The following is a 55,000-nucleotide window of genomic DNA, read 5'->3' on the forward strand; positions in this document are numbered from 1 at the left end:
CGACTTGTAGGCGATGAGGGGCGTCGGGGGAGCGGCGGTCTCGGTGGTGGTCTTGGTGATGGTCATGGGGGGGCCTCGAAGCGCGCGGTCGCCGGTCGGATCGGGATCGAGGCCGTCGGGACGGCGGCGCCGATGCGGGAACGATACCGGCGCGCGATCCGCCGGAGACGCCGAATGTCGGCGGGCAGCAGGCGGAATCGTCGCGGGGCGTGAGCCCTCGACGGCAGAGGATGCCGCGGCACGCTCCGTCCGGTCGCCGACCGACCCGGCGGACCGGTGCCCCCGGCAGGACCTGCCGTATGGCGGGGATGAAAGCGCAGGATCGCCGGCCCCGGAGCCGGCACAACGGAGTCCGGCGCTCCTGCGCGCCCCGTAATCTTTGCCACGGTTGAACGCCGCACGGTCGAGCACCGCAGGGAGACCCCGATGGCCCATCTCAAGCCCAAGTACATCACCTTCGACTGCTACGGCACGCTGATCTACTTCGAGATGGCGCCCGTCGCCCGCCGCCTCTACGCCGACCGGGTGCCGAAGGAGCGCATGGACGCCTTCGTCGCCGACTTCTCGGCCTACCGCCTCGACGAGGTGCTGGGCCCGTGGAAGCCCTACAAGGACGTGGTCGCCAACTCCCTCATCCGCACCTGCAAGCTCAACGGGGTGGAATACCGCGACAGCGACGCCGACGCGGTCTACGCCGAGGTCCCGACCTGGGGCCCGCACCCGGACACGGTCGAGGGGCTGGCGAAGGTCGCCAAGGAATTCCCCCTGGTGATCCTGTCGAACTCCATGAAGGACCTGATCCCGCACTCGGTCGCCAAGCTCGGCGCGCCGTTCCACGCCGCCTACACCGCCGAGGAGGCCCAGGCGTACAAGCCGCGGATGCAGGCCTTCGAGTACATGTTCGACCAGCTCGGCTGCGGCCCCGAGGACGTGCTGCACTGCTCGTCGAGCTTCCGCTACGACCTGATGACCGCGCACGACCTGCGCATCACCAACAAGGTCTGGGTGAACCGCGGTCACGAGCCGGCCAACCCCTATTACGGCTACCACGAGATCAAGGACATCCGCGGATTGCCGGGGCTGCTCGGCCTGTAGGTACGCACCGCCGACCGTCGACCGAGCGGTCGCGGCCGGCACCGCCCGCTCGCGCGGACCGGACGCGCGTCGCCGATCCCGTCCGCCTTCCGAAGCGCCGGCCTCGACGCCGCGCCCTATCGCCCGAGGAAATCCCATGTTCTCCCAGGACCGCCTGCGCGATCCCGCGCTCCTGCGCTTCCAGGCCTCCATCGCCGGCGAGTGGCGCGACGCCGAATCCGGCGCGAGCCTGGCCGTGACCGACCCGGCGACCGGCGAGACCCTCGGGACGGTGCCGGATTGCGGCGCGTCGGAGACCCGCGCGGCCATCATGGCGGCCGAGGCCGCCTTTCCGGCCTGGCGCCGCACCGCGCCGGCCGAGCGCGCCGCGATCCTCGAGCGCTGGAACGCGCTGATCCTCGAGAATGCCGAGGACCTGGCCGCGATCATGACCGCCGAGCAGGGCAAGCCGCTGGCGGAAGCCCGCGGCGAGGTCGCCTACGGGGCAAGCTTCGTGAAGTGGTTCGCGGAAGAAGCGCGCCGGATCACCGGCGACGTGTTCACCGCGCCGGTCGGCGACCGCCGGGTGCTGGTGCTCAAGGAGCCGGTCGGCGTCTGCGCGGCGATCACGCCGTGGAACTTCCCGATCGCGATGATCACCCGCAAGGTGGCGCCGGCCTTCGCCGCCGGCTGCCCGATCGTGGTCAAGCCCGCCGACCTGACGCCGTTCTCGGCGCTGGCGCTGGCGGTCCTCGCCGAGCGGGCCGGGGTGCCGAAGGGCGTGTTCAGCGTCGTCACCGGGCAGGCGGCGCCGATCGGCGCCGAGATGACCGGCAGCGAGACGGTGCGCAAGCTGTCCTTCACCGGCTCGACCGCGGTCGGGCGGCTGCTCATGGCCCAGTCGGCCCCGACCATCAAGCGGCTCAGCCTCGAGCTCGGCGGCAACGCCCCGTTCATCGTCTTCGACGACGCCGATCTCGACCAGGCGATCGCCGGCGTGATGGCCTCGAAGTTCCGCAATGCCGGCCAGACCTGCGTCTGCGCCAACCGGATCCTGGTGCAGGACGGCATCCACGACCGCTTCGCCGCCCGCCTCGCCGAGGCCGCGGCCAGGCTCCGGGTCGGCAACGGCTTCGAGGCGGGCGTCACCATCGGCCCGCTGATCAACGACGCGGCCGCCGCCAAGGTGACGGCGCATCTCGACGACGCGCTCAAGCACGGCGCCCGGCTGGTGGCGGGTGACCCGGACGCCGTGCGCGGCCGCTTCGTGCCGCCGCTGGTGCTGACCGGGGCCGAGACCGGCATGCGCCTCGCCACGGAGGAGACCTTCGGGCCGCTCGCGCCGCTGATGCGCTTCTCCCGCGAGGAGGACGCGATCGCGGTCGCCAACGCGACGCCGTTCGGCCTCGCCTCGTACTTCTACACCTCCGACATCCGCCGGGCCTGGCGGGTCGGCGAGGCGCTGGAATTCGGCATGGTCGGGCTCAATACCGGCACGGTCTCGATGGAGGCCGCGCCCTTCGGCGGCGTCAAGCAGTCGGGCCTCGGCCGCGAGGGCTCGGCCTACGGCATCGACGAGTACCTGGAACTGAAGTCCCTCCACATGGGCGGCCTCTGACCGTCGATCCTTCGCGCGCCCCGGCCCTCGTCGCAGGGCCGGGGCGCGCGCCATTGTCCAGCACGAGATCCGACGCGATGACGAACGAGACGAACGGCCCGACGATCCGCCCGATGATTGCGGCCGACATCGCGGCGGCGCACGGCCTCTCGGTGGAGGTGCGCTGGCCGCACGGGGCCGACGATTGGCGCCTGATGCTGGAACTCGGGCACGGCCTCGTCGCCTGCGACGAGGAGGGCCGCGTGATGGGCTCGGCGATGTGGTGGCCCTTCGGCGAGGGGCTCGCCACCATCGGCATGGTGATCGTCTCGCCCCGGAGGCAGGCGAACGGCACCGGCCGGCGGCTGATGCGGGAGCTCTTCTCGGCCGCGGGCGATCGCACCATCCGGCTCACCTCGACGGAGGCCGGACGGCGCCTCTACGAATCGGAAGGCTTTCGCGTGACCGGCGGCCTGACCCAGTACCACGGCACCGCGGATGCGGCGGCGGCGGTCGAGGATGCCCGGGTGCGCCCGGCGACCGAGGCCGACTGGCCGGGACTCGTCGCCCTCGACCGCGAGGCCTCCGGCGGCGACCGCGTCCGGCTGCTCGAGGCGCTGCGCCGGGTCGGCGCGATCACCGTCCTGGAGGAGGGGGGCCGGATCGCCGGTTACGCCTGCTGCCGCCCCTTCGGGCGCGGCCACCTCGTCGGCCCGATCGTCGCCGCCGACGGCGGGAGCGCCGTGGCGCTGGCGAGCCCGCACGTGCGGACGCACGCGGGCACGTTCCTGCGCCTCGACACGACCGAGCGCGACGGGCCGCTCGCCGCCTTCGCGCAGGCCTGCGGCCTTGCCAACGTCGACGAGCCGGTGACGATGACCCGCGGCACGATCCCGGAGGCTGGGCCGGCCCGGATCTTCGCCGTCGCCAGCCAGGCCCTGGGCTAGGATCGTCGCGGACGACCCGGACGCCGGCTCGCCGGAAGGCGGGGCGCCAGGCCCCGCCGCTCAGCGCTCCTCGCCGAACAACGCGGCGAGCGGCAGCTCGGTCTTCACGATCGGCGTGCGCAGCACGATGTAGCTGAAGTACTTGGCAATTCCGACGTTGCGCTCCAGCAGCGCCTCGATCACCTCCTGGTAATGCGACAGGCCGCGGGTAACGAACTTCACCAGGTAGTCGTAGCCGCCGCTGACCACGTGGCCCTCGATCGCCTCGTCGATCTTGCGCAGCGCCTGCTCGAAGCGCTGGAAGTATTCCGGCGTGTGGCCGTTGAGCGTGAACTCCGTGAACACCGTCACGGTCTCGCCGAGCTTCGGCAGGGCGATGTGGGCGCCGTAGCCGGTGATGTAGCCGGCCTGCTCCATGCGCTTGACCCGGAGCAGGCACGGGCTCGCCGACAGGCCGACGGCATCCGCCAGCGTCACGTTGGTCATGCGGCCGTTCTTCTGCAGCTCGATCAGGATCTTCATGTCGATCCGGTCGAGCCTGGTCGTCTGCTGGTTCACGAGAGGCGTTTCCCGATTCCGGCCCCGCGGAGGGCCGCGTCGCCGGGTGGACGGCGAGGCCTCGACGCGGACGGCGGCCGGCTCGCGCCCGGTGACGAGCCCCGGAGCCGGACGCGCCCGATGCCGGCGTCCGGCAGGGCCGTCCGGGTGACGAGACCTCTTGGATGAGGGCGTTCCACCATGTCAGAGTCACGCCGCGTTGTCATGCCGGGTCGTTGTGCCGGGTGATCGTGCCGGCCGAGCCGGATTGCGCAGCGGAACGGTGCCGGTATCGGGTGCGCTGCGGCCGTCGGGGGAGGTGCACGCGCCGGATCGGGTGGGACATTCTCACTTTGCGCCTACACCCGCGATTCGCATAAGGTAGGTTATGGAACCGGCGCGAAGGGCCCGCGCCACCGGGGTCGATGCGGAGATCGCGGGCGGCGAAGTCGCGACGGGCGACCAAGTCCGGGCCCTCTGGACGAAGCACGGCCTCTGAGGCTCTGCCGGACGCTCGCGCCCTCACACATCGCCGATGCCGCCTCGGCCCCGCCGCCACAGCCGCGTCAGCGGCCCGCCGCTCCCGTGGAACGGATCGCTCGCCGGGACCGCGAGCCCGGCGATGCGGATCCGCGCCCCGTCGTCCGGCGCCGCGCGGCAGAGATCGAAGCTGCAGCCCGGCGGATAAGCGCCGACGACCAGGAAGTCCGGGCTCGCCGACAGCCGGCAATGGCCGGTGCCGGCCGGCAGCACCAGCACGTCGCCGGCCGCGACCGCGACCTTGCGTCCGCCCTCGCCGCCGAGGATCAGGCGGGCGCGGCCGGCGGCAATGCCCAGGGTCTCGTGCGTCGTCGAGTGGTAGTGGTGATAGGCGAACACGCCGTTGCGCCACTGCGCCGGCCAGCCGTTGCGGGCGAACAACGCCTCGAGCGCCTCGGCACCGGCCGCGACGCCCCGGTAATGCAGGACCGGCAGGTCCGGGTCGTTCGGCATCCCGCCGTTCGGCGCGAGGACGTGGCTGTCGGGCTGCATCGCAGGGCTCCTCTCGCGCGTCACCCCGCCCGCCGCAGCCGCGCCGCCCGCCGCAGGATCAGGCCGAGCTGGTCGGCCGAGTACGGCTTGTGCAGGAGTTCGAAGCCGTGCGCGTCGTCCTGCGCCAGCACGTGGCTGTAGCCGGAGGCGAGCACCACCGGCAGGTGCGGCAGGCGGCGGCGCAGCTCGCGGGCGAGCGCGATTCCGCCCATGCCCGGCATCACCACGTCGGAGAACACCACGTCGAACCCCGCCCCGTCGGGTCCGAGCCGCTCCAGGGCGTCCTCGGCGTTGGTCGCCCAGGTGGTGCGGTAGCCGAGATCGTGCAGGATCTGGGTGCAGAAGCGCCCGACCTCGATGTTGTCCTCGACGACGAGGACGCTCTCGCCGGAGCCGATCGGCGACACGGAGGGGTCGGCGCCGGTCTCGGGGCCGTGGCCGGCGCCCTCCGGCGCCTCCGGCAGGTAGAGGGTGAAGGTGGCGCCCGCCCCCGGCCGGCTCGTCACGTCGACGTCGCCGCCCGACTGCTTGGCGAAGCCGAAGACCTGGGACAGGCCGAGGCCCGTGCCCCGGCCGACCTCCTTGGTGGTGAAGAACGGCTCGAAGATGCGGCCGATCAGGTCCGCCGGCACGCCCGGCCCGGTATCGGCGAGCGAGATCGCCGCGAAGGCGTTCTGCGAGCCGGCATGTCCCCGGATCGGCGGCATCGCGGCGCCGCAGGCGAGCGTCAGGGTCAGCGTGCCCTCGCCCTCCATCGCGTCGCGGGCGTTGACCGCCATGTTGATCAGCGCGGTCTCGAACTGGCTCACGTCGGCCCGCACGAAGCACGGATGGTCGGGCACGGTCACGGCCACCCGCACCCGGGCGCCGGTGACCGTGTCGATCATGTCGGCCACGCCCCGCACCTTCTCGCCGACGTCGAACACCGCCGGCGACAGTGCCTGGCGGCGGGCGAAGGCGAGGAGCTGGCCGGTGAGCTTGGCGGCGCGGTCCACCGTGTCGGACACGGCGTCGAGGTAGCGGCGCTTCCGCGCCTCCGGCAGCTCCGGCCGGCGCAGGAAGTCGACGGAGGAGCGGATGATGGTGAGCAGGTTGTTGAAGTCGTGGGCGACGCCGCCGGTGAGCTGGCCCACCGCCTCCATCTTCTGCGATTGCCGCAGGGCCTCCTCGGCCTGGGCGAGCGCCGCAGCCTGGGCCCGGACCGCCGTCACGTCGCGCACGGTGGCGTAGATGCGCCCGTCCCGCGGCACGGCGTTCCAGGACAGCCAGCGATGCGTGCCGTCCCGGTGCCGGTAGCGGTTCTCGAAGTTGGGTTGCGGCTCGCCGCGGGCGAGGGCCTCGGCCGCCGCCATCGTCGCCGGCACGTCGTCCGGGTGGACGAAATCGAGGAACGGGCGGCCCAGGAGCTCGCCCTCGCCCCAGCCGAGGAGCGCGGTCCAGGCCGGATTGAGGCTGACGAGGTAGCCCTCGGGGGTGGCGACGCAGAACAGGTCGGTCGAGGCCCGCCAGATCTGGTCGCGCTCGGCGGTGCGCTCGGCGACCTGCGCCTCGAGCGAGGCGTTGAGGACGCGCAGCGCCTCCTCCATGCGCTTGCGCTCCGAGATGTCGCTGAAGAACACCGCGACCCTGGCCAGCGCCGGATCGCCGATCCGCAGCGCCCGCACGTCGAACCAGCGCCCGAACACGTCGGCCTGGTTCTCGAAATGGACCGGCTCGCCGGTCAACGCCACGCCGCCGTAGCTGTCGAACCAGTGCCGCTCGAGGTCGGGGGCGAACTCGCTCACCCAGAGCCCGGCCACGTCGGCGCCGGTCTGGCGGGCGAAGGCCGGGTTGGCCTCGGCGATCCGGTAATCGACCGCCCGGCCCTCGCCGTCGAACTTCATCTCGAGGATGCAGAACCCGACGTCGATGCTCTCGAGCAGGGTGCGGTAACGCTCCTCGCTGTCGCGCAGGGCGGCCCGCGAGCGGACCTGCTCGGTGACGTCGTACCCGCCGACGAAGATGCCGGTGACCGCCCCGGCCCCGTCCCGCAGCGGCTGGTACAGGAGGTCGATGGCGCGCTCGTCCTCCTCGCCGGCCAGCAGGATCGGCATGGCGCGGGCCGCGAACGGCCGGCCGGTGCCGTAGACCGTGTCGAGGAGCTCGTAGAAGCCCTGGTCGGCGAGCTCGGGGAAGGCCTCGCGCACCGTGCGCCCGAGGAAGTCGCGCGCGCCGGCGATCGTCACGTAGGCGTCGTTGACGTACTCGAAGACGTGGGTCGGGCCGCGCAGGACCGCGACGAAGCCCGGCATCTGCTGGAAGATCTGCTCCCGCCGCTGGTGGGCCTCCTGCTCGAGGGCGTGGGCCTCCTGCTCGAGGGCCCCGGCGACCGGATGGTGGAGAACCGCCGCGACCGCCCCGGAGGCGTCGCGCACCGGGATGTGGGTGACGCTCCAGCTCTCCCGCGCGGCGCCGTCCCGCCCCTCGGGGCCGAGCGCGATCGTGTCGGGCCGGCCCGTCGCGACCGCCCTGGCGATCGAGGCCTGCATCGGCGCGCCTTCCCCCGCCGCGTCCGGCAGGAGCCGGCCGACGAGATCGTCCGGGCTGCGGCCCGCCCCGCGGCCGATACCGTCGCGATAGGCCCGGTTGGCCGCCAGCACCCGGCCCCGCGGATCGAGGACCAGGCAGGGCGCGGGCGAGGCGTCGAACAGGCTCCGGTAGTCGAGGTCGGGCGCGTCGCTCATCGGGCGGGCCATCGCGAGGCGGTCCGCGCGGGGACGGGGGACTGCGCGACGACGGACGGACGCACGCGCCAGGTCCCGGATGCGGGATGCGGGCACTGGGTAAGCGGAAGGGCGACCATGGCCAGCCCTCCTATCACCTGCGAGGCGGCGTGTCGCCGACCCTCCGGGTGCCGGGGTACGGGACCGCGACGGGCGCCTCGCGGGGAGGCGCCGACGAGAGCCTTGATCTCACGCCTTGATCTCGGCGGCTTTTGCGTGTTCGGCATCCTCCTCCAGCCGCGACATTCCCTCGATCGGTCCGCATGTTCCTGAAAGGCTCGTCTCCCGCGAAGGTCCTGGTGGTGAGCACAAGCCCGGACGCGGTGAACCACAACGCGACGATCCGCACCTCTCTCCGCCACGGCTTCGAGGACGTGCTCGGCGCGGCGGCGGTGCGCGAGAGCCCGCTGGAGCTCGCCGAGGAGGCCGTCGCGGAGTTCCGTCCGAGCCTCGTCGTCGCGCTCGGCAGCGTCGCGATCGACGCGGCCCCCCTGCGGGGGCTGCCGCGGAGCGTCCGCCGGGCCGGCGCGCGCCTCGCCTTCTGGCTGCACGACGACCCCTACGAGTTCGATTACGGGGTCAAGGCCGAGATCCTGGCCGACCACGTCTTCACCAACGACCGCTGGGCCCTGCCCCATTACCGGCACCCGTCGGTCTCGCACCTGCCGCTCGCCGCCTGCCGTCGAACCCACGACCGGCCGGTGCGGCCGATGGCCGAGCGCAGCCTCGACCTGTTCTTCTGCGGCGCGGCCTTCCCGAACCGGGTCGCGCTCCTCGAGCGCGCGCAAGGCAGCCTCGCGGGGTGCAGGGTCGAGGTGCGCGGCGCGGGCTGGCCGGCCTCCCTGCCCTTCGCCGAGAACGCCCGCATGCCCCCCGCCGCGATGGCAGACCGGGCGAGCGAGGCGCGCCTCACCCTCGCGGTCGGTCGCGACCTCGACATCGCCAACCGGCGCTTCCGCCTGCCGGCCTCGACTCCCGGGCCTCGGGTGTTCGAGGCCGCGCTGGCGGGGGCGCCGCAGCTCTGCTTCGCCGCCGGGCTCGAGATCCTGGACTATTTCGAGGAGGGCCGCGAGATCCTGCTCTTCGACGACGTGCCCGAGATCGCGGAGGCGATCGCCCGCTCCCACCGCGAGCCCGCCGCCTTCGCGGCGATGGCGGAGCGCGCCCGCGCCCGGGCGCTCGACGCCCACACCTACGCGCACCGGGCGCGGACCATCCTGGCGGTGATGGCCGCATGACCGGAAGCCCCATGTCCCCTGCCATGCCTCCTGCCGGGCCTCTTGCCGGGCCTCCTTCCGGGCCTCTTGCCGGGCCTCCTTCCGGGCCCCTTGCCGGGCCTCCTGCCGGACCCCTTGCCGGGCCTCCTGCCGGGCCCCTCTCCGCGCCGCTCTCGGTCCTCCTGCTCGACACCGAGCCGAGGACCAGCAACGCCTACATCACCCTCGCGGTCGCCGACGCCCTGCAGCGCCACCCGTCGGTCGCGCGGGTGGTCCGGGCGAGCCACGCCGACGCCGTGGCGCTGGCGCAAGACGCGCTGGCGCGAGCCGAACGCTTCGACCTCTTCCTCGCCTTCGGGGGGGCGAGCCGCCACCACGCCCTCCTGCGCCGCCTCTGCGCGCTGTCGGGCACCAGCGCGCTCTGGACCACCGAGGACCCGTACCTGAGCGGCGCGAACGCACGGCTGTCGGGCTGCTTCGATCTCGTCTTCACCAACGACCGCGGCTCGCTCTCCCGCTACGGCGGCCGCGCCCGGCACCTGCCGCTCGCGGCCACGCCCCTGTTCCAGGACCTCCCCGTCCGACGGGACGATGCGGAGTACCGCTACGACCTCATGTTCGTCGGGACGGCCTGGCCGAACCGGGTCGCGACGCTCAACCGGATCCTGTCGTCGTTCCCCCGCGAGTTGAAGGTGAAGGTCGCGCTGCCGGCGAACGCCTACCTGCCGCAAGCCGTGCTGGTGCGCGACGACCTCGTCGTCGATTGGCGCTGCGGCAACGCGGATTTCGCGCGCCTGGCCAATGCGAGCCGGGTGGTGCTGACCCTGCCCCGGATCTTCACCGCCGGCGCCGACGAGACGCCCGCCGGCACGACGCCGCCGCCGCGGCTATTCGAGGCGGCGCTCGCCGGCGGCGCCCAGCTCGTCGTCGGCGCCGATCCCGAGACCTTCGACTACTACGAGGCGGACCGCGAGGTCCGCGCCTGCCCCGAGGACGGCGTCGTCGCGGCGATCACCGCGCTGCTGTCCGATCCCGAGGGCCGCATCGCCATGGCGGAGCGGGCGCGCGCGCGCACCCGGGCCCGGCACCTCTACGACCACCGGGTCGACGTGATCCTACGGGCGGTGCGGGAGCACCGGGCCGGCCGGGAGGCCGCACCGTCCGATCGTCCTTCGATGAGCCTCGCGCCGACCGCAGCCAAGCCCCGCATCCTGTACGTCGCCCACAACCGCGTTGGACGGCGGCAGGGCGGCGGCGTGGAGTTCTACCAGGAGCAGCTCGCAGAAGCGCTCGACGGGTTCGAGGCCCTGTTCCTCTACCCCTCGTTCGAGGAGGAGGCCTGGGTGCTGCGCCTCGACGAGGGCGAAGCCTCGGAGGCGCTGCCGATCCCGCCGGCGGAGCGGTTGCTCGCCAGTGCCGAGATCGAGGCGCTGTTCGAGCGCGTCCTGGTCGAGCGGCGCATCGACCTCGTCCACGTCCACCACCTGCTCGGCCTGCCCCTGAGCCTGCCGGCGATCGCCCGCGCCCACGGCGTGCCGGTGGTGGTGCAGCTGCACGACTTCTTCCTGGTCTGCCACCGCTACACGCTGAGGAACCAGCACGGCGCGTTCTGCGACGTCGTGCATCGCGGCGAGCGGGAGTGCGACGGCTGCCTTGCCACCGCCGAGGGGCTGCCGGCCGGCGCCAAGGCGCGGCGAGACGGGTTCGTGGCGCGGATGATCGGCTCCGTCGACGCCTTCGTGAGCAGCACGCCGGCCACCGCCGACTACGTCCGGGCCTTCTATCCCGAGGCCGCCGCCCGGGTGGCGGTGATCGAGATGGTGGATGCGGAGCCCGCGTCCTCCGGGCTGCCGGCCCCCGTCGCCGAGGGCCGCGCTCCTCCGCAACCGAGGGGCCCCTTGCGGGTCGCGGTGCTCGGCAACGTCGTCGACCACAAGGGCGCCCAGACCCTGCTCGAGCTCGTGCGCATCACCGCGGGCGAGCCCATCGTGTTCGAGGTGCTCGGCTACGTCGAGACCTATCTCGTCGCCGCCTTCGAGGCGCTGGCGGGGGAGCGGCTGTCCCTGCGCGGCGGCTACGCCCGCGAGGAGGTGCCGGCCCTGCTCGCCGGCTGCGACGTGTCGCTCCACCTGTCGATCTGGCCCGAGACCTACATGATCTCGCTCACCGAGGCGTGGCGGGCCGGCCTGATCCCGATCGTCACCGATCTCGGCGCGCCGGGGCAGCGGGTCACGGACGGGGTCGACGGCCTCAAGGTCCCGCCCGGCGATTCGGGCGCCGTGCGCCATGCCCTGCGGCGCCTGGGCCACGATCACGGCCTCGTCGCCTCGTTGCGCGCCGCGATTCGACGGAAGACCTTCCCGACGGTGGGCCGGCACGTCGCCCGGATGGCGGCGCTCTACCGCGAGCTGATCGCGACCCGTCCCGTCCCCCACGCCGGTCCGGACGAGCCGTTGGCGCCCCTCACCCTCTCGGCGCTCGATCTGGGGTTTCGCCTCAACCACCCCGACTGGACCGACCCGGCGGTCGTGTGGGACGGCGAGAGCGAGGCGAGCGTCGTCGTCGAGGCCCTGCCCCCGGCGGTCGCCGGCCTGCCCGAGCGGGTGCTGGCGCCGAGCGATCCCGACCTGTCGTGGGAGATTGCCGACCTCGTCATCGACGGGCAGCGCCTGCCCGGCCGCATCGGCGCCTGCGCGGTCGCCGACAGCCTGTCCCTGCGCGGCTGGATCTGGCGGCCGAACGCCGGGCGCCCGGCCCAGACCTGGCTGCGCCTGCGCGGGGCCGACGCGACGGCCTACCTCGCCGCCCTCCCCGAGCGCCGCCCCGAGCTCGCCGGTCGGTTCGGTACCGGCCGGGCCGAGCAGGCCGGCTTCGCGGCGCAGGTGCGCACCACGGGTCTGCCGGGCGGGGCCTACACGGTCGACCTGCTCCAGGTCTTCGGCGACCACGTCTTCGGCGACCACGTCGCCGTCGCTCCCGAGGTCGCTCGCTTCACCGCGCCGGGCTTCGCCGCGCCCGGCCCCGTGACGCCGTGGCGGAGCGGCCTGCCGGTGCCGGAGGCCGACCTTCGCCGGAGCGCAGAACCCGCGACCCTCGCGGGCCACGGGCTGCAGGTCGTCGAGGGCGTGCCGGTGGCGCGCCAGGGCGGCATCACCCGCATCGAGGCCGCGCTCCCCGCCGGGGCGCGGCCGGGGCAGCCCTTCCTCGTCCTCCGGAGCGACCACGGCACGGCCTTCGCCCGGGCGGCGCGGCGCGAGGAGGGCGGAGCGCCGCGGGTCGGCGCCGAGGCGCAGGTCCGCGAGATCGCGCCCGGCCTCTATCGCCTCTCGGTGGTGGTCCAGGGCGACGACGGGGCGGACCTGCACGAGACCGGGGCCACGCTGTTCGTCGCGCCCTCCGCCCGCGCCTGCCTGGTGACGACCGAGCCGCCGCCGGCCCTGCGCCGGGCCTGGATCAAGCGGGTGCGCAGCCGCCCGAGCCTCGACGCCGTCACGGTCGGGGAGGCCTCGTCCCTTCTCGGCTCCACCGTCACGGCCTCGGGCTGGTGCTTCCTGCCCGGGCGCGGCCGGCCGCTCGCCTGGATCGCCCGCTGGGGCACGGGGCGGGCGCGCCGCTTCATGATCGCGGAGAGCTTCGCCCGCCAGGACGTGGCGGCGCACCTGAAGGACCCGGATGCCCTGACCGCCGGCTTCGAGATCCAGTTCCCCCTCGCCGCCCTGCGCGATGGGAGCTTGCGGGTGTTCCAGGTCTACGAGCGCGGCCCGCTCGCCCTGTCGGGCTTCGCGGGCCATGTCTCGAGCCAGATCCCGCGGGCGATCCCGGACTGAGGGGCGGGGGCTCGGGCCCCCGCCCCTCACCTCACCACTTGTAGCTCAGGCTCGCGGTGATGCGGCGCTGCTCGCCGTAGAAGCAGGCGGTGACCGACTGGCACGAGGAGACGAAGCGCTTGTCGGTGAGGTTCGCCGCGTTGATGGCGAAGCGCCAGTTGTCGCGGCTGTAGTGGATCACCGCGTCGATCAGCGCCCGCTCGGGCACCGTCAGGGTGTTGTTCACGTCGGCGAACGAGCGGCCGACGTAGCGCACGCCCGCACCGAAGCCGAAGCCGGCCCAGTCCCCGGTCGGAATCGTGTAGTCGGCGAAGAGCGAGGCCAGGGTCTCGGGCACGTTGGTCGGGGTCCGCCCGATCACGCCGACGTCGCCCTTGGTGACCTCGAGATTGTAGCTCGTGAACGACGCGACGACGTTGAAGTCCTTGGTGATGTTGGCCACCAGCTGCGCCTCGAAGCCGCGCGAGCGGGTCTCGCCGAGCTGGAGCTGGTTGAGGGCGTTGGTCGGGTCGGCGGTCAGGGTGTTGGCGAGCGCAAGGTCGAAGGCGGCGAGCGTCAGGAAGGCGTTGGCGCCCGGAATCTCGTACTTGACGCCGACCTCGTACTGGTCGCCGGTGGTCGGCTTGAACGGCTGGCTGAAGAAGTTGGTGCCGACCTGCGGGTTGAAGAAGCTGGCGTAGCTGATGTACGGCGCCAGGCCGAAGTCGAAGTTGTAGATCAGACCGTAGCGCTGCGTGAAGGCGTTGGCCGATTGCCGCGTCTGCGTGCTGGCGAGCCGGTTGTTGACCTCGTTCGAGGTGAAGTCGCCGCGACCCGACACGACCAGGGTCAGTTCGGGCGTGAGCTTGATCTGGTCCTGGTAGTACAGGCCGAGCTGCTGGAACACGTCGTAATTGACGAGGTAGGGCGCGACCGGAACGCTCGGGCTACCGTAATTCGGCGTGATGATGTTGAAGTTCGCGACCGGCGTGCCGGAAAAGCCCCCGGTGGCGTTGTTGTCGTTGAGCTGGAAGTTCTTGTAGTCGAGGCCCATCAGGACGGTGTGCTTGAACAGGCCGTCGTCGAACCGGGCCACCGCCTGGTTGTCGACGTTGAACAGGCGCGCCCGCGACGAGGCGCGGAAGCGGTAGCGGGCGATCTGGGTCTGGTTCGCGTCGGCGTAGCCGGTCCCGTTCAGGCCGAACAGGCCGCCGAGGAACGCGTCGTCGAGAGAATCGCTGAAGGCGTAGCGCAGGTTCTGCCGGAAGGTCCAGGTGTCGTCGAAGACGTGCTCGAACTCGTAGCCGACGCTGGCCTGGCTGCGCCGGTAGGTGTTGTTGAACGGATCCGAGACGTTGTAGTTCTGCGGGATGCGCAAGCCCAGCACCGTCGGCCGCACCGTGCCGTAATACGGCAGGAACGCGTTGAGGCGGCCGGTATCGTCGTACTGGAAGCTCGACAGCAGGGTGAAGGTGGTGGCGCCGTCCGGCTTGTAGGTGAAGGTCGGGGCGATGTAGCCGCGATTCTCGTCGAGCCCGTCGACCTGGGTGCCGCCCTGCCGGCCGATGCCGGTCAGGCGGTAGAACCAGTGGCCCTCCTTGTCGGCCGGACCGCCGAAATCGAAGGCGAGGTACTTCTGGCCGAACGACCCGCCGCCGACCTCGACGTAGTTCAGGGGCTCGACGGGCGGCTTCTTGCTGATCATGTTGATCAGGCCGCCGGGACCGCCCTGGCCGAACAGCACCGAGGCCGGCCCGCGCAGCACGTCGATGCGCTCGAGGCCGAACGGGTCGACCTTGTAGGTGGCGAAGCCGTAGTTGAAGAGCTGCAGCCCGTCCCGGTACAGGCCGGTGTCGTTGGCGGTGAAGCCGCGGATGAGGAAGAAGTCGACCCGCGGATCCGGCCCGAAGACGTTGCCGTAGACGCCGGCCGAGTAGGCGACCGCGTCGGCGACCTGCTGCGGCTTGAGCGCGTCGAGCTGCTCGCGCCCGATCACCGTGACGGATTGCGGCGTCTCGATCAGCGGGGTGTCGGTCTTGGTCGAGACCAGGGTGCGCTTGGCGACGTAGCCCTCGATCGGTCCGCGCGGATCCTCCTTCGGCCGGGCCGCGACCACCGTGCCGCCGGGCCGGGCACCGTTGCCCGCGACGTCGACCGTCTCGAGCTGGATCGTGCCGCCGGCGGCCGCACCCTGGCGGGGCGGCGTCGCCTCCTGGGCTATCGCGGCCTGGGCGGCGGCGAGCCCGATCAGGGAGACGCCGGCGAGCGCGGCGGCGCGGCAGCGGCGGGAAAAGGCGGAGGCGCTGGGATGGGAACGCATGTCGTGACCTTGAGGCAACGGCCCGCCCGCCCCGGGTGGAGATCCGCCCGGGATGACGCTGCTCTTTAGAATGATACTAAGTTGTTGGTGCTGTTCGAGTTTTTCTAGCACGCCCGATCAGCGTGCGAAGGCGGAATCCCAAATTGTGCGGGGGATGTTAGCGCACGTGGCAAATCCGCAACGACGGTGCGGCCGGCGGCGCTCGCCGCGCCGTCGAGGACATCGTTCCTGTCGTGAACGGCCGAGGCGCTCTCCTGCCTCCCGCCGCCCACTCCGGCGCGCCCACGGCTCTACCGCCCCGCGAAGGTGTCCCGGATCGCCTTCGCGTTGCGCCGGACCATCGGGCCGAGCCAGGCGCCCGAGGCGAGGTAGGCGCCGGGCCGGACCGGCGCGAGGGCGGCGGCGAGGGTCTGCGCGAGGCCGGGCTCCGGGCGGCACGGCGCGTCCGAGGCCGCGGCGTGGCGGTACACCGCCGTCGTGTCCTCGCGCCGGTAGTCCGGATGCGGCGCCAGCCCGGCCCGGCCGGCGGCGGCGTCGAGGGTCTGGCGCACGAAGCCGTGGACATGGGCGAAGTGGAAGCGCTCGTGCGGCGGCTTGCCCGTCGCCGCCATGTTGGGCACCGCGGCGTAGAGCACGCCGCCGGGCGCGAGCCGGCCGGCGAGCCGCGCCAGGGTGTCGACCGGATCGCGCAGGTGCTCGAGCACGTGATGCGCGGTGACGACGTCGAAGGCCGCGTCGGGCGGGAGGGCGTCGAGCCGGTCGAGCACCCGCGCACCGTGCTCGGCCCGGGCGTAGGCCGCGTAGGTGCGGCCGGGCTCGATCCCGGTGGCGTCGCATCCCCGCGCCCGCGCGGCGGCCAGGAACTCGCCGGAGCCGGAGCCGACATCGAGCACCCGCGCGCCCGGCCGCAGGGCGGGGCCGAGCAGGGCCGCCCGGAACCCCGCCTCGCGCCGGGAGCGGTTGAGGTGGTGGCGCGGCGGGCGACGGCCGAGGGCGAACTGGTAGGCGGCGCGGTAGGCCGAGGCGTAGTAGGCGTCGAGCTCGGCCGCGCTCGGCATCGGGTCGGTGCGGATCAGCCCGCACCCCGTGCAGGCGACGGAGCGCAGCCGCTTCAGGCGCCGGTCGGTCTCGGCCACGGTCAGGGTCTCGGATTCGCCGCAGAGATTGCACGCCATCCCCTCGCCCCGGTACGGGTAGCGGGTGAACGGGACGGCGTGCCGGACGAGGTGGAGCGGCGAGGACATCGGCGGCCTTTGTCTGCGGGGCCGGCCGGCGGATTGCCGGGACCCCGGAGGTGGAACGCGCGAGCGCCCGGCCTTCATCCCCCAGGGTCAGCCAATCCCCCGAGGTCGGCCGTCCGGGGGCAGCGGTGCGGAGAGGTCCCGATGTTCGAACTGAGCCAGCTGCGCTGCTTCGTGGCGGTGGCCGAGGAGCTGCATTTCGGTCGCGCCGCCGAGCGCCTGCACCTGACCCAGCCGCCGGTGAGCCGGCAGATCCAGGTGCTGGAGCGCGTCCTCGACGTGGCGCTCCTCAACCGCACCAGCCGCGCCGTGCGCCTGACCCCGGCCGGGCGCCGGTTCCTCGTCGAGGCGCGGCGGATCCTGCGCCTGTCGGACGAGGCGGCGGCGACCGCGCGCCGGGTGGCGGCGGGCCAGGCCGGCAGCGCGACCCTCGGCTTCACGGCGGCCGCCGCCTACCGCACCCTGCCCGACCTGGTACGGGCGGCGCGCCGGCGCCTGCCGGAGGCCGACATCCTGCTGAAGGAGATGGTGAGCGCCGCCCAGGCCGAGGCGCTCGGCGCGCAAGGGATCGATCTCGGCCTGATGCGCCCGCCCCTGCCGCCCGCCGCCGACGGCACGTTGCGCATCGCCCGCGAGACCCTGGTGGCGGCGCTCCCCGACGACCATCCGCTGGCGTCCGGCGAGGCCGTGACCGCGCGCGACATCGCCGCCGAACCGCTGATCGCCTACGCTCCCGACGAGGCGCGCTACTTCCACGACCTCGTCGGCGACTACTTCGCGGACGAAGACCTCATGCCCCGGGCGGTGCAGCACCTGGCGCAGATCCACACCATCCTGTCGCTGGTGCGCTCCGGCCTCGGCCTCGCCCTGGTGCCGGAATCCGCCGCCTCCTTGCGGGTCGCCGGCGTGAGCCTGCGGCCGCTCGTCCCGGCGCCGCGACGGCCGGTGGAGCTGTTCCTGGTCTGGCGCCGGAGCAACGACAACCCGCTGATCCCGATCCTGGCCGAGCTCGCCGGCACGCTCGACGCATCGATGCCCGAATTGGATTGAACCATGCCGACATGGTGCTGGAACGGCATCGTGAGCGGGCGTAGACCTGCGGGCAGCGGGGCGAAGCCCCGAAACTCACGAGGAAACCCGCCCCGATGGCCACCGCGCTCTCGCCCGTCGACGTCGCCCAGCGCCTCGGCGCCGGCCTGCTCTCCTTCCCGGTGACCCCCTTCACCGCCGATTTCGCCTTCGACGAGGCGCAGTACCGCAGCAACATGGACTGGCTGTGCGGCTACGACGTCGCCGGCCTGTTCGCGGCGGGCGGCACCGGCGAGTTCTTCTCCCTCACCCCGGCCGAGGTCGCCCGCGTCGTCGGCGTCGCGGTGGCCGAGACCAAGGGCCGGGTGCCGGTGCTCGCCGGCGCCGGCTACGGCACCGCCATCGCCTGCGAGATGGCGAGGAGCGCCGAGAAGGCCGGGGCCGACGGCCTCCTGCTGCTGCCGCCCTACCTCGTCGGTTCCGAGCAGGACGGCCTCTCGGCCCATATCGAGGCGGTGTGCCGCTCGACCGGCCTCGGCGTCATCGTCTACAACCGCGACAACGCGGTGATCGGCCCCGACGCCCTGGCGCGGCTCTGCGAGCGCCTGCCGAACCTCGTCGGCTACAAGGACGGCATCGGCGACATCGAGCTGATGACCCGGGTCTACTCGCGGCTCGGCGACCGGCTGACCTATATCGGCGGCCTGCCCACCGCCGAGACCTTCGCCCTGCCCTATCTCGAGATGGGCGTGACCACCTACTCCTCGGCGGTGTTCAACTTCGTGCCGGGCTTCGCCCTCGACTTCTACGCCGCCGTGCGCCGGCGCGACCGCGAGGCGGTGGCGCAGGGCCTGCGCGACTTCATCCTGCCCCTGATCGAGATCCGCAACCGCCGCAAGGGCTACGCGGTCTCGATCATCAAGGCCGGCATGCGGGCGGTCGGGCGCGATTCCGGCCCGGTGCGCTCTCCCCTCACCGACCTCACCGCCGCCGAGCAGGCGGAGCTCGCCGCCCTCGTCGCCCGGATCGCCCCGGCGCAGGCGCTGGCCGCCGAGTAGGCTTGAAGGAGAGTTCAGGCGGTGCCGTCCCTCGCGGACGGTACCGTCGTTTCCGTCGAAGAACCGGCGCCCAGGACGCCGGCGACACCGGGAGGGAGCCGATGCTGGACGAGCCGCGGACGCCTGAGGGGCACGCCACCCCCGAGACCGCCCCTGCGAGCCGGGGCGACGCGCCCCGCACCATCCGCCTGCACGAGACGGACAACGTCGCGATCGTGGTCAACGCCTTCGGGCTGCCGGCCGGGACGTCGTTTCCGGACGGGCTGGTACTGCGGGAATTCGTGCCGCAGGGCCACAAGGTGGCGCTCGCGGACATTCCCGAGGGCGCCGAGATCCGCCGCTACGGCGAGGTGATCGGCACGGCGCTCCAGGCCCTGCCCCGCGGCGCCTGGGTCGAGGAATCGCGGGTGCGCACGCCGCTCGCGCCCGCCCTCGACCAGCTGCCCCTCGCCACCCGCGTGCCGGCACCGCTGCCGCCCCTCGAGGGCTGCACCTTCGAAGGTTTCCGCAATCCGGACGGCTCGGTCGGCACCCGCAACATCCTGGCGATCTCGACCAGCGTGCAATGCGTCGCCGGGACCCTCGAGGTGGCGATCCGGCGCATCAAGCGGGAATTGCTGCCGCGCTTCCCCAACGTCGACGACGTGATCGGGCTGACCCACGCCTATGGCTGCGGCGTCGCCATCAACGCGCCGCAGGCGGTGATCCCGATCCGCACCCTCCAGAGCCTGGCCCGGAACCCGAATTTCGGCGGCGAGGTGATGGTGGTCGGCCTCGGCTGCGAGAAGCTCGTCTCCGAGCGGCTGCTGCCGGACGGGCAACAGGACGGCGTGGTGCGGCTCCAGGACGAGCGCCACGAGGGCTTCGGGATGATGCTCGACAGCATCATGGCGATGGCGGAAGCCCGCCTCGAGGTGCTGAACACGCGCACCCGCGAGACCTGCCCGGCCGCCGACCTCGTGGTCGGGCTGCAATGCGGCGGCAGCGACGCCTTCTCGGGCGTCACCGCCAACCCGGCCCTCGGCTTCGCCGCCGACCTCCTGGTGCGGGCCGGCGCGACCGTGATGTTCTCGGAGGTCACGGAGGTGCGCGACGCGATCCACCTCCTCACCCCCCGGGCCGAGACCGAGGAGGTCGCGCGGGCGCTGGTGCGCGAGATGGCGTGGTACGACGATTATCTCGCCCAAGGCGGGGCCGACCGCAGCGCCAATCCGTCCCCCGGCAACAAGAAGGGCGGGCTCAACAACATCGTCGAGAAGGCGCTGGGCTCGGTGGCGAAATCCGGCACCAGCGCGATCCGGGGCGTGCTCGCACCGGGCGAGCGGGTGCGCCAGAAGGGCCTGATCTTCGCAGCCACGCCTGCGAGCGACTTCGTCTGCGGCACGCTCCAGCTCGCCTCCGGCATCACCCTCCAGGTCTTCTCGACCGGCCGCGGCACGCCCTACGGGCTGGCCGAGGCGCCGGTGATCAAGGTCGCGACCCGCACCGAGCTCAGCCAGCGCTGGTCCGACCTGATCGACCTCGACGCGGGCAAGATCGCCACCGGCGAGGCGACGATCGAGGAGACCGGCTGGGAGCTGTTTCGCCTGATCCTCGACGTGGCGAGCGGCCGGAAGAAGCCGTGGTCGGACCATTGGGGTTTGTACAACGACCTGACGCTGTTCAACCCGGCGCCGATCACCTGACGGGCCGGGAGGTGCCCGGGCCATCGGCCGGGGCACCTCGCCTCATCGAAGATACCCAAGAAACAATAAGTTACCGCGAGTGCTTGAAGCGCCGCGACAAGGGAGGACGGCATGGGTTTCGACCGCAGGGCATTCCTCGCGGCGGGCGCCGCGACGGTCGCGGCGAGCGCGGCGCGGGCCTGGGAGCCGGCGCAAAGGCTGCCCGATCCGGCCGTGGAGATCCTTGAGCCGAGCTTCGCGAAGTACCGCATCGGCCTGGCCAGCGTCGAGCGCCTCGCCACCGGCTTCCGCTGGGCGGAGGGGCCGGTCTGGTTCGGCGACATGCGGATGCTGCTATTCAGCGACGTCTCGAACGACCGCATCCTCAAGTGGGACGAGGAGACCGGCGCGGTCACGACCTTCCGGCGGCCCGCCGACTACGCCAACGGCAACGCCCGCGATCGCCAGGGCCGGCTCCTCACCTGCGAGCACCGCACCCGGCGGGTGACGCGAACCGAGCATGACGGCCGCATCACGGTGCTGGCCGACCGGTTCGAGGGCAAGCCGCTCAACTCGCCGAACGACGTCGTCTGCCGCTCCGACGGCTCGGTCTGGTTCACCGATCCGGCCTTCGGCCCGAACCCGCTCGAGGCCATGGCGGCGCCCGAGCTGCCGGGCAACGTCTACCGGGTCGATCCCGCCACCGGGGCGGTCCAGGCGGTCGCCCGCGGGCTCAAGGGCCCGAACGGCCTGTGCTTCTCCCCCGACGAGCGCATCCTCTACGTCATCGAGGCGCGCGCCGAGCCGAACCGCCTGATCCGCGCCTTCGACGTGACGCCGGACGGCGCGGGCCTGTTCGGCGAGGGCCGGGTGTTCTTCGATTGCGGCAAGGGCACCGCCGACGGCTTCCGGGCCGATCGCGACGGCAACCTGTGGTGCGGCTGGGGCATGGGCGAGGCCGAGGACGGCGTCGTGGTGCTCTCGCCTCAGGCCAGGATGATCGGCCGCATCCGCCTGCCGGAGCGCTGCGCCAATCTCTGCTTCGGCGGCCGCGACCGGAACCGCCTGCTGATGGCCTCGACCCGCTCGCTCTACGCGCTCTACGTCAACACCCAGGGCGCCGACCTCGGCTGAGCGGATCCCGGCCCCGAGGCCGGGATCCCGCCCGTCACCGCTCGTGCCCGGCCGTCGAGGTCGTCTCGCGCACCGGCGAGAGCAGGTAGTCGATCACCCGCCGGCGCCCGGTCCGGATCTCCACCGTCGCGGTCATGCCCGGCGTCAGCGCCACGTCCTTGCCGTCCGCCCGGATGAAGGTGTGCGACAGGGCCACCGTCACCGGGAAGATCAGGTTCTGGGTCTTCTGCGTGCCCGTCACCGGGTTCAGCCCCTGGCCCCGCGCCACCGACAGGGCGTCGCTGCCGCCCCCCGCCTCGCGATCGTCGACCGCGTCGCGCGAGACCCGCACGACTTTGCCCTCGATCGAGCCGTAGCGGGTGAACGGGAAGGCGTCGATCTTCACCACCGCCTCCTGGCCGGGCATCACGAACCCGATGTCCTTGTTCTGGACCTGCGCCTCGACCTCGATCGGGCCGTCCGTCGGCACCACCACCATCAAGGGCTGGCCCGCGGTCACCACCTGGCCGAGCGTCGTCACGGCGAGCTGCTGCACCGTGCCGGAGATCGGCGCCTTGAGCTGCGTGCGCTCGCGCTTGAGCGTCGCCTTCACCACGTCCTGCACCAGCGCGTCGCGCTTCTGCGCCGCTTCCGTCAGCGCCTGGTACTGGCGCGCCACCGTCTCGCTCGTCAGCTGGGTCATGCGCCGCTGCAGCGAGGTCGCGGCCGCCTTCGCCTCGGTCAGCTGCCCGCGGTCGTAGGCGAGGTCGGCCGCGACCTGCTCGACCTGCTGCACCGCGTCGATCACCGCCGCCCGGGTGCCGGCGGCCTTGGCCACCAGGGTCTCGCGCATGTCGGCGCGCTCCCTCAAGACCGCCTGAAGGCGCATCCGGGCAGCGATGCTGGCGGTGAAGCGCTCCTGCGTCGCGACCTTCTCGGCGAGCTGCGCCTCGAACGCCTCGCGGGTGGTGACGTACTGGCCGATCTCGGCCAGCATCGCCCCCTCCTCGCGGGCCCGCACCGCCGGCGGCACCTCGGCCGGGAAGCTCACCGTCGCGGTGGGCCGGTTCGTCTCCACCGCCGCGATCGTCGCGCGCCGCCGCGCGATCTGGGCTTCCAATGCCGCGAGGTCGCCCTGGCGCGAGGACAGGTCGGCCTCGGCCTCGGTCGGCTCCAGCGTCAGCAGAACGTCGCCGGCCTGGACCCGGCTGCCGTTCTCGACCGACACGGTCTGGACCTTGCCGGTGTCGAAGGGCTGCACGACCTTCGAGCGGCCGCTCGGCTGGATCCGCGCGGTGGCGACGGCGTGGATGTCGATCTGGGCGAAGATGCTCCAGACCAGCGCCGCCCCGAACATCAGGCACATCACCCAGGTGAACACCACCGCGTAAGGAGAGGGCGGGGTGTCGAGGATCTCGAGATGCGCCGGCAGGAATTCCTGGTCCGAGCGGTCATCGGCGAGCCGCCGCACCCGCTCGGAGAGGCCGCGCGGGCTGAAGCGGGCCGGCGGCGGGGGCTGGCGCCGCGGGGCCGGCAGGTTGGGAGAAGCGGGTTGCGGGGTCGCGCTCACGCGGCTTCTCCCTTGCTCGAGCCGTGGTCCGATTGCAGGCGCCAGAGGCGGCCGTAGAGCGAGGCCGGCCGCTCGACGAGCTCGCGGTGGGTGCCGTCCTCGACGATACGCCCCTCCTGCACGGCGATGATGCGGTCGCAGATCCGCACCGCCGCCAGCCGATGGGCGATGATGATGACGGTGCGCCCGCGCACGATGTGCTTCATGTTCTCCTGGATGATCCGCTCGCTCTCGTAGTCGAGCGCCGAGGTCGCCTCGTCCAGGATCAGGATGCGCGGGTTGGTGGCGAGCGCCCGCGCGATGGCGAGCCGCTGGCGCTGCCCGCCCGAGAGGTTGGCGCCGCGCTCCTCGATCGGCGTGTCGTAGCCGAGCGGCAGGCGGTTGATGAACTCGTCGGCCCCGGCGAGGCGCGCCACCTGCATCACCTGCGCCCGCGACAGGCCAGGATTGGCGAGCGCGATGTTCTCGAACACCGTCTTGTTGAACAGCAGGTTCTCCTGGAGCACGACGCCGATCTGGCGCCGCAGCCAGGCGGGATCGACCTGCGCGATGTCGACGCCGTCGACCAGCACCTGGCCCTTCTCCGGGACGTAGAGGCGCTGAAGGAGCTTGGTGAAGGTCGATTTCCCCGAGCCCGACGGGCCGACGATGCCGATGACCTGGCCGGCCGGGATGTCGAGGCTGACGTCCTTCAGCACCTCCGGCGTGCCGGGCTGGTAGCGGAACGACACGCCCCGCACCGTGATCTGGCCCTTGGCCGGCGGCAGGTGGGCCTGGGCCAGCGCGCGGGTCTCAGGGGGGCAGTTGAGCACGTCGCCGAGGCGCTCGAGCGACACCTTGACCTGCTGGAAGTCCTGCCAGAGCTGGGACAGGCGCAGGATCGGGGCGGTGACCTGCCCCATGATCATGTTGAAGGCGATCAGGCTGCCGACGGTGAGCTCGCCGTTCATCACCGCGTAGGCGCCGAAGAACAGGACCAGCGCGGTGGTGACCTTCGAGATGTACTGGATCGCGTTCTGGCCGATGCTGGCCACCAAGCCGGCGACGAACGAGGTCTTGACGTAGGCGGCGAGCCGCTCCTCCCACTGGCTCTTGAGGGTGGGTTCGACCGCGAGCGCCTTGACGGTGTGGATGCCGACCACCGACTCGATCAGGAACTGGCTCGACAGGGCCGAGCGGTTGAAGCGCTCGAGGGTCTTGTCGCGCAGGATCGGGCGCAGCAGCACCGCCACCAGGATGTAGCAGGGGATCGACAGGGTGACGATCAGCGCGAGCAGCGGCGAGTAGACGTACAGGATGGCGAGGAAGATCAACGTGAAGGGCACGTCGATCGCCGAGGTCAGCGCCTGGCCGGTGAGGAAGTTGCGCACCGTCTCGAGCTCGCGCACGCGGGCGACCGTCTGTCCGGCGGGCCGGGTCTCGAAGTAGCCGAGCGGCAGGCGCATCAGGTGGTCGAACAGGCGCGCGCCGAGCTCGACGTCGATGCGGCTGGCCGTGTGGGTGAGGATGTAGCCGCGCAGGTATTGCAGGACGACGTGGAACAGGCCGAGCACCACGAGGCCGACGGCGACGAGCGTCAGGGTGGAGTAGCCGCGGTGGACCAGGACCTTGTCGATGGTGATCTGGAAGAAGATCGGGGTGATGAGGGCGCAGAGCTGGATGAACAGCGAGGCGACCAGCACGGTGGCGAGCGGCCTGCGGTAGCGCCAGACGGATGGGGCGAACCAGGTCAGTCCGAAGTTGTGGAGCGCGGTCTGGAGGTTGGCGCGGCGCGCGACGAGCACGATGGTGCCGGTCCAGCGAGCCAGGAAGACCTCGGCCTCGACGTGGTCGGCGGTGCGGGCGACGGGATCGATGATGCGGAGCTTGCCGTCGTCGAACCGCCGGCCGAGCACGACGAAGCGTCCGTCCTCGACCTCGAGGATGGCCGGCAGCGGGATGCCGTCGAGGCGTCGGGGCTTCTGGTTCTGGAGCAGGCGTCCTTTCAGGCCGAGGCGGCGGGCGCCGCGGACGATGTCGGTGGCGCTCATGACGGTCTGGCCGAGGCCGAGATCGTGGCGGACCTGCGCCGGCTCGCAGGGGATCTGGTGGAACGAGGCGACGAGGGCGAGCGCCCCGAGGCCCGAATCGGGTCGCGCCGCCGGCAGTTCCGCGGGGCCGGGACCGGATCGGCCGGGGCCGGCCTGCGCAGCCGCGTCTTGCACCATGTCCCGTTCCCCCAACTCCGCGGCGCGACCTTGCCGACGCCGGCTCGCGCCGTGTTTCGTCTCCCGGCGCACTCCGTACACGAGATTTCGGCCGTTCGTGACCAGCCTGAAGCAGCCAGGGCGACGAAAGCGCCGCACGCAGCCGCGCCGCAATCGTACCACGCCGGTCGTGCGGTGAAACCTCTTGGGCGAGGCTCGTGATCATTTCATGACAGCGGGACAGTGTGGTGGCTGACCCAGTGCTGCCGACGCCTGCAGTCGGTCAAGACCGATCGAGAACCCTATCGGCAAGGTCGTGACCCGCCACACCCATGATTCGCCGTGAGACGAGAGTCGATCCACACCGCATGATCGCAGCGGAATCGGGGATGGTCGACGTTGGCCGGCCTCGACGTCCGATCCGACGCGCGCAGGGTGTCGTGCGCGGGGTCGGGCGGAGTATCCTCCACCGGCGGCCGGCCCGCTTCGTGCATGGCCGCGCCGGGTGGCTCACGAGGACCGCGCGTGCCGACACGTCCCCTCCGCAACGAACCGTCCCTGCGCGTGCCGGAGCCAGCCGCATGAGCGTCGTCATCCTGGGCGGGGCCGGCTTCGTCGGCCTGAACCTCGCCCGCACCCTCCTCGCCCGCGGCCGGAACGTCCGGCTCCTCGACCGGGCCCCGCCCCCGCCGACGCTCCTGCGGGCGCTCGACGCCCCGCCCGGCGCCTTCGACCTCGTGACCGGCGACGTGACCGACCCGGCCTGCCTCGCCGCCGCGATCCGGACGGGCACCGACGCGGTGGTGATCGCCGCCGCGGTGACGGCGGATGCCGCCCGCGAGGCCGCCGATCCGGGCGCGATCCTCGCGGTCAACCTGATGGCGATGGTGCCGATCCTCGACGCCTGCCGCCGGGCCGGGGTGCGCCGGGTGGTGAACCTGTCCTCGGCGGCGGCCTACGGCACCGCGCGGGGAGCATTCCTCGCCGAGGAGCTGCCGGCGCAGCCCGTCAGCCTCTACGCCGTCACCAAGTTCGCCTCGGAGGCCGTGCTGGCGCGGCTCTGCGGCCCTTGGGGGCTCGACGGGGTGAGCGTGCGCCTGAGCGCGGTGTTCGGCCCGTTCGAGCGCGACACGGGTCTTCGCGACACCCTGAGCCCGCAGGCGCAGATCTGGGCGGCGCTCCGGGCCGGCACCCCGGCGCTGCTGCCGCGGCCCGGCCGGCGCGACTGGCTCTACGCCCCGGACGCCGCCGAGGCCCTGGCCCGGCTCGTCGAGGCGACGCGCCTGGACTCCCGGCTCTACAACGTGTCGAGCCCCGCAACGTGGCCGGTCCTGGCCTGGGGCGAGAGGCTGATGCAGGCGAATCCAGGCTTCGTCTGCCGCCTGGCTGAGCCGGGCGAGGCCCCGACGATCTCGCTGCACGGCGACGCCGACCGGCCGCCGCTCTCCACCGTGCGGCTGCGCGAGGAGTTCGCGTGGGAGGCGGCCCATGGCTGCGAGGCCTCCGCCGACGCGTTCCTCGCCTGGCAGGCTCGATTCCGGGAGGATGCGCGATGAGGCTCGACGGCAAGGTCGCGGTGGTGACGGGCGGCGGCTCAGGCATCGGCGCCGCGACGGCGCGGCTCCTCGCCGAGGCCGGCGCCCGGGTCGCGGTGATCGACCGCGATCGGGCCGCCGCCGAGGCGGTGGCGGCCGAGATCGGCGGCCTCGCCCGCGCCTCGGAGGTCGGCGAGCCCGGCGCGGTCGCGGCCGATGCGGCGGCGATCGTCGAGGCCTTCGGCGGCATCGACGTGCTGGTGACGGCGGCGGGCTTCTCCGTCGGCGGCACCGTCGAGACCACCTCGCCCGCGGATTGGGACGCGGTGTTCCGCGCCCATGTCGGCGGGACCTGGCTGTGGGCGGGGGCGGCGGTGCCGTCGATGCGGGCGCGCGGCGGCGGCGCGATCGTCACGGTCGCCTCGCAGCTGGCGCTCGCCGGGGGGCGCAACAACAGCGCCTACATCGCCGCCAAGGGCGCGGTGCTGAGCCTCACCCGCACCATGGCGCTCGACTTCGCCGGCGATCGCATCCGGGTCAACGCCGTGGTGCCGGGCGCGATCGAGACGCCGCTCCTCGCCCGCAGCTTCAAGCGCGCCGCCGATCCGGCCGCCGCCCGCGCGGCATCCGAATCCCGGCACGCGATGAAGCGTCTGGGTCAGCCGGAGGAGGTCGCCCGCGCCATCCTCTACCTCGCGAGCGATGCGTCCTCCTTCACCACCGGCGCCGCCCTGCCGGTCGAGGGCGGCTGGCTCTCGGCCTGAAGGTCTTCCATGTCCCTCGACGCCCTCCTCGTCCGCATCAAGGACGAGATCGCCCGCACCGCCCATCCCCGCGCGCCCTGGCTCACGCCGCGCAAAGGCCCCGATGGAGAACAGGCCCACGACGTGATCGTGGTCGGGGCCGGGCAGTCCGGCCTCGCCATCGCCTTCGGGCTGATGCGGGCGCAGGTCACCAACATCCTGGTGCTCGACCGGGCGCCCGCCGGGCTGGAGGGGCCCTGGCTCACCTATGCCCGCATGCGCACCCTGCGCAGCCCGAAGGACTTCACCGGGCCCGATCTCGGCCTGCCGGCGCTCACCTACCAATCCTGGCACGAGGCCAGGTACGGCGCGGCGGCCTGGGAGGCGCTCGACCTCATCGCCCGCGAGGACTGGGCCGCCTACCTCGCCTTCGTGCGCCTCGCGACGGGCGTGCCGGTCGAGAACGACGTGACCGTCACCGGCATCGCGCCGGCACAGGGACGGTCGGACGCCGGGCTTCTCGCCGTCGCCGATGCACGGGGCCGGGTGCGCCACGCCCGCAAGGTGGTGCTCGCCACCGGCCAGGAGGGCGCCGGGCGCTGGGCGGTTCCCGAGGTGCTGTCCGACCTGCCCGCGGATCGCGTCGCCCGCACCGACGACGCGATCGATTTCGCGGGGCTCGAAGGGAAGCGCGTCGCGGTGATCGGGGCCGGCGCCTCGGCCTTCGACAACGCCGCGACGGCCCTGGAAGCCGGCGCCGCCGAGGTCGCGCTGCTGTGCCGGCGGGCCGAGGCGCAGGTGGTGCAGCCCTACCGCTGGCTCACCTTCACGGGCTTCCTGCGCCATCTCGGCGACCTCGACGACGCCTGGCGCTGGCGCTTCATGAGCGCGGTGATGGGCCTGCGCGAGGGCTTCCCGCAGGCGACCTGGGACCGCTGCGCCCGCCACCCGAATTTCCGCTTCCGGCCCGGCTCCCCCGTCACCGCGGCGCGGATGCGGGGCGGGGCGGTCGTCCTCGACACGCCGGGGGCCGAGATCGCGACCGATCTCGTCGTCGCCGCCACCGGCATCGCGGTCGACTACGCCGCGCGGCCCGAATTGTTAGCGTTTGCCCACAACATCGCCACCTGGGGCGACCGCTACGCCCCGCCGCCCGAGGAGCGCGACCCGCGCCTCGCCGCCTACCCGTATCTCGGCGACGACTACGCCTTCACCGAGCGCGAGCCCGGCCTGACGCCGTGGATCCGCGACATCCACCTGTTCGGCATCGCCGCGACGGTGAGCCACGGCCCCTCCGGCTCGTCGATCAACGCCATGACCACCGCGGTGCCGCGCCTCGTCTCGGGCCTCACCCGCGGGCTGTTCGTCGCCGATCTCGACCGGCACTGGGCCGACTTCCGGGCCTACGACGTGAAGCAGGCGGTGCTGCGCTGAAAGGCCTCTCGTTAGCCCTTGCACGTTGGCTCTTGCCCCCGGCCCGTCCCTGGTCTCGAATGGCACCCGCTGGAACGGCCCTTGCAAGAAGGCCGACCGGATCAGGGATGCAGGGAAGGAAACGGCGTGACGAAGACCAGCATGCGGACGGGCGGCCTGGCGGCGGCTTTCCTCGCCGCCCTCGTCGTGGCGGGGCCGGCCCGGGCCCAGAGCCGGGCCGAGACCCTGCGCTACGTCACGGGGGCCGCGGTCAACACCCTCGACCCGACCATGCCGGGCACCACCCGCGAGGCCTTCGCGATCAGCCTCTCGACCTATGACCGCCTCGTGACCTTCGGCCGCAAGAAGCTCGGCGACAATTGGGTGTTCGATCTCGACACCGTGCGCGGCGAGCTCGCCGAGCGCTACGAGGTCAGCCCCGACGGCCTGACCCTCACCTTCTTCCTGCGCAAGGACGCGAAGTTCCAGGACGGCACCCCGGTCACGGCCGACGACGTGAAGTGGTCGCTCGACCGCGCCGTCTCGGCGAAGTCGCTCGCCGGGCCGCAGCTCCTCACCGGCTCGCTGACCAGCCCCGACCAGTTCACGGTGGTCGATCCCCACACCTTCAAGGTGACGCTGCCGAAGCCCGACCGGCTGGCCCTGCCGAACCTCGCCACCGTCTACGCCATCGTCATCAACTCCAAGGTCGCCAAGTCCCACGCGACGCCGGAGGATCCGTGGGCGCAAGCCTGGCTGAAGGACCACGCCGTCGGCAGCGGCGCCTACGGCGTCGACGTGTTCAAGCCCGGCGAGCAGGTGGTCTTGCGCCGCAACGCCGACTGGACCGGCGCCGCGCCCGACAAGCCGGCCGGCTTCAAGCGCATCATCGCCCAGACCATCCCCGATCCGGCGACCCGCGCCAACCTCGTCGAGAAGGGCGACGCCGACATCGTCATCGACCTCCAGGCCAACGACGCCCAGGCGCTCCAGGCCAAGGCCAAGCTGAAGGTGATCGCCACGCCGCAATTCAACGCGGTGACGCTGATCTCCTTCAACACGAAGCTGCCGCCCTTCGACAAGGTCGAGGTGCGCCAGGCTCTGGCCTACGCCCTGCCCTACGACGCGATGTTCAAGGCCGCCCTGTTCGGCCGCGGCAAGCCGCTCTTCGGAGCGACCTGGGGCGAGGGCGATCCGCAGCCGGTCTTTCCCGTGGCGCAGCCGGTGACCCTCGACCTGGCCAAGGCCAAGGCGCTGCTCGCCAAGGCCGGGCTGCCGGACGGGTTCTCGACGACCTTCAGCTTCAATGTCGGCCAGGCCGCCACCGCCGAGCCGATGGCCGCGCTGATCCGCGAATCGCTGGAGAAGATCGGCGTCAAGGTCGAGATCCAGAAGCTGCCCGACGCGCAGATGTCGACGCAGGTGAGCGAGAAGAAGCTGCCGTTCTTCACCGAGGGCATCGTCGCCTGGCTGCCCTCGCCGGATTACTTCTACCGCAACTTCTACACCGGGAACCAGCGCTGGAACTACAGCTCGGTCGATGACCCGGAGATCAACGAACTGGCCGCGAAGGCGCGGTTCGAGCGCGATCCGGCGGCGTACGACGACGAGGCCCGGGCCCTGAACCGGCGCCACCTCGCCCTGATGCCGCAGATCCCGATCTGGCAGCCGAACCAGGACGCCGTGATGGCGCAATCGGTCGAGGGCTACACCTACCAGTTCCACCGCCAGGTCGATTACCGCGACCTGTCGCGCAAGTAGCGGAGATTCCAGCCCGATGGCCTCCGCCTCCGGCATCGCCCTGCGCACCGGGCGGCGCTTCCTGTCCTCGCTGCCGGCGCTGCTCGGCGTCCTGGTCTTCACCTTCCTGCTGATGCGGGTGCTGCCCGGCGACCCGGCGGTGTTCTTCGCCTCCGGGCCGAATGCCGGCAAGGCGGAGATCGAGGAGATCCGCCGCCAGATGGGCCTCGACAAGCCGGTGCCCGAGCAGCTCGTGCGCTATCTCGGCGACGTCGCCCGCGGCCAGCTCGGCCGCTCGATGACGACCGGCCAGCCGGTGCTGACGGACCTGCGCCAGCGCCTGCCGGCCTCGCTCGAACTGACCCTGACGGCGCTCGTCATCGCGCTCGCCCTGGCGATTCCCCTCGGCATCGCGGCGGCGCTCCGGCCGGGCTCGGTGGTGGACCACGCCGTGCGCTTCCTCTGCGCGCTCGGGGTCTGCGTGCCGACCTTCGTGTCGGGGCTGCTCCTGATCTACGTGTTCTACTACCTTCTCGGCGTCGCCCCCGACCCGACCGGCCGCATCGACGTGTTCGCGGCGAGCCCGCCGGACATCACCGGCTTCCTGCTGATCGATTTTTTGCTCGTCGGCGACGGGGAGGGCTGGCGCGCCGCGGCCGGGCAACTGGTGCTGCCGGCGCTCACCATGGCGCTCTTCGTGCTGGCGCCGCTCGCCCGCATCACCCGGGCGGCGATGCTGAGCGTGCTCGGCAGCGACTTCATCCGCACCGCCCGGTCGCTCGGCCTGCCGCGCCGGCGGGTGATCGTGACCTACGGCTTACGCAACGCGATCCTGCCGGTGCTCACCATCGCGGGCATCGTGTTCTCGACCATGCTCGGGGCCAACGTGCTGGTGGAGAAGGTGTTCTCCTGGCCGGGCGTCGCCTCCTACGCGCTCGATGCGCTGCTCGCCTCGGACTACGCCCCGGTCCAGGGCTTCGTGCTGCTGATGGCGAGCCTGTTCGTCCTCGTGAACCTCACGGTCGACGTGCTCTACGGCCTCGCCGACCCGCGCGTCTCGATCGAGTGACCGGAGGCGAGTGATCCGATGAACGCCGTCGCTCCCATTGTCGCCCCGCCGCCCAGCACCTTGCGGCACGCGGCTCACGTGCTGCGCGACAATCCGCTCACAGCCGTCGCGGCCGCGGGCAGCACGCTACTCTGCCTCGTCGCCGTCTTCAGCCCCTGGCTCACCCCGTACGATCCCGTCGCCTCGGACGTCTCGTCGGCCCTGCTGCCGCCGAGCGCCGCGCACTGGGCCGGCACCGACCAGCTCGGCCGCGACGTCTTGAGCCGCATCATCGCGGCGACGCGGCTCGATCTCGCCATCGCGCTCTCGGCGGTGAGCCTGTCCTTCGCGCTCGGCGCGGTGATCGGGGGGGTCAGCGGCTATGCCGGCGGGCGGCTCGACCGGGTGGTCGGGCGCCTCGTCGACGTGCTGATGGCCTTCCCGCTCTTCGTGCTGGCGATGGCCCTGGTCGCGGCGCTGGGCAACCGGGTCGAGAACATCGTCATCGCGACCGCGATCATCAACCTGCCGTTCTACATCCGCTTCGCTCGGGCCGAGGTGAACGTGCGGCGCGACGCCGGCTACGTCGAGGCGGCGCGGGCGGGCGGCGAGGGCCACCTCGCGGTGGTCCTGCGCTTCCTCCTGCCGAACGTGCTCCCCGCGATGGCGGTGCAGATTTCGCTCAACCTCGGCTGGGCGATCCTCAACGCGGCCGGCCTCTCCTTCATCGGCCTCGGCGTGCGCCCGCCGACGCCGGAATGGGGGATCCTGGTCGCGGAAGGGGCGCGCTTCATCACCACCGGCAAGTGGTGGCTCGTCGCCTTCCCGGGCCTCGCCCTGATGCTGGCCGTGCTCTGCTTCAACCTGCTCGGCGACGGCCTGCGCGACATCCTCGATCCCCGGATGCGGACCTGATGCAGCCTTCCCTTCTCTCGATCGAGGACCTGAAGGTCACCTTCGCGACGCGGCGAGGGCCCGTCGAGGCCCTGCGCGGCGTCTCGCTCTCGGTCGCGCCGGGCGAGAGCCTCGGCCTCGTCGGCGAATCGGGCTCCGGCAAGTCGGTCACCGCCTTCGCGGCGGCCCGCCTCCTCGACCGGGCCGGGCGCATCACCGGCGGGAGCGTGCGCTTCCGCGGCCAGGACGTGACCCGGCTCTCGGCGGCGGATCTCCGGGCGGCGCACGGCCAGGCGATCGGGATGATCTTCCAGAACCCGCGGGCGGCCCTCAACCCGATCCGCCCGATCGGCCGGCAGCTCGCCGACGTGCTGACGGCCGGCGGGCTGTCGAAGCGCCAAGCCCGCGAGCGGGCGCTGGAGAGCCTGGAGGCGGTGCGCATCCGCGACGCCGCGCGCCGCCTCGACGCCTACCCGCACGAGCTCTCCGGCGGCATGTGCCAGCGGGTGATGATCGCGCTGGCGCTCGCCTGCCGCCCGGCGCTCCTCATCGCCGACGAGCCGACCACCGGCCTCGACGTGACGACCCAGAAGACGGTGATGGACCTCGTCGCCCGGCTCACCGCCGAGCGCGGCATGGCGATGATCCTGATCACCCACGATCTCGGCCTCGCGGCGCAGTATTGCGGCCGCATCGCCGTGATGGAGCAGGGCCGCCTCGTCGAGGAAGGCGAGCCGGGCGCGCTGTTCGCGGCGCCCCGCCATCCCTACACGAGGCGCCTCGTCGCCGCCTCGCCGACACCGACCTCGACGCTCGCCGACCTCGTGCCGGAGGGCGCCCGCCCGCCGGCCCTGAAGCGGCCGGTGCCCGCCCCCGGCACCCCTCCGCTCCTCGAGGTGCAGGGGCTCGGAAAAGTCTTCGGCGGCGCCATGGCGGTGGAGGACGTGTCCCTCTCGCTGCGCGAGGGCGAGAGCCTCGGCCTCGTCGGCGAATCGGGCTCGGGCAAGAGCACCACGTCGCGGATGATCTGCCGGCTCCTCGATGCGAGCGCCGGCCGGATCCTGTTCGACGGCGAGCCGATCGGCGCGATTCCCGCCCGCGACTTCCACCGCTCGCCGCACCGGCGCGCGATCCAGATCGTGTTCCAGGACCCGACCGACAGCCTCAACCCGCGCTTCTCAGCCTTCGACTGCATCGCCCATCCGGTGAAGCGCCTGACGCCCCTGCGGGGCGAGGCCCTGCGCCTGCGGGTGATCGAGAGCGCCGAGCGGGCGGGATTGCCGGCCGCCCTCCTCGACCGGTTCCCGCACCAGCTCTCCGGCGGCCAGAAGGCCCGCATCGGCATCGCCCGGGCGATCGCCGTGAAGCCCCGGCTCCTGGTGCTCGACGAGCCGACGGCGGCCCTCGACGTCTCGGTCCAGGCCGGGGTCCTGCGCCTCCTCGACGACCTGCGCCGGGAGGACGGCCTCGCCTTCCTGTTCGTGAGCCACGACCTCAACGTCGTGCGGATGATGTGCGAGCGCACCCTGGTGCTCCAGGGCGGGCGGGTGGTCGAGGAGGGCGTCAGCCGCGACCTCTTCCGGGCGCCGCGCACGGCCTACACGCGGGACCTGCTGGCGGCGATCCCGCATTTCCGGCCGGGCGCGCCGCGGGGGCTGGCGGCGGAGCCGGCGGCGTGAGCCTTCGAACCCCGGTCGTGCGCATTCCCCCTCTCCCCGCGGGCGGGGAGAGGGCCGTGTCTCCGTTCAGGAGATACGGCGAGCCCGCAGGGCGAGGGTGAGGGGGTGCTTCCGGAAGAGCCACATCCTGAAACACCCCCTCACCCTCGCTCCGGCTTGGCCTGCGCTCGCTGCGCTCCCTGAGCGGGAGCACAGCCCTCTCCCCGCCCGCGGGGAGAGGAGAAGGGTGGGCCTTCTCCGACATGTTCTGATCTTCGAGGATTTCTCCATGCGCGTGATCCGCACCGCCGCCGCCCAGCTCGGGCCGATCCAGAAGGCCGAGGACCGCGACAGCGTCGTCGCCCGGATGATCGCGCTCATGGACGAGGCCAAGGGCCAGGACGCCGACCTGATCGTCTACCCGGAACTCGCGCTGACCACCTTCTTCCCGCGCTGGTACCACGAGGACCGTTCGGAAGCGGATCACTGGTTCGAGCGCGAGATGCCGGGCCCGGCCACCGCACCGCTCTTCGCCCGGGCGCGCGAGCACGGCATGGCGCTGTCGTTCGGCTATGCCGAGCGGACCCCGGAGGGCCGGCACTTCAACACCTCGATCCTGGTCGACCGCGACGGCACCGTCGTCGGCCGATACCGCAAGGTCCACCTGCCCGGCCACGTCGAGTTCGATCCCGAGCGCTCGCACCAGCACCTGGAGAAGCGCTACTTCGAGCCCGGCGACCTCGGCTTCCCGGTCTGGCGGATGCTCGGCGGCATCCTCGGCATGTGCATCTGCAACGACCGGCGCTGGCCCGAGACCTACCGGGTGATGGGGCTGCAGGGCGTCGAGATGATCGTGCTCGGCTTCAACACCCCGTCGATCAACGGCCAGCGGCAAGCCGAGGGCCTGGAGGACAGGCTGTTCCATCACCGCCTCTCGGTCCAGGCCGGCGCCTACCAGAACGCCACCTGGGTCGTGGCGGTGGCGAAAGCCGGGGACGAGGACGGCCATCCGCTGATGGGCGGCACGCTCATCTGCGATCCCAACGGGACGATCGTCGCCGAGCTCCCCGGCGAGGCCGACGGGGTGATCGTGCACGCATGCGACCTCGACGAGACCCGGTTCGGCAAGGAGACGATCTTCGACTTCGCCCGCCACCGCAGACCCGAGCATTACGGCCGCATCACCGCCCAGACCGGGGCGGTGCTGCCCGAGTGATACCACCGCGCCTTGGAACGGATCCGTTCCAAGGCGCTGGCTGAGAGCGAACGGGCGTCGGCGCCGATGCGCCGGACGCCTTGGCATCGACGTGTCGATGCCAAGGCGCGAGGGTATGAGACCGTCTCCGGAAGATCACTTCCGGAAACGGTATCACAAGCCCGCGCGGTGGAGCCGAGGGCTCCACACGCCTGAGCGAAGCCGAAATCCGCATAGCGAAGCAATCAATCGGATTTCGTATGACTCTCACCGGGGTCAGGCGACCGCCACGATGCCGATCGCCATCGCGACCGCGGCCTGGGTCGGGTCGACGACTGGGATGCCGAGCTCCTGCTCGAGCCCGCGCCGGTGAACCGCCATGCCGGCGCAACCCATCACGATCGCGCCCGCCCCGTCCCGGTCGCGCAGGTCGCGGCCGACGGCGATCATCCGGGAAAGCGTGTCCGGGCCGCTCGCCGTCTCGGCGACCGTCATCTCGAGCGCCCGCTCGCCGGCCAGCCGCTCGGCCACGCCCATCTGGCGCAGAGCCCGCAGGTGGCGCGGGATCGAGCGGCTCGCCACCGCGATGACGCCGAACCGGTCGGCGCGCGCCAGCGCCGTCAGCACCCCGCACTCGGCGATGCCGAGGACCGGCCGGTCGGTCGCCTCGCGACAGACGTGGAGGCCGGGATCGGAGTAGCAGGCGACGACGTAAGCGTCCGCCGCCTCGCGCCGCACGAGGTCGCGCAGAGGCAGGGCCACCTGCTCGACATCGGCCTGCGACTGGATGCCGAACGGCCCCTCGGCCAGGGTGCGGCACTCGATGACGATACCGGGGCGCGACAGGGGCGCCAGAGCCCCGTCGAGGCCGCGGGTGACGGCGTCGTTCGAATTCGGGTTGATGACGAGGATGCGTCGCTGGAGTGTCATGCCGCCTCCGGATGAGCCCATCCGCCAGCATAGCAAGTTTCAGGCAGGCCCGCGTCCGTCGCCGCCGCCGAGGCGGCACGCCGCCTCCGTCGAAGGTCCCCCGGTACGCAGGAGCCCGCGAGACCTTACGACGGTCCATGCCGCGGCCGACGCCAATCTCGGCCGCGGCATTGTCGTCATGTCCCGGCAGGGCCGATCGATCTCAGGCGATCGCCGTCCATTCCGCGCCGATGGTGCCGATGTTGGGCGACGAGGCGACCCGGCCGTCGCTGCCCATCAGCCACTGGTTCACGTGACCGGCCGTGTCGCGCCACAGGATGTCGCTGCGGCCGTCGCCGTTGAAGTCGCCGATATCCTGCACCGTCCACTCCGCGCCGACGGTGCCGATATTGGGCGACGAGGCGACCCGGCCGTCGCTGCCGGTCAGCCACTGGTTGATGTGGCCCGCCTGGTCGCGCCACAGGATGTCGCTGCGACCGTCGCCGTTGAAGTCGCCGGTGCCCTGGACCGTCCATTCAGCGCCGATGGTGCCGATGTTGGGCGCCGAGGTGACCCGGCCGTCGCTGCCGGTCAGCCACTGGTTGATGTGGCCCGCCTGGTCGCGCCACAGGATGTCGCTGCGACCGTCGCCGTTGAAGTCGCCGATGTCCTGGACCGTCCATTCAGCGCCGATGGTGCCGATGTTGGGCGCCGAGGTGACCCGGCCGTCGCTGCCGGTCAGCCACTGGTTGATGTGACCGGCCGTGTCGCGCCACAGGATGTCGCTGCGGCCGTCCCCGTTGAAGTCGCCGGTGCCCTGGACCGTCCATTCCGCGCCGACGGTGCCGACGTTGGGCGCCGAGGTGACCCGGCCGTCGCCGCCCATCAGCCACTGGTTGATGTGACCGGCCGTGTCGCGCCACAGGATATCGGCGCGGCCGTCACCGTTGAAGTCGCCGAAATCCTGCACCGTCCATTCCGAGCCGACGGCGCCGATGGTGGGCATCGCGGTGATTCGACCGTCGCTGCCGGTCAGCCACTCGCTGATGCGGCCGGCCGTGTCGCGCCACAGGATGTCGCTGCGGCCGTCGCCGTTGAAGTCGACCAGGCCCTCGTCGGCGATGTAGTTGGTGACGGTCCAGGAGACGCTCTGCTCCAGATCCGACCGGTCGCCCCTCACCATGTCGGTCGGATCGTAGGCGCGCGCCGTCACGGTGTACGTGCCGTAGTAGAGACCGTGGGACTTGAGGTCGAACGTTCCGCCGGCATTGCCGTACGTGGTTCCGTTGACCTTCCAGTCGACGTTGATCACGTTGGGATCGATGACACTGACGTTCAGGCGATTGACGTTCAGCTTCACGCCGGAATTGTCATCGTACCGGTCGATGGGGTCGACGAGGGCGTAGAAGCCGTGGATGAACTCTTCCTTGGCGATGGGGTCGAAGGGCCGGCCGAGGCTTCGCATCTTGGAGTCCTGGGTCGGACGATAGATGCCCTGATCGTAGTAATAGCCGCCTTGATAGCTCCCGACGACCCCGAGAACGGGATCGTTATAGCCCTTCCACTCGGCCCACTTCGCTCCCGTCGGGTCCTTGGTGATGTTGTCCTGGGTCGGCTCGCTGCCCGTATACGTCCCGGTATTGCCGCCGTATTCGTCCGCCAGCCCGGCGAAGGAATGGCCGATCTCGTGCAGCGCGATCTCCTTGGCGGAGGCGTTGCCGGCCGCGTAGACGCCGTATCGCCCACCGCCGCCGCCGTACTTGGTGCTGTTCACCAGCACGTATCGCATCTCCGCCTTGATCCCGGTGCCGGCCAGCGCCGAGTTCAACGCCGCATCGGCCTTGCTCTCGTTGATGTAGAGCAGCCGCTCGGTCACCCCGTCCCAGTAGTACTTCGCGTCCAGCGCTGTATCGACGGAGATGCCGGCCTTGACATCATCGGCGCCGGATTGCACCGAAGGCGTATCGACCGCGTAGAAATTGAAGAAATTCCGGTACCGTCCGAACGGCTGGGTGTTCGCGGTGCCGTCGAACAAGTACGAGATGTAGGCGTTGATGTCGGATGTGAACTTGTCCGACAGCTCGCCGCTCGTATATCCGTCGCCAAGAAAGAACACGTCGACGCGATTCGAGCTCGATCCGGTGTTGAGGACATTCCTCAGAGTTGCCATGCCTTGCCCCCTTGCGCCCTCAATCACGATATTCTTCTATTAAATATCGACGACCTTCATTACTGGAGAAAAATCACAATAATGCGGCCAGATTCGGACGATAGGCGCCCGATGTAGTGAAGTCAAGATCCATCACAGGACACACGACACGACGATGCGGGTCATCGCGGATTTTTCACTTTGATGCCCGGTACGATGGAAATCGAGACCGGGCGGCTACGGCGGATTGAACATTATATGCGCAATCTCGGCTCGTATCTCGCAAAAAATGGCGATGCTGCATTTTAAATATTTGTTAATATGCCCTTCAGATCCATATTCGACCGATAGCGGCTCAAAAAATCATCAATGGCGCGACACAACATGCGGCAGCAGGATTGCGCTACCCGGTCCGGTTTATTTACATGCCAGGCCTGCGGCCCCGCTGTCTGGTCCCTGCGAGAGTCCTATGACCGACCGAAGCTTCGACACCGTGATCCGCGGCGGCACCGTCGCCACCGCGAGCGACGTCTTCTCCGCCGATCTCGGCCTGCGCGACGGGCGGATCGCGGCCCTCGGCCTCGGCCTTCCCCCGGGCCGGCACGAGATCGACGCGGGGGGCAAGCTGGTGCTGCCGGGCGGGGTCGACAGCCACGCCCATATCGAGCAGCTCTCGGCCTCCGGCCTGATGAACGCCGATACCTGGGAGAGCGCCACCCGCTCGGCGGCGCTCGGCGGCACCACCAGCGTCATCGCCTTCGCGGCCCAGCATGTCGGCATGGATCTGGCGAAGGTCGTCGAGGACTATACGGCGCTCGCGGCGCGCGGCGCGGTGATCGACTACGCCTTCCACCTCATCGTGGCGGACGCGACCGAGAAGGCCCTGAGCCGGGACATCCCGGCGCTCGCGCGAGGCGGCCACACCTCGCTCAAGGCGTTCATGACCTATGACCGCCTGCGGCTCGCCGACGAGGCGCTGCTCGACCTGATGGCGGCGGCGAAAGACGTGGGCGCCCTCGTCTGCGTCCACGCCGAGAACCACGGGCTGATCGCCTTCGCGAGCCGGCAATTGCTGAAGGAGGGCAGGACGGCACCGAAGTACCATGCCGCCAGCCACCCGCGCCTGTCGGAATCGGAGGCGTTCGAGCGGGTGGTGCGATTCTCGCAGTACCTCGACCAGCCGGTGATGATCTTCCACGTCTCGACGCAGGAGGGCGCGGCGATCCTGCGCCGGGCCCGCGGCGAGGGCGCCAAGGTCTATGCCGAGACCTGCCCGCAATACCTGTTCCTCACCGAGTCCGACCTCGACCGGCCGGGGCTGGAGGGGGCGAAGTGGATGTGCTCGCCGCCGCTGCGCGAGGCCCGCGACCAGGAGGCCCTGTGGCGCGCCCTCGAGCTCGGCGACCTCCAGACCGTGTCGTCGGACCACGCGCCCTACCGCTACGACGAGACCGGCAAGCTCAAGGCGGGGCGGGCTGCGACCTTCAAGGAGATCGCCAACGGCATGCCGGGCCTGCAGATGCGCCTGCCGCTCCTCTTCGACGCGATGGTGTCGGGCGGGCGGCTCGGCCTCAGGAAGTTCGTCGAGATCACCGCGACGGCGCCGGCCCGGATCTACGGCCTGGAGGCCAAGGGCTCGGTGGCGGTGGGCATGGATGCCGACCTCTGCATCTGGGACCCGGGCAAGCGGGTCACCCTCTCCGACGCGATGGTCGAGGACCGCACCGGCTTCACGCCCTATGCCGGGCGCGAGGTGACCGGGTGGCCCGAGACGGTTCTGTGTCGCGGCCGGGTGATCGCCGAGAACGGCGCGGTGACGGCGCCGGCCGGCAGCGGCGCGCCGATCCGGCGGGGCTGAGCCGGCGGAACCTCCGACGGGCCGCCCGGTTGCGCCAAGGAGCGGCGTCAGGAGCGAAGGGACGCCTCCCTGGATCGTCCCTCGGCAAGGAGGCCCGCATGACCGACCTGCAGAACGCCGTCGTGGTGCTCACCGGCGCCTCGAGCGGCATCGGCCGCGCCGCCGCCCTTGCCTTCGCCGGCCGGGGGGCCCGGCTGGTGCTGGCGGCGCGGCGCCGCGACGCCCTGGAGGACGTGGCGCAGGCCTGCCGGCGCGAGGGCGCTCAGGCGATCGCGGTGCCGACCGACGTGACCGACGCCGACGCGGTGCAGGCGCTCGCCGACGAGGCCGTGCGGGCCTTCGGCGGCATCGACGTCTGGATCAACAATGCCGGCACCGGGGTGTTCGGGCCGTACCAGGACGCGCCCCTCGACCTCCACCGCCTGACGGTCGCGGTGAACCTGCTGGGGGGCATGTACGGCGCCTACGCGGCCCTGCCGGTCTTCCTGAGCCAGGGGCACGGCACGCTGATCACCAACATCTCGCTCGGCGGCTGGGCGCCGGCGCCGTTCGCGGCGGCCTACACGGCGAGCAAGTTCGGCCTGCGCGGCTTCACCGCGGCCCTGCGCCAGGAGCTGCGCCGGCATCCCCGCATCCACGTCTGCTCGGTCTTCCCGGCGATGGTCGACACGCCCGGGCTCGATCACGGCGCCAACGTCTCGGGCAAGCGCATCGATGCCGGTCCCTTCGTCTACGCGCCCGAGGACGTGGCCGAGACCTTCGTGCACGTCGCGCGCCACCCCCACGACGAGGTCGCGGTCGGCTGGCCGGCCCGGGCGGCGCAGGCCGCCTACGCGCTCGCGCCGGGCCCCACCGAGCACCTGATGGGAGTGGCGATCCACCGCGCCCTCGACCGGGCGGGGCCCGCGCCCGTGACCCACGGCGCGCTGCGCGCGCCCCTCGACGATCGCCGGCGCACGAGCGGCGGCTGGCGGGACCGCCACGGCGTGCCCTCCGCCCGGCGCCTCAGCACCGGGCTCGCGCTGGGCCTCGGCGTCGGTGCGCTCTTCCTCTCCGCGACTGCGGCCGCGAAGTCACGCTGACCGGAGATCGGCCGCCCGCCGGCCGATCTCCGCTTCACTCGCGGAACCATCGGGGGCGACGCGCGCTCCCTCTCGGTCCCGATCGAGGAGCCGCCGCCCTGTCCACGGCCGAACCGACCGCGCCGGCGGCGCCCGCCCTCACGGCACGGCGCAGCCGGCTCTGGAGTGCCATCCAGGCCACCGAGCGCTTGCGCGCGCAGGTCTGGCTCGGCGACCTCGTGGCGCTCGGCGCCACGGCGGCCGCCCTCGGCCTGCGCCTCGCCGTCGACGAGGTGCTGCCGCCGGGCTTTCCCTACCTGACGTTCTTCCCGGCCGTCATCCTCACCACGTTCTTCTGCGGCCTGCGCGCCGGCATCACCTGCGCGACCCTGAGCGGGCTGGCAGCCTGGTACTTCTTCCTGCCGCCGAGCCAGGGCTTCCTCCTCTCGGCGCAGTCCGGGCTGACGCTGGCCTTCTACGTCTTCATCGTCTCGGTCGACATCGCGCTGATCCACATCATGCACACGGCGGGCGCGCGGCTGCGCCACGAGCGCGCGGTGACGGCGGGGCTCTACGAGCAGCAGCGCACCCTGTTCCAGGAGCTGCAGCACCGGGTGGCGAACAACATGCAGTTCGTCGCCGCGCTCCTCACCCTGCAGAAGCGCCGGGTCGGCGACGACCCGAAGGCCGCGCTCGCCGCCCTCGACGAGGCGCGGGTGCGGCTCGAGACGATCTCGCGCATCCACCGCAGGCTCTACGACCCGGACCGGATCAACCTGCCGGCGGGCCAGTACCTGCAGGAGCTCTGCGGCGACCTCCTCGACGCGACGGGCGCGCGCAACATCGTCTGCCTCGTCGACGTCGCCCCGGTGCGCTTCGACCTGACGCGGCTCACCACCCTGTCGCTCCTGGTGGTCGAGGTGGTGACCAACGCCCTCAAGCACGCCTTCCCCGACGGCGCCCGCGGCACGATCACGATCCGCCTGGAGGCGACCGCGGCCGACCGGATGGCGCTCACCATCGCGGATGACGGACGCGGCATCCCGGCTGGGTTCGACGCGGAGGCGAGCCGCAGCCTGGGGATGCGCATCGCCCAGGGGCTGGCGGCCCAGCTCGACGGCACGCTCACCTATGCGGGCGGGGACGGGACGGTGGTGCGGCTCGACTTCGCCGCCCCGGCCGTGCCCGCCTAGGACAGCCGCAGCAGCAGCGCGACCGCCGCGACGATCAGCACCGCGAAGGTCGCCAGGATGCCGCCGCCGCGGCAGGCGAACTGCCGGGGGGAATTCGCCGGCGCCGTCATGCCGAACGGGTGCAGCACACGGCCGACCAGCAGCACGATCAGCAGGCCGTGGACCAGGGTGCGGCCCGCGCCGTGGGCCTCGAGCAGGCCGACGAGGAGCAGGATGAACGGCACGTACTCGGCGAAGTTGGCCTGGCTGCGGGCGCGGTGCAGCAGCACCGCGTCGCCCCCGTCGCCGTGCAGCACGTTGGCGGAGAGCCGCCGGGCCATCACCCAGATCGAGAGGCCGGAAAAGAGCAGCGCGAGCACGGCGCCGTAGGACGCGGTCAGGGACGGGAACACCATGGCGGAAACTCCTTCTCAGGCACCGGTCGGCGAGTGGCGGGTCGGCAAGTGGCGGGTAGGCTCGTGGATCGGGCAGCCGTTGTGCTCGGCGCGGAAGCCGGCCGAGCGCGGATAGACGGCACGGCGCGCCCGCATCACCGAGCCGAGGGGCCGGTGCGCCTCGATGCCGTGCCACGGGCTGAAGGCGAGGCCGTCGTCGAGGGCGCGGACCTTCTCGTCGCTCCAGCTCGCCTGCGGCGCGGCCGTGATCCGGGCGACCGGGAGGTAGGGGCTCGCCTCCTCGGGCCAGGGCTTCGAGGCGTCCTCGACCGGCATCGCCTCGCGGTCGGTGAGGAGCTGGACGCGCAGCTCCCACACGGCCTCATGCGCGGTGAAGAACTCCGAGACCGCCTCGCGCAGGCCGTTCGGGCGGCCGTCGACGTCGAGCGGGGCATTGGTGAGGGCGGTGAGCGCCGGCGAGACCGGGGCGACCGCGACCTTCGCGACGTAGTCGCCCCAGCGCAAGGGGACCTGGCTGTAGAAGGTCTCGCCGAGGATGTGCGTCTCCGGGTGGCCGCCGAGGCCGATCAGCGTCGGGCTCTTGCCGCCTACCGCCTCGACCGCGCTCTCGAGCCCGCGCAGGGCGGCGGAGAAGACCTTCTTGAACACCTGCGGCGTGTCGGTGGTGGCGGCCAGCAGCTTCAGGCTCCTGAGGAAGGCCCTGGCGTCGGGCGCCGTGAAGGTGGGGGCGTTCGCCATGACGAAGTCCTGGCTGTCCCCCCCGGCGCCGGGCAGCCGCTCGCCCTCGACGCCGATCACCTTGAGGGCGAGGCCGCGCGGGGTCGAGACGCTGTCGTCGAGGATGTCGCCCGGGTTGGTCGAGAGCCGCAGCACCACGTCGTAGGTGCCGGGCCGGGCAAACGCCCCTTGCGCCAGCGGCGGCGACAAGTCCGGCAGCACGGTCAGCCGCCCGGTCAGGAGGCCGTGGCTCTTGGCGTGGACGCCGCGCACCGCGTGGCCGTAATCCGCGAGCGTCGTCTCCTGGATCCTGCGGAAGACGCGGATCATCTCCGCGTGCACCTCCTCCTCGTCGGGCTGCACGGTCTCGAGGGACGGATCGAAGCGGATCGGCGACGGCATCGGGGCGGGTCTCGCTGTCTCGGGGACGACGCCGGATGCGCCGCTGCGTCACCGGCAACGACCCGGCCCCGCCCGCGTTCCCGCACGATCGTCTCGCGCACGATGGATCGCGCGCCGCCCTCGGCCCCGCGCGTCCACACGTCGAACTCCACCCGCGGCAAGGATGGGGGCCGGAGAACCGATTTTTCCGCCTCGCGTTGGTTCCCTGCCTTGGAGAAGCATTCTTCTACGTATCAAGCCTGTTGCAGCAAAGATCGTCTCTCCGACCGGGGCTCTTTGGGAGCCGCGTTCATTGACGGCCGGGCCCGCCGCGGCTTGAATGTGACCGAGAGTCGGCATCGCTCCTCCGAGACAGGAACCGCCCGTCGACGATCCCGCGGGCGCCGCACGCCCCTCCCCGAGGAGCCCTGTCCATGCCCGCCGCCAAGACCCGCGCCCTCGCCAGAACCCGCGCCCTCGCTGATACCCGCGCCCTGATCGACCGCGGCCGCTACCTCGCCTGGAATGCGCTCACGATACTCGTCTTCCTGGTGCTCACGGCCTACGTCGCGCGCGCCGATGTGCCGGTGCTGATCTCCACCGCGCACTGAGCAACGCGACCGGCAGTGCGCGTTGCCGAACCGGTATTCGGACGGTCCTCGACGTCCGCAGCGAACACGCCGCCGTCTGCGTCATCCCGGGCTCCGCTGCGCGACCCCGGGGTGACGGGGTGGACGGCAGGTTCGCCAGGGCCTTCCTGCCTCCGCGACGGGCGAGGCCCCTTTACCGCTCCCGCGTCCGCACCAGCCCGAGCGACCCTTCCAGCACCTCCAGCAGCCGTTCGAAGTCCCGCCTCTGCGCTTCGCTGAATCCGGAGAGGAGCTTCGCCTCCCGGGCGAGCAGGATCGGCACCAGCTCGGCATAGGTCGCCCGTCCCTCGTCCGTGAGCTGCAGCATGATCTCGCGCCGGTCGTCGCCGCTCTCCTGGCGCTCGACGAGGGCGAGCTCGATCAGGTGGCTCACCGCGCGGCTGATCCGCGACTTGTGGGTGCGGGTGCAGCGCACGACGTAGGCGGCGCTGCGCGGCTCGTCGTGCTGCCCCAGCGTCGCCAGCACCCGCCATTCCGGAATGTCGATGCCGAAGCGCGCGTAGTCGGCGGCGAGCGCGTTGCTGAACTCGGTGGCGAGCCGGTTGAGCCGGAACGGCGAGAAGCTGAGCAGGTTCAGACGGTCCATCGGGTCCGGGTCGCGCCCTTGACGGTTGCGTTCGCAACATTTTACATCGAGTTGCAGGCGCAACAAGCGCCGCTGCACCGGCCGCGACAGAACGGCCGCGGCTCGACATCCATACGGGAGGCAACCGCATGAGCAAGGGCTTCGCCAGCCAGGGCGACCTCGCCGAGAAGCAGGAGACCTTCTCGGAGCTGGCGCCAGGCGTCTACGCGCTCACCGCCGAGGGCGACCCGAATTCCGGCATCGTCGTCGGCGACGATTCGGTGCTGGTGATCGACGCCCGCGCCACCCCGCGCATGGCCGGCGACCTGGTGCGGAGGGTCCGCGCGGTCACGGACAAGCCGATCCGCCACGTGCTGCTGACCCACTACCACGCCGTGCGGGTGCTCGGCGTCGCCGGCTATCCGGACCGGGTCAACGTCATCGCCAGCGACGTCGCCCGCGCGATGATCGTCGAGCGCGGGCAGCAGGACATGGATTCGGAGATCCAGCGCTTCCCGCGGCTCTTCCGCGGGCGCGAGGAGATCCCGGGCCTGACCTGGCCGACCCTGACCTTCCACGGCGAGATGACCCTGTGGCTCGGCTCGCGCGAGGTGCGGATCGTCCATGCCGGGCGCGGCCACACCGCCGGCGACACGATCGCCTGGCTGCCGAAGGAGAGGGTGCTGTTCTCCGGCGACCTCGTCGAGTACGGGGCCACCCCCTATTGCGGCGACGCGCATTTCCAGGACTGGCCCGCCACCCTCGACCGGCTGGAGGCCTTCGGCCCCGCTGCCCTGGTGCCGGGCCGCGGCGAGGCGCTGACGACGCCCGACCGGATCCGCGAGGGGCTGGAGGGCACCCGCGCCTTCCTGCGCGACCTCTACGCCATCGCCCGCGAGGGCGTCGCCGCCGGCCACGACCTCAAGGCGGTCTACGACCGGGCGATGCGCGAGATGCGGCCCCGATACGGGCACTGGGTCATCTTCGAGCATTGCATGCCCTTCGACGTCAGCCGCGCCTACGACGAGGCGAAGGGGATCGATACGCCCCGGATCTGGACCGCCGAGCGCGACATCGAGATGTGGCGGGCGCTGGAGGGGTGATCCGCCGCGAGGCGGAAGAGCGACGCCCGGAACAACCGGGCGCGTCCCACGTGGAAACCCCCAATGAGGAAACCCCGAGAGGCCGCCGATGAGCACGCCCCGCTACGCCTCCGCGCCGCCGCCCGAACTGTCCGGTGAGGCGGATCGCCGGCCCGTCGTGGTGATCGGCGCCGGGCCGGTCGGCCTCACCTGCGCCATCGACCTCGCGAGCCGCGGCGTACCGGTCCTGGTGCTCGACGACGACGACACGGTCGCGACCGGCAGCCGGGCGATCTGCTGGGCCAAGCGCACCCTCGAGATCTGGGACCGGCTCGGCGTGGGGACCCGCATGGTCGACAAGGGCGTGACCTGGAACACCGGCCGCGTCTTCCACGGCGCGCGCGAGCTCTACCGCTTCGACCTCCTGCCCGAGGGCGGGCACCGGCGTCCGGCCTTCGTCAACCTGCAGCAATACTACGTCGAGGAGTTCCTGATCGACCGGGCCGGCGACGTCCCGGACCTGATCGCGCTGCGGTGGAACTCCACCGTCACCGACCTCGTCCAGACCGGCGACGGCGTGCGCCTCACGGTGGAATGCCCGCACGGCACCTACACCGTCGAGGCCGCCTGGGTCATCGCCGCCGACGGCGCCCGCTCGCCGACCCGAACCCGGATGGGCCTGCCCTTCCCGGGCCAGCGCTTCGAGGAGCGGTTCCTCATCGCCGACGTCACGATGCGGGCCGGCTTCCCGACCGAGCGCCTGTTCTGGTTCGAGCCGACCTTCCATGCCGGCCAGAGCGCCCTCATGCACCGCCAGCCCGACGGCGTCTTCCGCCTCGATTTCCAGCTCGGGCCCGAGGCCGATCCCGAGCTGGAGCGCCAACCCGACCGGGTGATGCCGCGGGTGCGGGCGGTGGTGGGCGAGGACACGCCCGTCACCCTCGAATGGTGCTCGGTCTACTCGTTCCGCTGCGCGCGGCTCGAGCGGTTCGTCCACGGCCGGGTGATCTTCGCCGGGGACAGCGCCCACGTGGTGAGCCCGTTCGGGGCGCGGGGCGGCAATGGCGGGGTGCAGGATGCCGACAACCTGTGCTGGAAGCTCGCCCTGGTGGTGGCCGGCCGGGCGCCCGAATCGCTGGTCGCGACCTACGACGAGGAGCGCGGCCGCGCCGCCGACGAGAACATCCGCCATTCGAGCCGCACCACCGCCTTCATGACCCCGCGCAACGGCGCGGAGCGCGGCCTTCGCGACGGCGTGCTCGCGCTCGCCGCCGAGGCGCCCTTCGCCCGCGCCCTCCTCAATGCCGGCCGGCTGTCGCGCCCCTGCAGCCTCGCCGGCCTGTCGCTGCAGACGCCGGATGCCGCGCCGTTCTCCGGCGGGCCCGAGCCGGGCACCGCCTGCCCCGACGCCCCGGTGACCGACACGGAGGGGCGTCCCGCCTGGCTGCTCGACCGGCTCGGCGGGCCGTTCACGCTTCTCCTCTTCGCCGACGCCCCGCCGGACCTGACGCCGCTCGCCGGCCTCGACTTGCGGATGGTCGTGGTCGCACCGCCAGGCATCGCCGTGCCCGGCGCCGAGGTTCTGCGCGACCCGCGAGGGGTCGCGGCCGCGCGCTACGCCGCCGCCCCGGGCACCGCCTACCTGATCCGGCCCGACGCCCACGTGGCGGCGCGCTTCCCCACCCTCGATCCGGCCACCGTCGCCAGGGCGCTTGCGCGCGCCACCGGCCGGCCCGATTCCGCGATCCGGGAGGCGGCGTGATGGCGCTCCGGCAGGACGACGGCTTCGCCGGCCGCGCCGACGACGTCTACGAGATCCTGGTCCGCGGTTTTCGCGATCTCGACGAGGCCGAGAGCGCGGCCTTCACCACGCGCCTCGTCCTGATCCTCGCCCACGAGGTCGGCGACCCGGAGGTGATCCGCGAGGCGGTCGCCCTGGCGCGGCGGACTTTGCGGGCGGAGGCCCTCGCGGATCCGGGCCCAGCCAGCGTCTGAATTCCGCGAAGGTCCGGCTCGGCCAAGTCGGCGTCGGCGGACGCCGCACCCGTTCGTCATCCGAGGGGAAGGCAGCCGCCGCAGGCCTCCACGACCCAGCCTCCGGGGCGAGGCGAGAGATCGAGACCGGCGCCGCCGGCCCCCTCGAGGCGGATCGGGTGAGCCGGCGCGCGCCCCGGAGCGGATCGCTGTCATCGGCGATGACGACCGGCTGTCCGCCGTGAGCGTCGGTTCCGGGATCGACCGGCTCTCCTTCACGCGGGCAATGACCGGCAGGCACGAGGCATCCCGGCAATCGGCTTCGGCGCGCAGGATCAGCATGCCGTGAAGCCGCCAGAGACCGCCGTCGACGATCCTGGCCGCGCCGAGAGGAGCCTCGGCATCGGCGAGCCGAAAAGTGGTCCCGAAGCCCCTGACACCTGGATCGCGCTCCCCTGCCGCACCCGCCACAACGCCATCATCATCGGCCATGCCGAGAACCGCCCGGCCCGCGCCTTCCCGGCGAGATCGCGCAGGTAGGCCCCCGGCGCCGCAATCGCGGTTCCCCGCTGCAGCATGCCCGCGACCACGATGGCCGCCTGCTCCTCGCCCATCGCCTCGACGGCCGCGTTCCAGGCCGGGGCGGCGATCCCGAGGCTCGCGCGCGCCACCGCAGCCGCGCCGAGGAAGTCCCGCCAGGTCCCGATCCCGTGACGGGCGTAAGCCGCGAGATCCGGACAGGCCTCGAGCACCAGCCCGAGCGGCAGGGCGCGCGTCACCGGCACCACGCTGGTCACCGGCTTTGCGCCCGCCTCCTCGTCCCGTCCCCGCAAATCCCGTTCAAGATTCTGGAAAGACTCAGGTTTTGAACTCTGATGGTGGCAGCCGGCCTGGGACTCACTGGCGTCCGTTTTCCGGAATTCGATCGATTCCGCCAGGCACTTATCCACCGCGGCGCGCAAACCCCGCAGCCCCTCGGCGACCGCGGAGAGGACCGCGTTGCCGGCCGAGCGCGGCGGCATGGCGCCCGCTCCTTGGAGCCCCGCCTCGATACCGTCCCAGGCGCCATCCAGCCCGGTCTCGCGGGCGAAGGCGACGATCTTGGCGATGTCCCGGCGCAGGAGCGAGATCTCCTCCCGCAGGAGCGCCCGCGCCCTGGCGGCCGCCCGCACCTCGGCGGCCAGGGCCTCGAACTCGCCCGCCCGCGCCACCAGGGGCGAGAGGTCGAAGCCGAAGGCCTGCTCGATCCGGCCGCCCTCGCCGCGCCGCGCGTAGCGCTTGCCGTTGGGGCTGTCGCGGCGGATCACCAGGCCGGCCTCGACGAGCTGGCTCAGCGCGCGCCGGAGCGTCGTCGGCGACGGACCGTGGGCGCGCACCGACAATTCACGGTTCGAGGGGAAGACCACGAGGTCGGGGCCCGGCACGAGCGCGGTCTCGGGATGGAAGCTCAGCAGCGCCGAGAGCACCGCCAGCGCCCGGTCCCCGAGCCCGAGGCGTGCCTTGGCCTCGGTCAGGTTGCGGAAGGTGCGCCATTTGTGGCTCGCGGCCTCGTCCGGGCACGCTTTCGCCGCCGCCTGCGCCGCCATCATGGCGAGCGAGAGCGGCCGCCGCCCGAAGGGCGTCGTCGGCTGGGTCTGGGACATGGTGTGCCTGTCGTCAGGCAACAGAAAAGGGATCGCCGAATCGGCGCCACGCTTGACAGAATGTGCCGGATTTGATTCTCTCAGGCTGCCAGGCACTAAGAGAAGGGCTTCCGGGGCGTCGCGTCGGGGGCCTTTTTCTTTTGCCGGATCGATCCTTTCTGGGTTCGCGTTGAGGGAACCGCCCGGAAGGCGGGTTCAGGCGGCGCCGCGAGGGGCGCCGGTCACCTGGGGCATCGCCCCGGGATGAGGGAACGGCTCACGTAGCCCGGCCCCAGGCCCGCGTGATCTCGCCGGCGATCTCGGCATTCACCGCATCGAGGGCCTCGACCGCCCGGTCGTAGGCTTGCCGGGTGAAGCTCTCGCGGCCGGCCTCGTAGAGCGTGCGGCCGGAGGCGCCGGCCTCGGCGATGGCGGCCGAGAGCGGCACCGCATGCGTCAGCATCTGCTCGCCGAAGAGCGCCCGCAGCAGCCCGACGACCTGGGTCTGCGGTCCGTCATTCGGCTCGTGGCGGGTGACGAGGTAGCGCAGGAAGTCGGGCCGAAGGTCGCCGCCGGCCTCCCGGACCGCGCCGAGCAGGTCGGCGGTCATCCGCAGCGAGCCGGACATGCCGGCGAGATCGAGCATCTGCGGCTGCACCGTGACCAGGATGCCGGTTGCGGCGCAGAGCGCCCCGAGGGTCAGCACGCCGAGCTGCGGGGCACAATCGACCACCACCACGTCGTACGCGTCCGAGACCCCCGCCAGCGCCTCGGCGACGCGGCCGACGGTGCTCTCGGGGATGGCGCCGTGCTCGCAGGCCATCAGCTCGAGATGGCCCGGCACCAGGTCGATGCCCGGGAAGTGGGTCGCGCGCACGATCTGCTCGAGCGGGCGCTCCGCCCCGTCGCGACGCACCGCGCCGTAGAGGGTCTCGTTCACCCCGACATCGAGTTCCGGCCGGCAGCCGAACAGGCCCGACAGGGCCGCCTGCGGGTCGAGGTCGACGGCGAGCACCCGGAATCCCTGAAGCGCCAGGTACTGCGCGAGGTGGGCCGCCGCGGTGGTCTTGCCCGAGCGGCCCTTGACGTTGGTGATCGCCAGCACCTGCAGGTGCTCGCCGGCCCGGCGATGGCGCAGGTAGCCCGGCCGGGTCCGCGCCAGGTGCCGGCGCACGTCGTTGATCTGGCCCAAGGTGAATTGCCGCCGGCCCGCCGGGCCCTTCTCGGGCTCCAGAGCCTCGTCCGACAGGATGAGCTGGCGCAGGTAGGCGTCGGTGATGCCGATCAGCCGCGCCGCCTCGCCGGTCGGGAAGCGCCGCAGGGCACGGTGCGCCGCCGGCGGGCTGAACCGCTCGCCCACCCGCGCGAGCTGGCGCGTCAGGGCGTCGGCATGGGCCGCGATCACGGCGTCGAACGGCGTCGCGGAGGCTGGCCTCCGCCCGGCGATTCGACTTTCGGCACCCTTCGACATCTACGCTTTCGAGCCTCATCCGAGCACGTGAGCGTAGTTTGGCCGGCGCGGGCGACGGAGAGTCAAGCGTTAAGCCCCGGGTCCTCCGATTCAGGAGTCGACAACCTTTTCTCCACAGGAGTCAGCGGCTTCGCGTCCGAGACGGTGGTGCCGAATCCCCGAATCGTGCGTTGGCGGGGAATCGATCCGCACCCTCGGGCCGTCCCGCCCGAGGGTGCCGGCAAGCCCGGACGGGCGTCGGCGCCGATTCGCCTTGCGCCTTCGCGTTCATGCGAAGGCCCATCGCTCAAGGTCCGGCGCGCAGGCGGTCCAGGAGCGACGCGTCGGCGTAGCCGTCCGGCACCAGCCCGGCGCTCGCCTGGTAGGCCCGGATCGCCGCCCGGGTCCGCGGGCCGATCCGCCCGTCGACCCCGCCGACGGGATGCCCCTTCGCCTCGAGGCTCGCCTGGATCTCCCGCCGCTCGTCGGTCGCGAGCGGCCGGTCGGCCCGCGGCCATGGCTGCACGAAGCCGGGCTCGCCGCGCAGCCGGTCGGAGAGGTGCGCCACCGCGAGCGCGTAGGAGAAGGCGGCGTTGTAGCCGAGCAGCGCCCCGAAGTTCGGCCGCAGCAGGAAGGCCGGCCCCCTCGCCCCGGCCGGCAGCACCAGGCGCGCCGTGTCGGTCTCCGCCCCGATCTCCCGGCCCGCCGGCTTGAGGCCCAGCGCCCGCCACTCGGCGAGCGGCCGCATCGTCGTCTCGTCGGCGAGGCGGTAATCGAAGCCCTCCGGCAGCACCACCTCGCCGCCCCAGACCTCGCCCGGGCGCCAGCCCAAGGTCCGCAGGTACTGGGCTGTCGAGGCAAGGGCGTCGGGGGCTGATGTCCAGATGTCGGCCCGGCCGTCGCCGTCGAAGTCGAGGGCGTGGCGCAGGGTGGTCGTCGGCATGAACTGGGTGTGGCCCATCGCGCCGGCCCAGGATCCCGTCAGGCGCTCCGGCGTGGTACGGCCGAGATCGAGGAGGCGGAGCGCCGCCACCAGCTCCTCGGTCCAGGTCGCGACTCGGGGCCCCCCGGCGCAGGCCAGCGTGGCGAGCGAGCGTACCACCGGCCGCACCTTGCGGGGATCGTCGAGCACGCTGCCGTAGCCCGATTCGATGCCCCAGATCGCCACCAGCACGTGCCGGTCGACGCCGTAGGCCGCCTCGATCGCCGGCAGGCTCGCCTCGGATGCGAGCTTCGCCCGGCCGTCGGTCACCGCCTCCTCGCTCACCGCGGAATCGAGATAGGCCCAGACCGGCTTCTCGAATTCCGCCTGCCTGTTCGTCGCCGCCGCGACGTCCGGATCGGCGGTGAGGCCCGAGAGCTGCGCCTCCGCCAGGGCCGGCGTCACTCCCCCGTCCCGCGCCCGGGCGACGAGGCCGGGCAGGCAGGCGGCGAGGGAGGGCGCCTCCTCCGGCGGCGGCGTCTGCGCCAGGGCGGCCGGCGCCGCGAAGAGCCACAGGAGCGCGATCGGCACCCGCATCGAAGAGCCTCCTCGTTGGTGGTCGGGCCGGGTGTCGCCCCCGGCCCGGATCGTCAGCGTTCGGGCAGGGCGAACACCGTGAGCTGGCCGCCCGCCGCCGTGTACTGCGACAGGGCCGCGTAGCCCCCGACCGCGCCCGAGCCCTCGGCCGGGTCGGTCAGCCCGGCGGCGAGCCCGATCCCGGCCCAGCCGCCGATGCCCGACAGGACCGCCACGTATTGCCGCCCGCCATGCAGATAGGTGGTGACGTTGCCGACGATCCCCGACGGCGTCTTGAAGCGGTAGAGTTCCTTGCCCGTCGCGGCATCGACCGCCTTGAGATACCCTTCGAGCGTGCCGTAGAACACCACCCCGCCGGCGGTGGCGAGCGCGCCGGACCAGACCGAGAACGGCTCCGGGATCGACCATCGGATCCGCCCCGCGAGGTTGTCCCAGGCGATGAAGGCGCCGGTGCGGTCGGTGCCGGCCGGCGGATGCAGCGTCAGCGTCGCGCCGACATAGGGCTGGCCCGGCGTGTAGGTGACGCGGAACGGCTCGATATCCATGCACATGTGGTTGGTGGGCACGTAGAACAGGCCGGTCGCCGGCGAGTAGGCGGCGGGCTGCTGGTTCTTGGCGCCGAGCGCCCCGGGGCAGATGCCCGTCACGGTCTCGTCCTCGCCGGTGACGCCCGGCGCGTAGCGCTCGTCCACCACCGGGCGGCCGTAGGTCGGGGAGGCGCGGTCGAGGTCGATGCGCTTGGCCCAGTTCACGCTCGGATCGAACTTGTCCGCCACCAGCACTTCGCCGGTGGCGCGGTCGAGGGTGTAGCCGAAGCCGTTGCGGTCGAAATGGGTCAGCAGCCGGCGCCGGCGCCCTTCGACGTCCTGATCGGTCAGGATCATCTCGTTGACGCCGTCATAGTCCCACTGGTCGTGCGGCGTCATCTGGTAGACCCAGCGCGCCACGCCGGTATCGGCGTCGCGGGCGACGATCGCCATCGCCCAGCGGTTGTCACCCGGGCGCTGGGCCGGGTTCCATGTCGAGGGATTGCCGGTGCCGTAATAGACGAGGTTCAAGTCCGGATCGTACGAGAACCAGCCCCAGGCGCAGGCCCCGCCCGTCTTCCACTGCTCGCCCTCCCAGCTCTCGAGCGAGGAATTCTCGCCGATCGGGCGCCCGAGCTCCGTCGTCCTCTCGGGATCGACCAGCATCTCGGCATCCGGTCCGGTGGCGTAGGCGCGCCACACCCGCCGTCCCGTCGCCTGGTCGTAGGCGGTGACGTGGCAGCGCGCGCCGTACTCGCCGCCCGACAGGCCGACGATCACCTTGTCCCGCACCGGCAGCACCGCCGCGGTGTTGGTCTCTCCCTTGCCCGGGTCGCCGTTTTGCACCGTCCACAGCACCCGGCCGGTCTCGGCCTCGAGCGCCACGACGGTGGTGTCGGCGAGCTGCAGGAAGATCCGGCCGTCCTGGTAGGCAGGACCGCGATGGACCGTGTCGCAGCACATCACCGCGACCACGCCCGCCTCCTGCCGCGGCGCGTAGCGCCACAGGATCTTGCCGTCCCGATCGAGGTCGAGCGCCGTGACGGTGTTGGGAAACGGCGTGTGCACGACCATGATGTGGCCGACGACGAGCGGCGCGCCCTCGTGCCCGCGCAGCACCCCGGTCGAGTAGGTCCAGGCCACCTTGAGCCCGCCGACATTCCCAGGCGTGATCCGGTCGAGCGCCGAGAAGCGCGTGTTGGCGTAATCGACGGTCGGCAGCACCACCGCCGGCCGGTCCTCGGCGAGGGCCGGGCCGAGCCCGAGCACCAGAGCCGCCAGCGCCACCTGTCTCATTTACATCCCCTCCCCGGCCGCTCCGGCTCTCGCGCGGCCCGTCATAGGCGGACCGGGCCCGCCGGGCCATGCCTCCGGGATGGGCCCTCTTCGACCGACCGGACGAAGACCTGATTCCTGTTCCGTGACCGCCATCTCGGGCCAACCGGCGACGGGTCCGACCCGTTTCCGGCCATCGACCGCGAGCATCACCGCGGGTCCCGACCGGGCTCGCGGGCGGCTTTCGGTTCGGTCGCGGACCGGTCGGATCGGGGCGTGTTGACAGGCGAGCCG

The 55,000-nt window shown here is 72.0% G+C and carries 40 protein-coding genes and 1 pseudogene (1 of these 41 cut by a window edge); 24 read left to right on the forward strand and 17 right to left on the reverse strand.

Features of this window, described 5'->3' with window-relative positions:
• Positions 1-66: the 5' end (the start) of a 2-hydroxyacid dehydrogenase gene (locus DK419_RS14980; protein ID WP_109959779.1), read on the reverse strand. It extends 906 nt beyond the left edge of the window; the window shows 66 of its 972 coding nt (coding positions 1-66); it begins with the start codon at positions 64-66; the stop codon falls past the left edge of the window.
• 360 nt (positions 67-426) lie between these two features.
• Here DK419_RS14980 and DK419_RS14985 point away from each other — a divergent pair, with 360 nt between their 5' ends.
• From DK419_RS14985 to DK419_RS14995, 3 genes are all read left to right on the forward strand, one after another.
• Positions 427-1,095: a haloacid dehalogenase type II gene (locus DK419_RS14985; RefSeq protein WP_109959780.1), complete on the forward strand. Its 669-nt coding sequence runs from the start codon at positions 427-429 to the stop codon at positions 1,093-1,095.
• 136 nt (positions 1,096-1,231) lie between these two features.
• Entirely contained in the window at positions 1,232-2,692 is a 1,461-nt protein-coding gene (locus tag DK419_RS14990; protein ID WP_109959781.1) for an NAD-dependent succinate-semialdehyde dehydrogenase, read from the forward strand.
• Between the two features lie 77 nt (positions 2,693-2,769).
• Positions 2,770-3,618, forward strand: coding sequence for a GNAT family N-acetyltransferase (locus DK419_RS14995; protein ID WP_109959782.1), 849 nt, complete (start codon positions 2,770-2,772; stop codon positions 3,616-3,618).
• A gap of 60 nt (positions 3,619-3,678) precedes the next feature.
• Here DK419_RS14995 and DK419_RS15000 read toward each other — a convergent pair whose 3' ends face one another.
• From DK419_RS15000 to DK419_RS15010, 3 genes are all read right to left on the reverse strand, one after another.
• Positions 3,679-4,140 carry an Lrp/AsnC family transcriptional regulator gene (locus DK419_RS15000; protein WP_109962322.1) on the reverse strand — a complete coding sequence of 154 codons (462 nt, stop codon included), beginning with the start codon at positions 4,138-4,140 and terminating at the stop codon, positions 3,679-3,681.
• 537 nt (positions 4,141-4,677) lie between these two features.
• A complete protein-coding gene (locus DK419_RS15005; protein ID WP_109959783.1) occupies positions 4,678-5,187 on the reverse strand; it encodes a cupin in 510 nt (169 codons plus the stop codon).
• A 20-nt stretch (positions 5,188-5,207) separates the two neighbouring features.
• Positions 5,208-7,910, reverse strand: a complete 2,703-nt coding sequence (locus DK419_RS15010) for a PAS domain-containing protein (RefSeq protein ID WP_208642199.1) — start codon at positions 7,908-7,910, stop codon at positions 5,208-5,210.
• A 341-nt stretch (positions 7,911-8,251) separates the two neighbouring features.
• On the opposite strand from DK419_RS15010, the gene DK419_RS15015 reads away from it, so the two are divergent.
• Together DK419_RS15015 and DK419_RS15020 are read left to right on the forward strand one after the other, a co-directional pair.
• On the forward strand, positions 8,252-9,187 hold the full coding sequence (locus DK419_RS15015) for a CgeB family protein (protein WP_245442449.1): 936 nt from the start codon (positions 8,252-8,254) through the stop codon (positions 9,185-9,187).
• A gap of 11 nt (positions 9,188-9,198) precedes the next feature.
• Positions 9,199-12,993 carry a glycosyltransferase family protein gene (locus DK419_RS15020; RefSeq protein WP_162561238.1) on the forward strand — a complete coding sequence of 1,265 codons (3,795 nt, stop codon included), beginning with the start codon at positions 9,199-9,201 and terminating at the stop codon, positions 12,991-12,993.
• Positions 12,994-13,024: 31 nt separating this feature from the next.
• Here DK419_RS15020 and DK419_RS15025 read toward each other — a convergent pair whose 3' ends face one another.
• On the reverse strand, positions 13,025-15,292 hold the full coding sequence (locus DK419_RS15025; RefSeq protein WP_109959787.1) for a TonB-dependent siderophore receptor: 2,268 nt from the start codon (positions 15,290-15,292) through the stop codon (positions 13,025-13,027).
• 290 nt (positions 15,293-15,582) lie between these two features.
• Entirely contained in the window at positions 15,583-16,536 is a 954-nt protein-coding gene (locus DK419_RS15030; RefSeq protein ID WP_109959788.1) for a class I SAM-dependent methyltransferase, read from the reverse strand.
• Positions 16,537-16,677: 141 nt separating this feature from the next.
• Here DK419_RS15030 and DK419_RS15035 point away from each other — a divergent pair, with 141 nt between their 5' ends.
• The 4 genes from DK419_RS15035 (at position 16,678) to DK419_RS15050 (ending at position 21,418) form a co-directional block, all read left to right on the forward strand.
• On the forward strand, positions 16,678-17,583 hold the full coding sequence (locus DK419_RS15035) for a LysR family transcriptional regulator (protein ID WP_109959789.1): 906 nt from the start codon (positions 16,678-16,680) through the stop codon (positions 17,581-17,583).
• Between the two features lie 95 nt (positions 17,584-17,678).
• Positions 17,679-18,620, forward strand: a complete 942-nt coding sequence (gene kdgD, locus DK419_RS15040) for a 5-dehydro-4-deoxyglucarate dehydratase (protein ID WP_109959790.1) — start codon at positions 17,679-17,681, stop codon at positions 18,618-18,620.
• 101 nt (positions 18,621-18,721) lie between these two features.
• Entirely contained in the window at positions 18,722-20,305 is a 1,584-nt protein-coding gene (gene garD / locus DK419_RS15045; RefSeq protein WP_245442451.1) for a galactarate dehydratase, read from the forward strand.
• 111 nt (positions 20,306-20,416) lie between these two features.
• A complete protein-coding gene (locus DK419_RS15050) occupies positions 20,417-21,418 on the forward strand; it encodes an SMP-30/gluconolactonase/LRE family protein (RefSeq protein WP_109959791.1) in 1,002 nt (333 codons plus the stop codon).
• Between the two features lie 34 nt (positions 21,419-21,452).
• Here the strand turns inward: DK419_RS15050 and DK419_RS15055 are convergent, their stop codons facing one another.
• A complete protein-coding gene (locus DK419_RS15055; RefSeq protein WP_109959792.1) occupies positions 21,453-22,967 on the reverse strand; it encodes an HlyD family type I secretion periplasmic adaptor subunit in 1,515 nt (504 codons plus the stop codon).
• The gene (locus DK419_RS15060; protein WP_109959793.1) at positions 22,964-25,174 is read right to left on the reverse strand and encodes a type I secretion system permease/ATPase; all 2,211 of its coding nucleotides are present in this window, start codon (positions 25,172-25,174) and stop codon (positions 22,964-22,966) included. Before DK419_RS15060 ends, DK419_RS15055 begins: the two co-directional genes overlap by 4 nt.
• Positions 25,175-25,734: 560 nt before the next feature.
• On the opposite strand from DK419_RS15060, the gene DK419_RS15065 reads away from it, so the two are divergent.
• The 8 genes from DK419_RS15065 to DK419_RS15100 all read left to right on the forward strand — a co-directional run bounded on the left by DK419_RS15065 (position 25,735) and on the right by DK419_RS15100 (position 35,400).
• Positions 25,735-26,709: an NAD-dependent epimerase/dehydratase family protein gene (locus tag DK419_RS15065; RefSeq protein ID WP_109959794.1), complete on the forward strand. Its 975-nt coding sequence runs from the start codon at positions 25,735-25,737 to the stop codon at positions 26,707-26,709.
• Entirely contained in the window at positions 26,706-27,452 is a 747-nt protein-coding gene (locus DK419_RS15070) for an SDR family oxidoreductase (RefSeq protein WP_109959795.1), read from the forward strand. Before DK419_RS15065 ends, DK419_RS15070 begins: the two co-directional genes overlap by 4 nt.
• 9 nt (positions 27,453-27,461) lie before the next feature.
• The gene (locus DK419_RS15075; RefSeq protein WP_109959796.1) at positions 27,462-28,865 is read left to right on the forward strand and encodes an FAD-dependent oxidoreductase; all 1,404 of its coding nucleotides are present in this window, start codon (positions 27,462-27,464) and stop codon (positions 28,863-28,865) included.
• Between the two features lie 141 nt (positions 28,866-29,006).
• Entirely contained in the window at positions 29,007-30,605 is a 1,599-nt protein-coding gene (locus DK419_RS15080; protein WP_109962324.1) for an ABC transporter substrate-binding protein, read from the forward strand.
• A 16-nt stretch (positions 30,606-30,621) separates the two neighbouring features.
• The gene (locus DK419_RS15085) at positions 30,622-31,653 is read left to right on the forward strand and encodes an ABC transporter permease (protein ID WP_109959797.1); all 1,032 of its coding nucleotides are present in this window, start codon (positions 30,622-30,624) and stop codon (positions 31,651-31,653) included.
• An 18-nt stretch (positions 31,654-31,671) separates the two neighbouring features.
• Positions 31,672-32,547, forward strand: a complete 876-nt coding sequence (locus tag DK419_RS15090; RefSeq protein ID WP_109959798.1) for an ABC transporter permease — start codon at positions 31,672-31,674, stop codon at positions 32,545-32,547.
• Positions 32,547-34,205, forward strand: a complete 1,659-nt coding sequence (nikE, locus tag DK419_RS15095; RefSeq protein ID WP_109959799.1) for a nickel ABC transporter ATP-binding protein NikE — start codon at positions 32,547-32,549, stop codon at positions 34,203-34,205. Before DK419_RS15090 ends, nikE begins: the two co-directional genes overlap by 1 nt.
• 268 nt (positions 34,206-34,473) lie before the next feature.
• Entirely contained in the window at positions 34,474-35,400 is a 927-nt protein-coding gene (locus DK419_RS15100; RefSeq protein WP_109962325.1) for an N-carbamoyl-D-amino-acid hydrolase, read from the forward strand.
• Positions 35,401-35,655: 255 nt separating this feature from the next.
• Here the strand turns inward: DK419_RS15100 and DK419_RS15105 are convergent, their stop codons facing one another.
• Together DK419_RS15105 and DK419_RS15110 are read right to left on the reverse strand one after the other, a co-directional pair.
• Positions 35,656-36,309 (reverse strand): aspartate/glutamate racemase family protein, encoded by a 654-nt coding sequence (locus tag DK419_RS15105; RefSeq protein WP_109959800.1) that lies wholly within the window; start codon positions 36,307-36,309, stop codon positions 35,656-35,658.
• 202 nt (positions 36,310-36,511) lie between these two features.
• Positions 36,512-38,458 carry a M64 family metallopeptidase gene (locus tag DK419_RS15110; protein ID WP_109959801.1) on the reverse strand — a complete coding sequence of 649 codons (1,947 nt, stop codon included), beginning with the start codon at positions 38,456-38,458 and terminating at the stop codon, positions 36,512-36,514.
• Positions 38,459-38,906: 448 nt separating this feature from the next.
• Between DK419_RS15110 and hydA the strand changes: the two are divergent.
• The 3 genes and pseudogenes from hydA to DK419_RS15125 all read left to right on the forward strand — a co-directional run.
• Positions 38,907-40,329 (forward strand): annotated as a pseudogene (gene hydA / locus DK419_RS15115) (dihydropyrimidinase); the annotation flags it as partial.
• A 64-nt stretch (positions 40,330-40,393) separates the two neighbouring features.
• On the forward strand, positions 40,394-41,377 hold the full coding sequence (locus DK419_RS15120) for an SDR family oxidoreductase (RefSeq protein WP_109959803.1): 984 nt from the start codon (positions 40,394-40,396) through the stop codon (positions 41,375-41,377).
• A gap of 188 nt (positions 41,378-41,565) precedes the next feature.
• The gene (locus DK419_RS15125; protein ID WP_425352672.1) at positions 41,566-42,549 is read left to right on the forward strand and encodes a sensor histidine kinase; all 984 of its coding nucleotides are present in this window, start codon (positions 41,566-41,568) and stop codon (positions 42,547-42,549) included.
• Here the strand turns inward: DK419_RS15125 and DK419_RS15130 are convergent.
• Both DK419_RS15130 and DK419_RS15135 read right to left on the reverse strand, forming a co-directional pair.
• Positions 42,546-42,944 carry an MAPEG family protein gene (locus DK419_RS15130; RefSeq protein WP_109959805.1) on the reverse strand — a complete coding sequence of 133 codons (399 nt, stop codon included), beginning with the start codon at positions 42,942-42,944 and terminating at the stop codon, positions 42,546-42,548. The two genes, DK419_RS15125 and DK419_RS15130, sit on opposite strands and share 4 nt — an antisense overlap.
• Positions 42,945-42,959: 15 nt before the next feature.
• Positions 42,960-44,063: a catalase family protein gene (locus DK419_RS15135; protein WP_109959806.1), complete on the reverse strand. Its 1,104-nt coding sequence runs from the start codon at positions 44,061-44,063 to the stop codon at positions 42,960-42,962.
• Positions 44,064-44,476: 413 nt separating this feature from the next.
• On the opposite strand from DK419_RS15135, the gene DK419_RS28625 reads away from it, so the two are divergent.
• On the forward strand, positions 44,477-44,653 hold the full coding sequence (locus DK419_RS28625) for a hypothetical protein (protein WP_162561239.1): 177 nt from the start codon (positions 44,477-44,479) through the stop codon (positions 44,651-44,653).
• A gap of 172 nt (positions 44,654-44,825) precedes the next feature.
• Here DK419_RS28625 and DK419_RS15140 read toward each other — a convergent pair whose 3' ends face one another.
• The gene (locus tag DK419_RS15140; protein ID WP_109959807.1) at positions 44,826-45,278 is read right to left on the reverse strand and encodes a MarR family winged helix-turn-helix transcriptional regulator; all 453 of its coding nucleotides are present in this window, start codon (positions 45,276-45,278) and stop codon (positions 44,826-44,828) included.
• Positions 45,279-45,406: 128 nt separating this feature from the next.
• Between DK419_RS15140 and DK419_RS15145 the strand changes: the two genes are divergently transcribed.
• From DK419_RS15145 to DK419_RS15155, 3 genes are all read left to right on the forward strand, one after another.
• The gene (locus tag DK419_RS15145) at positions 45,407-46,360 is read left to right on the forward strand and encodes an MBL fold metallo-hydrolase (protein ID WP_109959808.1); all 954 of its coding nucleotides are present in this window, start codon (positions 45,407-45,409) and stop codon (positions 46,358-46,360) included.
• Positions 46,361-46,448: 88 nt separating this feature from the next.
• On the forward strand, positions 46,449-48,101 hold the full coding sequence (locus tag DK419_RS15150) for an FAD-dependent oxidoreductase (protein ID WP_109959809.1): 1,653 nt from the start codon (positions 46,449-46,451) through the stop codon (positions 48,099-48,101).
• Positions 48,101-48,334: a DUF2783 domain-containing protein gene (locus DK419_RS15155; RefSeq protein ID WP_109959810.1), complete on the forward strand. Its 234-nt coding sequence runs from the start codon at positions 48,101-48,103 to the stop codon at positions 48,332-48,334. The genes DK419_RS15150 and DK419_RS15155 overlap by 1 nt, the downstream gene beginning before the upstream one ends.
• 314 nt (positions 48,335-48,648) lie before the next feature.
• On the opposite strand, the gene repC is transcribed toward DK419_RS15155, so the two are convergent.
• From repC to DK419_RS15175, 4 genes are all read right to left on the reverse strand, one after another.
• Positions 48,649-49,956: a plasmid replication protein RepC gene (gene repC / locus DK419_RS15160; RefSeq protein ID WP_109959811.1), complete on the reverse strand. Its 1,308-nt coding sequence runs from the start codon at positions 49,954-49,956 to the stop codon at positions 48,649-48,651.
• A 256-nt stretch (positions 49,957-50,212) separates the two neighbouring features.
• Positions 50,213-51,406, reverse strand: a complete 1,194-nt coding sequence (gene repA, locus DK419_RS15165) for a plasmid partitioning protein RepA (protein ID WP_109959812.1) — start codon at positions 51,404-51,406, stop codon at positions 50,213-50,215.
• A gap of 286 nt (positions 51,407-51,692) precedes the next feature.
• Positions 51,693-52,904 carry a lytic murein transglycosylase gene (locus DK419_RS15170; protein ID WP_109959813.1) on the reverse strand — a complete coding sequence of 404 codons (1,212 nt, stop codon included), beginning with the start codon at positions 52,902-52,904 and terminating at the stop codon, positions 51,693-51,695.
• 53 nt (positions 52,905-52,957) lie between these two features.
• On the reverse strand, positions 52,958-54,727 hold the full coding sequence (locus DK419_RS15175) for a methanol/ethanol family PQQ-dependent dehydrogenase (RefSeq protein WP_109959814.1): 1,770 nt from the start codon (positions 54,725-54,727) through the stop codon (positions 52,958-52,960).
• Positions 54,728-55,000: the final 273 nt, after the last annotated feature.

This window comes from Methylobacterium terrae, from assembly GCF_003173755.1.
GTDB classification, from domain to species: domain Bacteria; phylum Pseudomonadota; class Alphaproteobacteria; order Rhizobiales; family Beijerinckiaceae; genus Methylobacterium; species Methylobacterium terrae.

Coding starts and splice junctions, on each gene's coding strand:
- DK419_RS14985 (WP_109959780.1), top strand. CDS start 427: ATGGCCCATCTCAAGCCCAAGTACATCACCTTCGACTGCTACGGCACG.
- DK419_RS14990 (WP_109959781.1), top strand. CDS start 1,232: ATGTTCTCCCAGGACCGCCTGCGCGATCCCGCGCTCCTGCGCTTCCAG.
- DK419_RS14995 (WP_109959782.1), top strand. CDS start 2,770: ATGACGAACGAGACGAACGGCCCGACGATCCGCCCGATGATTGCGGCC.
- DK419_RS15000 (WP_109962322.1), bottom strand. CDS start 4,140: ATGAAGATCCTGATCGAGCTGCAGAAGAACGGCCGCATGACCAACGTG.
- DK419_RS15005 (WP_109959783.1), bottom strand. CDS start 5,187: ATGCAGCCCGACAGCCACGTCCTCGCGCCGAACGGCGGGATGCCGAAC.
- DK419_RS15010 (WP_208642199.1), bottom strand. CDS start 7,910: ATGAGCGACGCGCCCGACCTCGACTACCGGAGCCTGTTCGACGCCTCG.
- DK419_RS15020 (WP_162561238.1), top strand. CDS start 9,199: ATGTCCCCTGCCATGCCTCCTGCCGGGCCTCTTGCCGGGCCTCCTTCC.
- DK419_RS15025 (WP_109959787.1), bottom strand. CDS start 15,292: ATGCGTTCCCATCCCAGCGCCTCCGCCTTTTCCCGCCGCTGCCGCGCC.
- DK419_RS15030 (WP_109959788.1), bottom strand. CDS start 16,536: ATGTCCTCGCCGCTCCACCTCGTCCGGCACGCCGTCCCGTTCACCCGC.
- DK419_RS15035 (WP_109959789.1), top strand. CDS start 16,678: ATGTTCGAACTGAGCCAGCTGCGCTGCTTCGTGGCGGTGGCCGAGGAG.
- kdgD (WP_109959790.1), top strand. CDS start 17,679: ATGGCCACCGCGCTCTCGCCCGTCGACGTCGCCCAGCGCCTCGGCGCC.
- garD (WP_245442451.1), top strand. CDS start 18,722: ATGCTGGACGAGCCGCGGACGCCTGAGGGGCACGCCACCCCCGAGACC.
- DK419_RS15050 (WP_109959791.1), top strand. CDS start 20,417: ATGGGTTTCGACCGCAGGGCATTCCTCGCGGCGGGCGCCGCGACGGTC.
- DK419_RS15060 (WP_109959793.1), bottom strand. CDS start 25,174: ATGGTGCAAGACGCGGCTGCGCAGGCCGGCCCCGGCCGATCCGGTCCC.
- DK419_RS15065 (WP_109959794.1), top strand. CDS start 25,735: ATGAGCGTCGTCATCCTGGGCGGGGCCGGCTTCGTCGGCCTGAACCTC.
- DK419_RS15070 (WP_109959795.1), top strand. CDS start 26,706: ATGAGGCTCGACGGCAAGGTCGCGGTGGTGACGGGCGGCGGCTCAGGC.
- DK419_RS15075 (WP_109959796.1), top strand. CDS start 27,462: ATGTCCCTCGACGCCCTCCTCGTCCGCATCAAGGACGAGATCGCCCGC.
- DK419_RS15080 (WP_109962324.1), top strand. CDS start 29,007: ATGCGGACGGGCGGCCTGGCGGCGGCTTTCCTCGCCGCCCTCGTCGTG.
- DK419_RS15085 (WP_109959797.1), top strand. CDS start 30,622: ATGGCCTCCGCCTCCGGCATCGCCCTGCGCACCGGGCGGCGCTTCCTG.
- DK419_RS15090 (WP_109959798.1), top strand. CDS start 31,672: ATGAACGCCGTCGCTCCCATTGTCGCCCCGCCGCCCAGCACCTTGCGG.
- nikE (WP_109959799.1), top strand. CDS start 32,547: ATGCAGCCTTCCCTTCTCTCGATCGAGGACCTGAAGGTCACCTTCGCG.
- DK419_RS15100 (WP_109962325.1), top strand. CDS start 34,474: ATGCGCGTGATCCGCACCGCCGCCGCCCAGCTCGGGCCGATCCAGAAG.
- DK419_RS15105 (WP_109959800.1), bottom strand. CDS start 36,309: ATGACACTCCAGCGACGCATCCTCGTCATCAACCCGAATTCGAACGAC.
- DK419_RS15110 (WP_109959801.1), bottom strand. CDS start 38,458: ATGGCAACTCTGAGGAATGTCCTCAACACCGGATCGAGCTCGAATCGC.
- DK419_RS15120 (WP_109959803.1), top strand. CDS start 40,394: ATGACCGACCTGCAGAACGCCGTCGTGGTGCTCACCGGCGCCTCGAGC.
- DK419_RS15130 (WP_109959805.1), bottom strand. CDS start 42,944: ATGGTGTTCCCGTCCCTGACCGCGTCCTACGGCGCCGTGCTCGCGCTG.
- DK419_RS15135 (WP_109959806.1), bottom strand. CDS start 44,063: ATGCCGTCGCCGATCCGCTTCGATCCGTCCCTCGAGACCGTGCAGCCC.
- DK419_RS28625 (WP_162561239.1), top strand. CDS start 44,477: ATGCCCGCCGCCAAGACCCGCGCCCTCGCCAGAACCCGCGCCCTCGCT.
- DK419_RS15140 (WP_109959807.1), bottom strand. CDS start 45,278: ATGGACCGTCTGAACCTGCTCAGCTTCTCGCCGTTCCGGCTCAACCGG.
- DK419_RS15145 (WP_109959808.1), top strand. CDS start 45,407: ATGAGCAAGGGCTTCGCCAGCCAGGGCGACCTCGCCGAGAAGCAGGAG.
- DK419_RS15150 (WP_109959809.1), top strand. CDS start 46,449: ATGAGCACGCCCCGCTACGCCTCCGCGCCGCCGCCCGAACTGTCCGGT.
- DK419_RS15155 (WP_109959810.1), top strand. CDS start 48,101: ATGGCGCTCCGGCAGGACGACGGCTTCGCCGGCCGCGCCGACGACGTC.
- repC (WP_109959811.1), bottom strand. CDS start 49,956: ATGTCCCAGACCCAGCCGACGACGCCCTTCGGGCGGCGGCCGCTCTCG.
- repA (WP_109959812.1), bottom strand. CDS start 51,406: ATGTCGAAGGGTGCCGAAAGTCGAATCGCCGGGCGGAGGCCAGCCTCC.
- DK419_RS15170 (WP_109959813.1), bottom strand. CDS start 52,904: ATGCGGGTGCCGATCGCGCTCCTGTGGCTCTTCGCGGCGCCGGCCGCC.
- DK419_RS15175 (WP_109959814.1), bottom strand. CDS start 54,727: ATGAGACAGGTGGCGCTGGCGGCTCTGGTGCTCGGGCTCGGCCCGGCC.